This window comes from Henriciella barbarensis, from assembly GCF_003576345.1.
GTDB lineage: Bacteria > Pseudomonadota > Alphaproteobacteria > Caulobacterales > Hyphomonadaceae > Henriciella > Henriciella barbarensis.
In genome coordinates, this window is the sequence record NZ_QWGB01000005.1 from 452,749 (window position 1) to 509,296 (window position 56,548).

Sequence of the window (56,548 nt, forward strand, 5' to 3'; positions counted from 1 at the left end):
TTCGGCATCGCCGCCATCGCCAACAACGAGACGCGGCGGGTTGGCCTTGTCTTTCAGGTAGCGGTCGAAGCGGTACGCGCCATCAGCCCAGCCTGCCGCGATGTTCGCCATCGGCATGCCACCATCGCGCGCAACTTCGTAGTCGCCCTCCGGCAGCTTGCCGGAAAGGGCCGCAACTGCCAGCGCATCTGAGGTACCGCCAAGGCCGAACAGAACGTCGGCAATCTTACCTTCCGGGCTGGCAATAATAACCATGTCACCGTTGCCGCCCTCGAACCCCTGAGCCTTGGCCTGCGCCTTGATGGCGTCAGAGAGGCTGGCGGAAGCTTCACTCCATTCGCCGGACCGGATCAGGTGCAGGCGGGCGGGGCTTTCGGCGCTGGCAGTGAACGCGTTGTGCATGGGTAATCGATGCTCCGATGGTCTAACTGGTTAAGGCAATCAACATCTCAGTTAACTGATCCTTGAGGCTTGGGCGCGCAAGGTCGCCGCGTGAATCAGTTTGGCGGGAGATTGCCCGATGTCTGTCCAACGCGCAGCTCTTTATCCAGTTTCTCTTTGTGTCCTGATGCTTGCGTCAGCCTGCGCCTCGACCGGGGCAAGCGAAAGCGCAGCAAACGCGGAGGCGACGCTGCAGGCGGCCTATGAGCAGGAGCTCGCGCTGGCGACGCCAGAAGAAATTGCCGAGGTTCAGCGGGCCGATGCGCTGACGCGCGCGAACTTCTGGGCGGGAGAATTCCGCAAGGACCCGAGCAATCTCGAGACGACAATCCAGTTCACCCGCGTGCTTCGCGAGATTGGCAGTCATGAGCGCGCCATCGACGTTCTGTCGCGCACCATTCCAGCCCATCCGCAATCTGCCGAGCTTCAGCTGATCATGGGCCGGGCGCTGATGAGTGAAGGCCGCGTCGGCGAAGCGGCAGAAGCTTTTTTCCAGGCGAGCGTGATTGCGCCGCAGGATGCGACGGCACATGCCGCGCTTGGCCTTGCACTTGACCGGCTGGAGCGTCACGCCGATGCGCAGACCTCATATCTTCGGGCGCTGGAACTGGAGCCTGCACGGGCCTCAACGCTCGCCAATTACGGCCTGTCGCTTGCCCTGACCGGCGACCTTACCGGGGCTGAGGCGCAGCTGCGCAAGGCCTACGACCTGCCTGATGCCGATGGACGGGTGCGCCAGAACCTGGCGCTGATCCTCGGACTACAGGGTGAGTTTGACGCCATGCGTGCCGCAGACCCGCATGCACCAACGCGGACGATGGATGCTAATGTAACAACGATCCGCAGCCTGCTTGCACCCGCTCGCAACTATGAGGCGCTGGTGATGGACGAGGCTGAGACCCCTGCCCCGCAGGTCCAGCAGGTGCCACAGCAAAACGAGTCGGCGCGCCGCGGCGTGCCGCAACTTCGCGGATCCCTCAGCAGCCGCTGAGCGCTGTAGCAGGTCAAAACCCTACAGCACCCTCGCTATAGTTCTCGACATCCAGAAGACGTTGTCTGAGGCGTGCGCCCGGCCCCGGGCCGCTATCTCACATCCGTATTGATCTGGTTCTGCGCCTGCATCTCAGAGTATTTGATGTAGGCTGGACCGAGCACGACGAGAAAGAGCACCGGCAGGAAGAACAGGATCATCGGCACGGTCAGCTTGGCTGGCAGGGCGGCGGCCTTCTTCTCGGCCTCGGCCATGCGCATGTCGCGATTTTCCTTGGCCATTGTGCGTAGCGCATCGCCGAGCGGTGTCCCGTAGCGTTCGGCTTGCATCAGCGCCATGCAGACGGATTTCACGCCTTCATGGCCGGTCCGCTTGGCCAGGTTTTCGTAAGCGGTGCGACGCTCCTGCAGGTAAGCAAGTTCTGCCGTGGTGAGCTGGAATTCCTCGGCAAGATCCGGAGACGCTGCCCCGACCTCGCCGCCGACCTTCGCGAAGGCGAGCTCGATCGACATGCCGGACTCGACACAAATGAGCAGCATGTCGAGCGCGTCCGGGAAGGCACGCATGATCGACTGCTGGCGCTTCTGGGCAATGTTCGAGACATAGAGATTGGGCGCATAGAAGCCGGCTGCCGCGCCGAAGACAATTGCGCCAATCTTCATCTGCGGATTGAGGCCCATATCGTTGACGAGGAAGATGTAGACGAAGGCGAGCAGAGCCATCACCATCGGCAGCACGAAACGGCAGAAATAGAAGATGGCGAGCGGACGCGGCCCGCGCAGACCCGCCTGGACAAGCTTTTGCTCGACATTCGGGTCTTCCAGCATCTTCTGCAGGTTCAGCTTCCCGGTAATCTCACTGATCTTGCCGGAGTTATCCTTCTTCAGACCGCGGCGCTCCAGCGCGTCGCGGTTGGCGCGCCGCAGGCGTTCGCGCTGCGTGGTGACCTGTTTGAGACGCGTCTCGAGCTTGTCGCCCTTCAACAGCGGCATTCCGACGGACAGGATGGTTGCAAACATCGCAACGGCCGCCAGCACGGAAGCAAGCGTGGCTGGCTCTGTCAGGGAGGAGATGAAGTTTATCATGTGCCCTCCCCCTAGATATCGAAGCTGATCATTTTGCGCATCACAGTCACACCGGTGATCATGAGGCCAACGCCCATGAACAGGATGGTGTGTCCGGTCGGCTTGATGAACAGCTCCATGATGTAGCTGGGCGTTGTCATGAAGACCATGAAGCCGACGGCGAAGGGAAGACAGGCAATGATACCGGCAGATGCCTTGGCTTCCGATGACATGGCCTTGATCTTCTCGCGCATCATCTTCCGCTCACGGATGACCTTGGAGAGGTTGCCGAGCGCTTCGGAAAGGTTACCGCCGGATTTCGCCTGAATGGTGAGCACGATGACGAAGAAGTTCACCTCTGGCAGGGGGACGCGCTTGTAGAGCTGCTGCAGCGCGCGCTCAGTCGTCATGCCCATCTGGATGTTGTCGGTGAGGGTCTTGAACTCCGTGCCGAGGGGCGCCGGGCTTTCCTTGGCGATGATGCGCAGACATTCAGTCAGAGGCAGGCCGGACTTTACACCGCGAACGATGATATCGATGGCGTCAGCGAACTGAGCCGTCATCTTCTTGTAGCGACGCTTGGTCAGAAAGCCGATGACCCAGCGCGGAATGCCAAGAAAACCCGCGACCGATGCCGCGATGATCATGGCGGGACGCGACTTGATCTCGATCCCTGCGATAGGCGGTGGGCCTTCCGCACCGGAGATGAAGGTCACAAGCGCCAGAGCGACGCCCAGCACAGCCGAGAACGCCCAGAAGGTTTCAGGTTTGATGTCGAGGCCAGCCTGGAGCAGCTTGCCCTGTATATCCTGCGGCACCAGTGATTTGCGGCGCGCTTCATCCTGCTCGCGCAGCTTGTCCAGCATCTGCTGTGTCTGGCGGCGGCGCTGAGAGGCGGGGTCCTGCTTCTGGTTTCCCTTGCCGCCCGCTTTGCCTTCCGCAAGCTGGCGTGCGCGCCGCGCCGGGTTGTCGGTGTCACCCCCGGTAAGCGCAAGTCCGATACCGGCCAGCGCTACGAAAGCGAGACCGGCAACGAGAAAGATGAGGAGATCGCCGCCGAGCATCAGGTATCCAGCGCATCGATCGCCTTGGCGAGGTCGCGCTCCATGTTGAAGTAGGACGCACGATCCCAGAACCGCGGACGGCCAATGCCGGTGCCACGGTGACGGCCCGACACGCGCCCGTCATCGTCTTCGCCTTCGACTTCGAACTTCATGATATCCTGAAGGATGATCGTATCGCCTTCGAGGCCCATGACCTCGGTGATCTGCATGATGCGGCGCGACCCGTCGCGAAGGCGCGAGGCCTGTACGACAACATCAATTGAACCGACGATCATCTCGCGGATCGTCTTGGCCGGCAGCGAGAAGCCGCCCATCGTGATCATGGACTCGACACGGCTGAGGGCTTCACGCGGCGTGTTGGCGTGCAGCGTGCCCATGGAGCCGTCGTGACCAGTGTTCATGGCCTGGAGAAGGTCAAACGCTTCAGGGCCACGAACCTCGCCGACGATGATGCGTTCAGGGCGCATACGCAGACAGTTCTTCACAAGGTCGCGCATGGAAATCTCGCCGGACCCTTCAATGTTCGGCGGGCGTGTTTCGAGACGTACCACATGTGGCTGCTGCAGCTGGAGTTCGGCAGAGTCTTCGCAGGTGATGACGCGCTCTGTCGGATCAATGAAACCCGTCAAACAGTTGAGCAGCGTTGTCTTACCTGAACCGGTACCCCCGGAGATGAGCACGTTACAGCGCGAGTGACCGATGATGCGGAGGATTTCTGCGCCGGCCTCGGAAATCGACCCGAATTTCACGAGATCGGCAAGACGCAGCTTGTCCTTCTTGAACTTACGAATGGTCAGCGTCGGGCCATCGATCGCCAGGGGCGGGGCGATGACGTTTACACGAGAGCCGTCAAGAAGGCGCGCGTCACAGATCGGCGAGCTTTCATCAACGCGGCGGCCGACCTGCGACACGATCCGCTGACAGATATTCATCAGCTGGGCATTGTCGCGAAAGCGAATATTGGTCCGCTCGATCTTGCCGTTCACTTCGATATACGTCGTGTCGGCGCCGTTCACCATGATATCAGCAATGTCGTCGCGGGCGAGCAGCGGCTCCAAGGGGCCATAGCCCAGCACGTCGTTACAGATGTCGTCTAGCAGGTGTTCCTGCTCGGAAATCGACATCACGACATTCTTGATGCTGATGATCTCGACGACGATATCGCGGATTTCCTCGCGCGCGCTTTCGGCATCGAGCTGGGCCAGCTGGCCGAGATCGATCGTGTCGATCAGCGCGTTGAAGATCGTCGTCTTGGTCGAGTAATATTCTTCAGAGCGGGTATCCACGCGGTGGACACGCTCTCTTTCCATATCCGGGGGCGGCTTCAGCGCGACAGGCTTCTGGGGCGTTTTCGGTGCCCCCGACGGCGGAGGCGCCGCAGCCGGCTTCTGAGCTGGCGGCGGCGTAGCCGCTGACGGCTTCGGTGCTGGCGCCGAACTAGGAGCTGGCTTTAATGCGTTTGCTGAGCGTTTGCCGAAAGACATGGAATTTTTCTAGCGCCATTTACTTTCCGAGAAGTTTCTTGAGCAGGGACTTCTCCGGCTGGACGGTCTCGCGACCCGAAAGCATGCTGGCGAGCTCATCAATGGCGACAGCAGGTCTGGACTGCGGGTCTGCCTCAGAGATCATCTGACCCTTATTGGACGCGGTGCCGAAAAGCTGCGGGTCGAAAGGCAGAATGATTTCCGGCTCTGCCTCGATCGCAGCAGCGAAATCCTTTACCGGGATTTCGGGACGCTTGGGCACGCCCATCATGTTGATAACGAGGCGCGGCGCGCGGTCATTCGGGCGCTGGCTTCTAAGCTTGTCGAGCATGTTCTTGCCATTGCGCAACGAAGCGAGATCCGGCTGGCAGACAAGGATGACTTCGTCAGAACTGATCAGCGTGTTGTAGATCCATTGCGACCAGCCATGCGGCAGGTCCAGGACCACATAGGGCATCAGGCGGCGCACGCCTTCGATGACGGTCGAATAGGCGGTCGCATCGATATCCATCAGCTGGCTGACGGTCGCCGGCGCGGTAAAGAGCGAAAGTCGGTCGGTCGCCTTGGCAAGCAGCCGAGAGATGACGGCATCATCGGCACGGTCCGGCGCAAGCAGGGCATCTGCCACAGTCTGCGGCGTCTCATGATTGAAGTCGAGCGAGGTTGTCCCGAAGGAGAGATCGAGATCGACGAGCGAGGTGTTCACCCGCACATTCTCTGCCAACGACCAGGCAAGGTTGTGCGCAATGGTCGAGGAACCCACGCCGCCCTTTGCGCCTACGACCGAAATGGACTTGCCGACGAAGGGGGCTTCTGGGTCTGTGAAGATGTTTCCGATGGAACGTACCATCTGGACCGGCTCAATCGGGGGAACGAGATATTCGCTGACGCCCCGCGCAACGAGCTGGCGATAGAGCGGAATGTCATTCGTCGCGCCAACGACCATGACCTCGACGCCCTCGTCACAATGGCCCGCCAGTTGATCGATCTGCGCCAGCATCTCGCTGGAGGCTGCAGACGACTCGACGATGATCAGGTTCGGGGTGGGATTGCTGGAAAGGTGCTCGATGGCGGCAGGTATGCCGCCGGGAATAATGCTCACGGACGCATTGGACATGCGCCGATCACTCTTCACGCGGTCGATAATGGAAGACACGCGCTTGGTTTCGCAGAAGGCTAGCACGGAGATGGCGGGGATTGCCCGGTCACCACCCTCAAAGGCCTGCATTTGGGGAATGTCGACCTGCGGGGGCAAGTCGTCCTCATCCCGCACACCTGTCAGCTGGCCGACAAGATCATTCTGACCCTCGGCATCGTCGCCAAAGTCGAAGTCGTCATCGAAAAGTGCGTTTTCTCTGCTCATTGTCGTTCAGGACCTTCGATCGTCACTCAAATTCAGTTCACTGCTGTCGAAACAGCACTTGTTTCATCGTCGCCACGTTCCGCGCCTGTTGGCTGGCCTTCCCGGAAAAGCTCCAGCTGGGCCTGACGGCGAAGGGCGTCGCCTTCATCCAGCGGACGATTGCCGAACAGGTCCGATGGGTCAGCGATCATCGCTGCCTGGTTGACGCGGATAGAGCAGCCGAGGGCTGGCATGTCGTTATTGCTGCGAATGTCAGAAAAGCGGACCTGCGACTTTTCAGGGCAGTAGGGCGCGATCGCGACATAGGATTGGTATGTCAGGATAAGCGGTGCATCACGGCGTCCGCCCGCATCATAGGCGCGGGCGCGCACATCATCAAAAGCGACACCTTCAGCCCATGCGATATCGCGCGCTTCCGAGACGGCTGCGACCGAATACGGGTCTGCGCCATAAGACGAAGGCACAGCGACGATGAGAACGCCATGGCCGCTTCGGCGATAGTTGGAAACAAAGGCGCGAACGCGGTCTTCCTGGCCTGCACGCAACCAGGCGCTGCGGCTATCGATGGCGAGTTCCAGACGCTGGCTCGTCTCGCCAACGCCAATCTCATTGCGGTCCAGCGTTGTGCCGGTCTGATAGTCGGCGGGCACGAAATTGTTCGGGCTGGTGGCGCAGGCGCCAAGCATGCTTGCGACAGCCAGCGCGCCGATCAGGCCAGAGGTCTTTAGATGATGCATCTGTAGCTCTCCTATTCCTCTATGAAGCCGACTGGCGCGTTATAATTGTCCCGGTTGAGACCCTCGCCTTCGCGGGCATAGACCGCGTTCAGCGCGCCGAAGAAGACCGACTGGGCATCGGTCGCATTTACGTAACCATCCGCCGGTGTGCGCAGATTACCCTTATTGGTCGGGTCGATCAGGTAGGGCGTGATGATCACGACCAGCTCGGTTTCTTCATTCAGAAAGTCGCGCGACTGGAAGAGCGCACCGAGAACTGGCAGGCGTTTCAGCCCGGGAAGTTGGTCAATTGACTGGCGCGACCGGCTCTGGATCAGGCCGGCAAGCATCATGGAGCCACCGCTAGGCAGTTCGACCGTGCTTTCCGCGCGGCGGACAGTCAGCGCCGGAATGGTCAGCGCCTCGGTGGTCACAACGTTGCCGTCACCGTCAACGCCGGCAACAGACTGCCCCTGGAAGGCGCCCTGATTGGTCAGTTCGGACACTTCGGTCGAAACCTTGAGCGAGATGCGCCCCTCAGACAGGACGACCGGGGTAAAGGCGAGGCCCACACCGTAAGGCTTGAACTCAATCGTCACGCGTCCATTGTCGTCCTGGCCGACCGGGACGGGGAACTCCCCGCCTGCGAGGAACTTCGCGCTCTCTCCCGAAATGGCTGAAATGTTCGGCTCAGCGAGCGTGCGGACAATGCCGATCCGCTCCAGCGCATCGATACCTGCACCAATTGTCGTTTCACGGCCATTGGCGTCAAAAGTCGAGTAGCGCGGATTGAAGGTAAGACCGCCGAGGGATGCGCCCTGCACGGCGAGGCCGGTTGCGGACGCAATGTCGAAGTTGAGGACGTCTTCCAGGCTGCCGATAGAGCTGCCAGCAATGTCGATGCCGAGTTGTTTGACGACCGAGCGCTGCATCTCGACGATGCGCACTTCGAGCATCACCTGGTCCTTGGCGGCGACACTCAACATGTTGACCGGCTCAAACTCCTCGTCGCCCGAATAGGCCTTGATGAGGCGCATGATCTGGTCGGACTGGAGGACGCTGTCGACATTACCGCTGACGACCATGTTGCCGCCGATGCTTTCAATGGCGACGCGGGCGCCCGGCACATAACGCTCCACCAGGCGCTCAAGCGCGGCGGTGTCGGCGTTCACGACGATTTCGAGGTTCAGGATCGGACGACCATGACGGTCAAACAGGAAAGCGTTGGTTTCACCGACTTCGATGCCGCGGAAGATCAGACGCTGGGCCGTCTGCACGACAGCGTCTGCGATGGACGGGTTGGTGATGACGACATCGGCGACCGGACGGTCGAGCTCGATCACGGTGGATTTGTTGAGCCCAAGGCGGATCGTCTGCGAGACGCTGGTTTCGCCCGGCTCCATGATGGAGACGCCGGAAATATCCTGTGCCCCGGCCGGGACCGGAGCAGAAAGGAGCGCAAGCGAACACACTGCTCCGAGACTGCGCAAAATCGCGCTCATCAGCTTCCCCCGCTCACATTACCATTCTTGAAGACCCGCACGCCGCTGCCCCCTGCCCCGCTGTTACCGTCGAGAAGGCTGGTATTGGCGAGCGGCACACCCTGATTTTCGTCGGCATCCGCAACACTGCGCAGCGATAGCGCGATGGAGCCAAGGCGGCTCGAATGTGCGAGTAGCTCTGCCTGACGTGGCTCAAGCTCAAGCGTTGCGGTTGAGCCGGTCAGCGTCGGGACGCCGTCCATTTCGCCGAACATCTGGTCGATGGCGAGGACGCGCGCATTGCGGATGACCGTCTTGGTAAGCGTTGTGTCACTCATACCGCGGTCGCTCATCACTTCGACATCATAGGTCAGGATGACGTCAACGCGGTCATCCGGGAGGATGAAGCCCGCCGAGGCGGATTCAGGCGAAATTTCGACGGCGATGGCGCGCATACCAGGCGCAAGGAGCGCGGCCATGAAGCCGGTCTCGCCCTTCATGACGATTTTCTGGTCAACGATTGGTTCGCCTTCCAGAAGCGGCGTTTTCACGACGCTGCCGGAGAGCTCTTCGATAGCATCAGGCGACGTGTCCTGGATGAAGTAAGCCGGGTTCAGAGCGCGCTCTGGCCAGTCAGCCCAGCGGAAATCATCAGGAGTGAGCAGCGCACCTGTGCGCATGCTGGCGCGCGCCACGAGCACTTTGGTGGAAGACATCTCCACTTCGCGCTCAATGATCTCCGGTTCCATCTGGACTTGCTGGACCGGCGCGCTGGACATGCCGCGCACGAGAAAAGCTGCGCCGATCGCAGCAATCGCGGCAACGACCAGGATGATCAGGCGAATGGGAGACATCGGATACCTTTCCGGCTCAAACCAGCCCCGCAAGATGGAGCCCCTCAACCGTCAATTTTGCATCCACAGACTAAGGCATAGTTAACTTGCCCAAATCGCTATGCGCCCAATAGCGAAAGCAGCGGCGAGTAGGGAACGGCGTAGAAGGCACCGCCTGCAATCGCGACCCCATAGGGCACGCCTGCACCCTGCTGCATCGTCCCGCGTGCAAAGCCGGGCGCGGCGTCGGCAGGCACAAGCTTTCGCGCGACGATTACGGTGGCGGCAAGAAGTCCACCGATCACGGCCATCGCCGTCATGAATGGCATGGCCGCTTCGGGACCGAGCCAGAGCATCACCCCCGGGATCATCTTTGCGTCGCCGCCGCCAAAGACGCCGAAGGTGAACAGAAGTACCGAGATAATGAAGGCAGCAACACCGGCGAGAAGGTGAGCGCCAGTAACGTCCCAGCCCGGCGCACTGATGATCATTGCCGGAACAAAGAGAAAGGCGATGATCGCATTGAGGCCGTTGGAGATGGTCAGCGTCTCGATATCGCGGATCGCCGCGTAGACGCAGAGGAGAAGAAAGAGAACGGCAAAAAGCTCAGCAACCATAAGAGTATGCTCCCAATGGGGTAATCTGTTGCCATGCTGACTAGCGGATAAAGTTTGACACCCCGCTAATGAAAAGAGCCGTCCGGGCGCCCGGACGGCTCTTGATCATTCATCCAGTCACGCTGGATGTCCCTTCGCGGGCCTGCCTTAGAGGGCGTTGGCGACCGTGTTGAAGGTGTCAGAGGTGCTGGTGCCGAGGGCCGAAACAGCGCTGATGATCGCGACGGCGATCAGGGCAGCAATGAGACCATACTCGATAGCGGTTGCACCCGACTCATTCTTGAAAAAACGTACAAGCTTTTGCATTTGGAGGCTCCATCATCATGCATTTATGACGTTCCGAATTGCATTTGTTTTTGCCGGAACATGGATGGTTCTACAGGGTGCAAATAAATATCACGTAAATCGGTCCACGAAATTTCTGAACACTTCGAACGGCTCCTTTAACCATAGCCGGGAAGCATCTTCACGAGGCAGCACTCAGCCTCGTTAGGCTTCGTGAAACCTTCTAGACGGTAGATATTATCAAAGACCGTATACCTTACAGGAGCGTCTGCAATGAAACTGATTTCAAGGCTGGCCGCCGCTTGCCTCATGGCTGGCACGTTTACCCTGACTGCGACCGCCCAGCAGATGACCGTAGAGACCGGCACGACCAAGCCATTGCGCCTGTCGCGCGCCGCCGCGAATGTGGTGATCGGCAATCAGAACATCGCGGATGTCGCCGTCGCTGACCCGCACATGATCTTCCTGACGGGAAAGAGCTTTGGCACCACGAACCTCGTCGTTCTTGACGCCAACAACAATATTATCGTTGAGACCGACGTGGTTGTGACGACGAATGCGGCCAATCTGGTAACCATCAATCGCGGTGGCAGCTCGTTCACCTATGACTGCGCTGGCGAGTGCCGCGATGCTCCGGTCCTTGGCGACAATGAAGATCACTTCTCACGCTCTCTGGACCAGGCCGAGCAGCTGAAGCGCCTGACGGACAACTAGGCCACGCGCCTTCCCTTGCAGAAAAAGCGAAAGCCAGCCTCGGTTCGGGGCTGGCTTTTTTTATCTTAATGGAAAGGCCCTAGCGACTAGGACGGCTATTGCTCGTCGCGGCCAGGGTCGGCTGGCTCTGGGCGGCTGCGACAGCCGCCGCTTCGTCGATGCTCGCAGAATAAACTGGCGCAGCAATTTCAGACAGGTTGCCGATCGGGCGGCCATCAACGCGCCACTCAAAGGCAGTGCCGTCGCGTACGGTTACCGTCCAGTCAGCACCGACCCGTGGATAATAGATCTCGCCGCGTGCCATCGTCCGGCTACGGAAAATCGTGCCGTCCGGGCCCCGCACCTCGATCCAGTCAGGGCGAGTGGCGATAATTGAAAGCTCGGGCGCATCGATCTGACCGGCCGTAAGCGGCGAGCGTGCGAACAGGCTTTCCTGGGCAGTATTCACCGCAACCACGCGCTCAGCGACGGATGGTGCCGAGCGGCCCGTTATCGTATCGCCGGGGGTCATGAGAAAGGCGACGCCGACGCCAGCGGCCACCACGCAGGCCATAACGGCTGCCGGGATCGCGATACGGCTTCCACGGCGCGGCTGAACCTCGGCAACCGACGAACGCGGGACCGCTGTCGCCAGCTTTGGATTGTCGTCCATCGGGAAGTCAGCGAGGACATTCTCCGGCGGGATGCCGAGATATTTTGCGTAGCTTTTCGCCGCAATCCGTGTGCGGCTCATATCGTAGCCGGGCGGCTGGGTCGTGCGCTCCAGGCAATCGATCGCGCGCTGGTTCATGTGCAACGCGCTCGAAACGGCAGCGATGCTCAGCTCCTGGCGTTCACGTGCGGCGCGCAGGATGCCACCAGCGGTAAAATTGTCGATCAGGCTATCGCCGCCGGACGGCGCCACAGCCGCGTCTTCAATGACGAGCGTTTCATCACGATTATCAGCAGCATGGGAATCAGGATTTTCAACGCCAGTGTGAACTGGGTGATCCGAAATCTGTTCGGCTTCGGAAGACGCAACTTCTGCTTTACGCTCGTCGTCGTTCATGACGCGATGATCCAATCGGTGACTGGCGGATAAATTGTGGGAACTGCATACCCCATGCCATGCAGCACTTATGGTATACGCCGCCTATCCATGATCTTTCAAGGCAATTTTCTGTATCCGGGCAATGGATAATACTTCGTTACGAAGATCAGCATTGGATTCATAAATCGCCGCGCGAAATTCCGGACCAAAGGTTGAGAGATCTACACTTCGCAGCATGCGTTTTACTGGACCGACACCCGAAGCCGGCATCGAAAGCGTGTGATAACCAAGCCCTATAAGGCAAAGCGCCTCGAGTGGATGGGAGGAAATTTCTCCGCATACAGAGACTGGAAGTTGATGACGCTCGCACTCTTGACGGATCATATCGAGGAACCGTAGCGCCGGCCGACTGATGAAATCGTATCGTTCCGAGACAGCCGGAACCATGCGGTCTGCCGCGAAGAAGAACTGCATCAGGTCATTCGTGCCGACGGAAATGAAGTCTGCCTCAGACGCAAGCTCTCCGATTGTGAAAGCGAGCGCCGGCGCCTCAAGCATGGCGCCTGTGCGCACGTCGCACGGTTTCTGGAAGCCGCGCGCGGCACTCCACTCGATCTCCTCCATGAGGAGAGCCTTGGCCTCGAAGAACTCATCAGCCTTGGTCACCATCGGAAACATGACGCTAAGCGGGCCGCCATCTGCAGCCCTGACAAGCGCGCGTAGCTGACGGCGAAAGAGACCCGGACGGTCAAGCGCGAAGCGGATAGACCGCCAGCCGAGCGCCGGGTTTTCTTCTTCGCCCTTGTTCGCATTCGGCAGCATCTTGTCGCCGCCGAGGTCCAGCGTGCGGAAATGAACGGGCCGGTTGCCCGCAAAATCCAGCACCTGTCGGTAGAGACCGATCTGCGACTCCATTTTCGGCAGGGTGTCGGAGACGAGAAACTGGAATTCCGTGCGGAACAGACCGATGCCTTCAGCGCCAGTCTTGTCCATTGCGTCCATGTCGAGGGCGAGGCCGGCATTCAGCATAAGATTGATATCGACGCCGTCGCGTGTGCGGGACGGCTGATCTTTCAGCGCCTGGAACGCGGCCTGACGCTCCGTGCGCATGAGGCGTCTTGTCTCATAGGCGGTCAGCAGATCCTGATCGGGACGCACATGAAGCATACCCTGTTCAGCATCGACGATAACCTGATCGCCTTGTGCAACTGCACTGCTTAACCCGGCGACCCCGCCAAGGGTGGGAATGCCGAGGGCCCGGGCGACGATCGCTGCGTGGCTGGAGGGGGCGACCTCCTCAAGGATGATCGCCGCCAGGCCGGAATTGCGATATTCAAGCAGCTCAGCAGGGCCGAGCCGCCGTGCGATCAGAACTTCGCTTGCCGCGCCAGCGTCGTTCTCTTCACTTCCCGTTGCCGACCCGTCACTGCCCGCCAGGACGCGTAGCAGCCTGTTGTCGAGGTCTTCAAGGTCATGCAGGCGTTCGCGCAGATACGGGTCTGCGGCATTCTCCAGCTTCACCCTGTGCTCACGGCGTGAGCGGTCAACGGCAGCCTCCGCCGAAAGACCTGAGCGTACCGTCTCTTCCAGACGTGCGGCCCACATGGGGTCACTGGCGAGCATCTTGTAGGCTTCGAGAACCTCCCGCGGTTCGCCAAAGATGGCGCTCACATCATTGGTCAGCATCTTGTCCAGCGACGTCCGCAACTGGCGAAGCGCAGCACTCAACCGGCGCGCTTCGGCATCGGGATCATCGGCGAAGTAACGCGCTGGTGAGACGATCGGATCGTGAAGCTTCGCGGTACCAAGACCGAGCCCTTCACCGAGGATCCGGCCCTTGAGTGTGATCGGACGGCTTTCACGCGGATCGGTCGTGGAAGGCTGTGTCGGCACATCGGAGGCAACGACCTCTGCCAGAACCATGGCAATGGTCTGCAGGCTGTCGACTTCGTCTTCATCGTAGAGCCGTTCCGTCCGGTTCTGCACGGTGAGGACACCGATGACGCGACCGCCGCGAAGGATCGGCACCCCAAGAAAGGCGTGGTAGGGATCTTCGCCCGTTTCGGGGCGGTAGGAAAAGGCCGGATGCCGCGGCGCGTCCTGAATCGAGAGCGGCTCTCCTGACAGCGCAATCTGGCCGACAAGGCCCTCGTCGAATGCCATGCGGGTCTGATGGACAGCGGTCGATGCCAGACCCTCGGTTGCGACCAGCTCGAGCTCGTCCGTATCGGTGCGTTTATAGATGGAGCAAACGTCAGCCACCATCGTGCCCGCAATGAGGGTCACCACCTTCTGCAGGCGGGTGTCAGCTTCCATGTCGCCCGCCATGACATCACGCAGGCGATTGATCAGAAGTCGAGGGACCGAAAAACTTTGGGGCATGACAAGCCGCTCTTGGCTTGCTGAGCTACGTAGCGTCAAGCCCAAAGGCAGTGTGAAGTGCACGTACTGCAAGTTCGGTGTAGGCCGCCTGAATGAGGACCGAAATCTTGATTTCGGAGGTGGAGATCACGTCGATATTGATCCCCTTCCTGTAAAGAGCATCGAACATTGTGCCAGCAACACCGGTATGGCTTTTCATGCCCACACCGATCACGGAAACCTTTGCGACATCGCGTGAAACGCTGAGCGATTCGAAACCAATGTCTGCCTTGGATTCGAGCAGGATTCTTTCAGCATTTTCGCTGTCGGCGCTCGTACAGGTGAAAACCATGTTGGCGCGTTCCGGGCCGCGGGCATTCGCCTGCACAATCATGTCCACATTGACGCCTGCGTCTGCCAGCATGGAGAAGATACGGGCCGAAACGCCCGGTTTGTCCTCAACACCATAGAGGGTGACCTTGGCTTCATCGCGCGAATAGGTGACGCCATTGACGATCTGTTTTTCCACGATTTCATCCTCACTGCAGACATAGGTGCCTGGATTGTCTTCCCCGGGCTGCGCGAAGCTGGACAGCACACGCACGCGGACCTGGTGGTTCATGGCAAGCTCAACCGAGCGGGTCTGGAGAACCTTTGCGCCCAGCGATGCCATTTCGAGCATCTCTTCATAGGAAATCTTGTCGAGCCGGCGCGCCTGCGGAACGATGCGCGGGTCCGTCGTGTAGACGCCGTCCACATCGGTATAGATGTCGCAGCTTTCCGCCCCCAGCGCAGCGGCCACGGCTACGGCGCTGGTGTCGGAGCCGCCCCGGCCAAGTGTCGAGACACGGCCCTCATCGGTCACGCCCTGAAAGCCCGCGATGACGGCGATTTCGCCCCCATCGACGGCGTCGAGCAAGCCCGAATTCTCAAAGCCCATGATCCGGGCCTTGCCATGTGCAGAGCTCGTTTTCATGGCAAGCTGCCAGCCGAGCCAGCTGCGCGCCTTCAGACCGCGCTTGCGGAGGGCAAGAGCCAGAAGGCCACTGGTGACCTGCTCACCGGAGGAGACCACGACGTCATACTCGTCATCGAAGGAAGGTCCGCTGATATTGTCGCCAGCGGCGCCGCGCGCAAAACCAACGAGCTTGTTTGTCTCACCTGCCATGGCCGAGACGATCACTGCGAGCTTCTCGCCCTGGCTCGCGCGCCAGGACACAAGATCGGCGACATGTGCGATCCGATCGAGATCGCCCACCGACGTACCGCCAAATTTCAGAACCGTGCGCTGCATTGCCTCGCCGCCTCGCCCTCCCAAATAGAGATAAGACCGATCATATGATCGGGGTCATCAGGATATCCCCGGATGTCCCGCGCGCAGCTTTAGTCGTGTCAGGATGCGAGCGCAAACAGGATTGCTAAAGAGATGGATGAATTCTCAGAAAATACCGTAGCGGAACCCCGCCAGCCCAGCATCGACGCCAACGAGGTTGCGAAGTTTTCAGCCATGGCGGCTGAATGGTGGGACCCGAAAGGCAAGTTCAAGCCACTGCACAAGTTCAACCCGGTGCGCCTTGGCTTTATCCGCGACACGGCCTGCAGCCATTTCGGACTGGATGGAACGGCGCGAAAACCACTCAAAGGACTTCGCGTGCTCGACATCGGTTGCGGCGGGGGTCTCGTCAGCGAGCCGATGGCCCGGCTCGGGGCAAGTGTCACCGGCGTCGATGCGAGCGAAGCCAACATCAAGACCGCGCTGACCCATGCACGCGAGGGCGGTCTCGACATCGACTATCGCGCAGGTACGGCGGAAGGCTTGCTGGAGGCCGGCGTCGAACCTTTCGACATCGTGCTGAACCTTGAAGTCGTCGAACATGTCGCCGATCCTGCCCAGTTCATGAAGGACACTGCCGCCCTGCTGCGTCCGGGTGGGCTGATGATTGCCGCGACGCTCAACCGGACGCCTAAAGCATTTGCGCTGGCCATAGTTGGCGCGGAATATGTGCTGCGCTGGCTGCCGCCCGGCACGCATGAGTTTTCCAAGTTCCTGACGCCTGCAGAGGTCGCCGCGCCCCTGCAGATGGCAGGGCTTGAAACGGACCGCCCACAGGGCGTGTCCTACAACCCGGTTTCAGACAGCTGGCGGCTTTCGAATGACACGAAGGTCAACTACATGCTCGTCGCGCGGCGGCCTGTATCGCCTGGAGGCGGTTGATGATCACACCTGAAGATGTCTTGTCCTACTGGATCGGCGATACAGCCACGTCGACCGGGCAGCTGAAGGAAAAGAACAAGCTCTGGTTCACCAAGAGCTTCGAGACGGACGAGGAAATCGCCCGCCGCTTTACCGATGTGATCGGCGCACTGGCCGCTGGTCTCGCGGCAGACTGGGCGAACCGTGGCGCACGGGGTCGTCTGGCCGCGATCATTGCCTTGGACCAGTTCAGCCGGAACATCTTTCGTGGTCACCGCTACAGCTTCATGCACGATCCACTCAGCCGTCACCTGATGCAGGTCGGGCTGGACCTCGGTCAGGACCGGACCCTCTCGGAACCCGAGCGGGTCTTTTTCTACCTGCCCGCCGAGCATTCAGAGAAGATGGCCGACCAGAACCTGTCGGTCTCGCTGTTCGAAAAGCTCAGCGAAGAGGCCCGCGAGGACTATCGCGAGTTCTGCAAGGCGACGCTCGACTATGCTTACAAGCACCGTGAGGTCATCGAGCGGTTCGGGCGTTTTCCGCACCGGAATGAGTTGCTGCAACGCACCTCTACTCCTGCTGAAGAAAAGTATCTCGCCCAGCCGGGCGCAGGGTTCTAGGCGCCGGGGCGCCCCCCCTCTCGTTAAGTCAGACTTGCAGCTATGCGCGAGCAGTGGTTGCAATTGAAACTTGGCGGGCCAGATAGCCGTGCTGGACGATGGACGAGTGGCCCGATGCAGAGTGAAACCGTAGAAACAGTCGTGCCGGCCGTCCCCCCTGCCCTTCCAATGCCACTCTGGGAATTCGTCGGCATGATTGCCGCGATGATGGCCCTGAATGCGCTGGCCATTGATACGATGTTGCCAGCGCTGCACGACATCGCGCAGTCCTATGACCTGCAAGAGGCCAATGACCAGCAGCTGGTGATCTTTGCCTATGTGCTCGGCTTCGGGGCACCACAGCTGGTGTTCGGGCCGATCTCTGACAGTGTCGGGCGCAAGAAGATCGTGCTTGGCTGTATCGCCTTTTACACAATTACAGGCTTTGCCTGCATGGCCGCGACGAGCTTCTCCATGCTGCTTGCGATACGTTTTCTGCAAGGGATTGCCGCGTCCGGCATTCGGGTCATCGCCGTCTCGGTCGTGCGCGACCTGATGGGCGGCCGCGCCATGGCGCGCCTTATGTCGCTGGTCATGACGGTGTTCATGGTCGTGCCGATCCTCGCGCCTTCCCTTGGTCAGGGCGTGATGCTGTTCGCCCCTTGGCAGTGGACGTTTGGGGTGCTCGGCATTGCGGGCCTGTTGATGATGGTCTGGATCACGCTGCGTCTTCCCGAAACACTGCCATCGGAAGATCGCCCACCCCTAAATTTCGGCGGCTCATTCCGGGCCTACAAGCAGGTGCTCACGACGCGCGTAACGCTCGGTTATATGTGCGCGAGCGGCGTTATCTTTGGTGCGCTGTTTTCGTATGTCGCCTCCTCCGAACAGGTTTTCCGCGACGTGTTTGAAAAGGAAGAAACCTTCGTGCTCTGGTTCGCCGGGATCGCGGGTGCGCTCTCGATTGCGAACTTCATGAACTCCCGCATCGTCGAGCGGATCGGCATGCGCCGGGTCAGCCATACGGTCCTGCTCGGCTTTATCGTGTTGGCGATCATCAACACCCTTGCCCTGATCCAGTTTGGCGAGCGCCTCATCATATTTTACCCGTTGTTCGCGCTGACCTTTGCATGCTTCGGTCTTATCGGTGCAAACTTTTCTGCGCTTGCCATGGAGCCTCTTGGAAAGATCGCCGGAACCGGCAGCGCCGCCTATGGCTTCATGACAACCACCGTAGCGACTTTTTTCGGCTGGCTCGTATCGAGCCGCTTTAACGGATCCGTCGTGCCGATCCTTGAGGGTTATGTCGGGCTGGGGCTCGGCTGTCTTCTGATCGTCCTGATTACCGAAAGAGGGCGGTTGTTCGGCAGCCGTGACGATCCTGACTAGAATAAACGCGAGCCCGAGGTCTGCAGATACGGGACGTAATTGCAAATATTCGTCCCGCCAGAGTCCCTCAGACACGCCGTGGTTGCATAAATTTCGCTAATCGAAAGAATCTCGGCGAAAATTTGAACTCACGCTCTATCCACCTATTGTATGAGTATGCATGAGAAAGTTCGCATTAGCTTATTAGCTGGCGCGACGATCCTGGCAGGGCTGAGCACGACAAGATGCAATTCAGCGCCAGAGACGACCAATGTCGTACAGGGCGGGTCCGTCGAAACCATCAAGGAAGATGGTGATCTGATCGTTTTGACGCTTGAGGGCCCCACAACGTTCAGCGTGTCGAGCGCTGGCGCGATCGGCTATGAAGCCGACCTCGTAAAAGCCTTCGCCGAAGATCTCGGCGTCACGCCCCGATTTATCCAGATGGATAGTATCGACGAGATCGCCGACGCCATGGAAAACGGCCGCGCGCACCTGGCAGCTGCCAATCTGACCATTACCGATACGCGCAAGGAACGCTTGTCCTTTGGTCCGGCCTATCGGAACGTCGAGGAAAGCGTCGTGTGTCATCAGGGCGGCCCCGCTCCGAAGGAGCTGGAAGCGCTGTCCACGGTGAGCCTGTCGGTTGTAAAAGGCTCCACTTATGCCGAGACGCTGGAGGGACTAAGCGCCGACTATCCGTCGCTGTCATTCGATACCCAGATTGCCGGTTCGGCCCTTCCACTCCTACGCGATGTTGCAGAGCAACGGCTTGATTGCACGATCGCCGACTCTCATCTCGCCGAATATGCACGCCGTCTCTATCCAGACCTCGTGGTCCCCATGACCCTGACCGAGGCACGTCCACTGGGCTGGGTCTACAATTCGGAAATTGCCGGCATGGACCAGGCGCTTGCAGGTTGGTTCATGGAAGCCCACGCTAGCGGGTATCTTGAAGAACTCGATGAGCACTGGTTCGGCCATCTGGACGAATTCGACTATGTCGAAGTCCTGCGCTTCGTCGAGCGGGTCGAAGAAAGACTGCCGCTTTACAGAACCTATTTCGAAGCTGCGGCCGAAGAGAAGCCTTTCGACTGGCTGCTTCTCGCTGCACAGGCATACCAGGAATCACACTGGGATCCTGACGCGGTCAGCCCGACCGGCGTCCGTGGGATCATGATGCTCACCCGCCCGACGGCGAAGGAAGTCGGTATTCAGGACAGAACCGATCCTGCGCAAAGTGTCGACGGCGGGGCGCGTTACCTCGCACGCCTTTATGACAGGCTGCCTGACGCCATTCAGGGCGAAGAGCGTCTCTGGTTCGCACTCGCCGCCTATAATGTCGGCATGGGTCACGTATACGATGCGCGCACCCTGGCACGGCGGCAGGGGCTGGACCCGAATAGCTGGCAGAACATTGAACGCATGCTGCCCCTGCTGACACGTCCGAAATACTATAATTCAGTGAAGTACGGTTATGCACGCGGTTATGAGCCCGTCCGCTATGTCGAGCGTATCCGCGACTATTATAATATGCTGAGAACCAACGTGCCGGTCTGATATGGCCTTGCGCCCAGCGCCTGCGGGTTAGTTCGTTTTCTTCGATGTATCGTCGATCAGGTCCGCATTGATGCCCATGGAGCCCATGCGCTCTTTCCAGCGTTGACGGGCAAGCTTCTGCATATCTTCGACGACATCCTGCTCATCGATGATTTCGAGGCCGAGCAAGGTTTCCACGACGTCTTCAAGCGTCACAAGGCCGAGCACGGTTCCGAACTCGTCTACGACGACAGCGATATGGCTCTTATCTTCCATCAGAAGACCGAAAGTGGCGGATGCCGTCTTGCTGTCCGGAATGGTCAGGATATCGCGCTTGAAAGACCCGAGCGCTGAATCGAACTCGTCACGGGCCTGTGCAACGAGCAAGTCGTTCTTCAGGACGTAGCCAGTCATGTCATCGTTCTCGCCGGTGGAAACCAGGATACGCGAGAATGGTTTTTCTGAATGCTTCTGGAAGAACTCGTCGACATTCATTGTGGCCGGAACAGAAAAGATGACCGGTCGCGGCGTCATGATATCGCGAACCGACAGGCGGTTCAGCTTCATCACATTGCTGAGGATCCGGTGCTCACGCGCATTGATGGCGCCTTCTTCTGCGCCGATGCGGGCCATGGCTTGCAATTCGTCCCGGCTGAATGTCGGCTGGCCATGTGCGCCTGCCGAAACGAGACGGGTAAGCTGCTCAAAGATGATGACAAAGGGCGTCAGGATAATAGTCAGCCACCAGATGAGCCTACCCATGAATGGCGCCAGATTTTGCCAGTAGGCGGCGCCGATCGATTTCGGAATGATCTCTGAAAACACCAGAATAAGCAGGGTGAGCACGCCAGACGTCACACCGAGATAGGCATTGCCAAAGACGACCGCGGACTGTGCCCCTACGCCCGCTGCACCGACCGTATGCGCAATCGTGTTAGCGGTGAGGATCGCTGCCAGTGGCCGGTCAATCCGGTTGCGGAGCTTGGCCAGCACCTTGGCCCCCGGCTTCTTCTGTTGCTCCAGCGTTGCGATGAAAGAAGGCCTGACTGAAAGAAGGACCGCTTCGGCTACTGAACAGAAAAACGATACGCCAATCGCAATGGCAAGATATACAAGAAGTAGGGTCATGATGCTTTCAGGCGGTCAGGCCCGCAAAGTCTCCTCTGGCAGACTGGATTTTGGCTAAGCTTTTGCGCCTAACGCGTAACATGCAGCACGTGTTGCACCTAAACCTTTTCCAGCCAGGCATCCTCTACCGTATCGACGACATCACTCATTATCGATGTGATCTTGAAGTCCTTCGGCGTGTAGACGCGGCGGACCCCCATCTGCTTCAGCGCCCGCTCATCTTCCGGCGGGATGATGCCGCCAACGATCAGCGGTACATTCTCCAGCCCCGCCTTGCGAAGCTCTGCAATCGTGTCACGGACGAGGTCGAGGTGGCTGCCTGACAGGATGGAAAGGCCGACGACATGGGCGTTTGCTTCCCTGGCCTGCGCGGCGATATCGGCTGGCGTGAAGCGGATGCCTTCATAGACGACCTCCATGCCGCAGGCCCGTGCCCGGCTAGCGATCTGTTCGGCACCGTTTGAATGGCCGTCGAGGCCGGGCTTGCCGAGCACATAGGTGAGCTTGCGGCCGAGCGCTTCGGACACTTTCTCGACCCGCGCACGGGTTTTCTCGATGTCTTCGTCGCCGCGCGTTTCGATGGTCAACGCAACACCCGTAGGGCCACGATACTCACCAAAAACCTCACGGAGAGCGCCGCCCCATTCCCCCGTCGTCACGCCGGCTTTGGCGGCAGTGATCGAGGGTTCCATGATATTTTCGCCGGAACGCGCAGCCTCCTGCAGGGCGGTGAGCGCGGTCTGCGCCGCAGCCTCATCACGCGAACTGCGCCAGTCTTTCAGGGCCTGTACCTGACCCGCCTCGAGCATTGGATCGACGGTTTCGATCATCTTCTCGCCAGCGCTCAGCGGGCTTTCGGCCGTTTCCTGATAGCGGTTGACGCCAACGACAGTCTGCGCGCCGCTTTCGATGGCGAGGATACGCTCGACATGGGCGCCGACGAGGCTCTCCTTCATGTAGGGCACCGAGTCGACTGCGCCGCCCATCTCATCAAGCCGGGCGAGCTCTGCACGGGCACCGTCTTTCAGCTCACTGGTCTTGGCATCGACGACGTGGCTACCGTCGAATAGGTCCTCAAACTCCAGAAGATCTGTTTCGTAGGCGAGGATCTGCTGCAGGCGGAGCGACCATTGCTGGTCCCACTCACGCGGCAGGCCCATGGCTTCATTCCAGGCGGGCAGCTGGAGCGCGCGGCAGCGAGCGCGCTTCGACAGGGTCACTGCGAGTGCCTCGAGCAGGATGCGGTAGACGTTGTTCTCTGGTTGCTGCTCTGTCAGGCCCAGCGAATTGACTTGCACGCCATAGCGAAAGCGGAGCGCCTTCTCATCTGTCACGCCATAGCGTTCACGGCCAATCTCTTCCCAGAGATCAGTGAAAGCGCGCATCTTGCAGAGCTCTGTCACAAAGCGCACGCCAGCATTCACGAAGAAAGAGATGCGCCCGAAAACGGTCGGGAAGTCTTCGTCCGGCACCTGGCCGCCAGCTTTCACCTTATCGAGAACGGCGCACGCCGTCGCGAGGGCATAGGCCAGCTCCTGCTGCGGCGTCGCTCCAGCTTCCTGCAGATGGTAGGAGCAGACGTTCAGCGGATTCCACTTTGGCACCTCGGTGTAACACCAGCTAACCATATCCGCGATGAGGCGCATGGACGGCTCCGGCGGGAACACATACGTGCCGCGCGAAAGGTATTCCTTGATGATGTCGTTCTGGGTGGTGCCGCGAAGTTTCTTGCGATCATCGCCGCGCTCATCGGCAAGCGCCACATAAAGTGCGAGCAGCCAGGCTGCCGGCGCATTGATTGTCATGGAGGTGTTCATTTCCTCCAGTGGCAGACCTTCAAACAGGGTGCGCATGTCGCCGAGATGGCTGACCGGCACACCGACCTTACCGACCTCGCCGCGCGAGAGGACATGATCGCTGTCATAGGCGGTCTGGGTCGGCAGGTCGAAAGCAATGGAGAGACCGGTCTGGCCCCGCGCGAGGTTAGAGCGATAGAGCGCGTTCGATTTTGCTGCCGTCGAATGGCCGGCATAGGTCCGGAAAATCCACGGCCGGTCAGCATCGTGCTGGTAATCGCGTTCGCTCATTTGTACGCTCCTCCTTATATTGCGGCGCAACATGTACCGAACCTAGCGTCAGGGCAAGTTCTACCAGTTGGGGGATTGCATCACATCGCTCGCAAAACAATCTTGCGCCAATGGAGTGCGCAGCGGGCGGGTCTGCTCACGGGCAGACGTACCCGTAAATGACGGATAGAGGCGAACTGCCGCCTGGAAGGCAGCCTGGAGCAGAACACATGACCGGCCTTATCCGATTAAGCCTTGCTTTGCGTCTGGCAGCCTTGCTTGCCCTGCCACTGGCCATCCTGACCGCAGTGATCCTGGAGCGCAGCGCGATCATGGTGGTACTGATCGCGGCCGTGATGACCGCTGTGCGGCCCGTGGTCCTCCGCGCGGTAAAACAGAGCCCGCCGCCCTTGCCAAGCCTTCAAAAGCTGGCGCCGAAATTCGTCGGTATGGTTGTTCTGGGCGGCATCCTCTTTGTCGCCTTTGCTGGCATTGGCGCAGTCTTCACCGAAATCGATCTTGAGAGTCGGCTGACGATGACTGATGCGGCGATTCTGGGGTTCTGGGCCGCGTTTGCGGCGATCTGTCTTGCCATCCCAGTGAAGCTTCTGGACGGGGTAATTGATACGTCGGGCGCTGGCCTTCGGGTCGGGCCATTCTCGATCAGTCCGGATGGGACAGCGCCGGGCGATGAGGGCGGTGAGATCATCGAGGGCGAAGTTATCGGGCGCGGCCCCCGCAAGCCAGACAGCCGCGATTAAGCCCGAAAGAAACGGCACGCAGCCGTGCTATTTGGCCGCTCCGAGGCAAAGGCTGAGCTGTAAACTCAGCCCCACGGCCGGTTATCAGGCCCCTTCAAGCCATGGTGCGCGGGCATCAACGTCTGCGCCAATGCCGCGATAATACTGCCCCTGAACACGTCTTGTGACGGGACCGGGTTTGCCGGTGCCCACAGGCTTTCCATCGAGCTCGACCACCGGGAGGACGAGTCCTGTCGCAGACGTGGTGAAAACCTCGCGAGCGGTTTTCAGCTCGTCGAGGGCAATCACACGCTCTTCAACCGTCATGCCTATGCGCCCCATATGGTCGAGCACCGATTGACGCGTGATGCCGGGCAGGATCTGCCGACCGAGATTCCGCGTCACCAGCGTCTCGGCGTCCAGCACGACCCAGAGATTCGCAGACGCGGCCTCTGTGACCATGCCGTCCTCATGCAGGATCGCGCCGAACGCGCCGCCGCGCTCTGATTCCCGATAAGCGAGGGCCTGTGAAAGTAGCTGCGTCGTCTTGTAGTCGCGCCGCTTCCAGCGCTGGTCTTCGACGGTGATCGCCGAGACCCCATACTGTGCTTTTTCGCCGATCAGATTGCGTGTCTCGCAGAACATGAAGAGGCCCGGCATCAACGTTTCTGGTCCGCCAAAGTCGCGCCGTCCATATGCCCCGGCCGTTACCTGCAGATAGACAAAGCCTTCGATGACGCCGTTACGTGAGATCAGCTCTTCATGCAGGTCCTGCAGGCACACGGTGAGGTCATCGCGCGGTATATCGATACCCTCCAGCGTGCGCACGAGGCGCGCCATATGCGCGTCGAAGTCGATCAGCTCTCCACCGAATACGGCCGTTACTTCGTAGGCCGCGTGAGCGAAAAGAAACCCCCTGTCGAACGGCGACAGGCACGCTTCGTCCTTCTTCACATATACGCCGTTCAGATAGACGATGTCGGCAGGCTGCATGTCAGGAAAACTCACATTCTATCAGTAAGGGATGTTGCGCTGCAGCAAATTTTTTCTTGCCTTAGCGTCAATGATTTGGTCAGTGTCCCGCCATCGAGGAGATTTGTGAAGCAAAACAAAAATATTGCTCACATGAGGACTATCGGAGGATTTGTAGAATGAGTGTTGCGACAATCGCCCGTGAGAAGAAAGATATTTACGAAGTCGGTGAGATTCCGCCTGAGTTCCACGTACCGAAATTCATGCATGCCTGGGCGATTCGCCGCGAACGCCACGGGCGCCCGAATACCGCGATGCAAGTTGAGCAGGTACCGGTTCCGGAAATCGATTCCGACGAGGTGCTGGTGCTCGTTATGGCCGCGGGCGTCAATTACAACGGTATCTGGGCTGGCCTTGGTGAGCCGATTTCGCCGTTCGATGTTCACAAGGCAGACTTCCATGTCGCAGGCTCTGACGCGTCCGGTATTGTCTGGGCCGTGGGCCGCAAGGTCACCCGCGTAAAGCCGGGCGACGAAGTCGTCATCCACTGTAACCAGGACGATGGCGACGACGAGGAGTGTAATGGCGGCGACCCGATGTTCTCCCCGTCCCAGCGCATCTGGGGCTATGAGACGCCGGACGGTTCGTTCGCGCAGTTCTGTCGGGTACAGGCCCGCCAGTGCATGCCGCGTCCCAAGCACCTCACCTGGGAAGAAAGCGCCTGCTACACGCTGACGCTCGCAACCGCCTACCGCATGTTGTTCGGCCACCGTCCGCACATCGTGAAGCCGGGCAATAATGTCCTCGTATGGGGCGCATCCGGCGGGCTTGGCAGTTTCGGCGTCCAGCTTTGCGCCGTGACCGGTGCGCACGCAATCGGTGTGGTGTCCGACAATGACAAGTTCGACTTTGTCTATTCGATGGGCGCCAAGGGCGTGCTGAACCGGAAGGACTACAATTGCTGGGGCCAGTTGCCCACGGTCAATGGTCCCGAATTCTCCGACTATATGCGCGAGAACCGCAAGTTCGGTAAGGCGATCTGGGAGATTACGGGCAAAAAGGATGTCGACATCGTGTTCGAACATCCAGGCGAAAGCACTTTTCCTGTGTCTGTCTTCGTCGTGAAGCGTGGCGGCATGGTCGTTATCTGCGCCGGCACGACGGGTTTCAACCTGACCATGGATGCACGCTTCCTCTGGATGCGTCAGAAGCGGGTGCAGGGCTCTCACTTTGCGAACCTCGCCCAGGCTTCTGCGGCAAACCAGCTCGTCATCGACCGGCGGATCGACCCGTGCATGTCTGAGGTCTTCCCCTGGGCGGACATTCCGGCAGCGCATGAGAAGATGCTCGATAACAAGCACCTTCCGGGCAACATGGCGGTGCTCGTCACCTCACCAAAGCCGGGCCTGCGCACGGTTGAGGACGTCCTCGCCGTTTCCGGCCAGACATAAGCGCACGCGGCAATTTATTAGGCGCGCACGCGTAAATCGGGTATCATCGTCTCTGCTGGTTTCCTGCCGGCGGAGACAATCCTATGCAGCTCCTCGCAATCGCCTTTACTCTGGCCCTCGCCCTGCCGTCGTCGCCTCGCGAGCGCACACATGTATCATGGTTATGTGACATGAACGGAGCCACGGGCGTTCTGGAAGCTGAATACGACACGATCACACCGAACGGCGAGCCAACTTCACCGCCGCGCGAAGCGTTAAATGAGTTCATCGAGACCGGGGCTGGAAACGTCTTCTACAATGGCCGCCTGACGCTCGATGACCGCAACTATGTGTTCAGCGGCGAGAACCATATTGCCGAATTCACCAACACCTCCACGCTCGAACGCTTTCATGTGCATCTCAGGCGTGAGGGCAATATTCTGCGTCTCACCGAAGACCTCGGCGAAGGCAAAGAGAAAGTGTATCACTGCGCCCCTCTAAACTAGGCTGGCAAGCCCCCTTGCCCGGAGGCACGCCACGCACCAGAGTGGCGCGCAAAGCCTAGACGTGAGGGAGGGCCGGAATGACCAAGAAGATCCTGCTTGGGGTGGGCGTTACCTTTTTGGCGCTTATTGCTGTTCTTGTCGTGCGCACGCTGAACTATGGCGGTGTGCCGGACACGGTGCAGCAGGTCGAACTGTCAGAACCACCGGCGATTTCAGCTGACACAGCTGCGCAGCACCTCTCAGAGGCCATCCAGTTTCGTACAATCACACTATCATCAGGCGACCCACGCCCAGGCCAGGAAGGCCCCTGGCTGGAGCTGCAATCGTGGCTGGAAGCGACCTATCCTGCATTCCATGCCGCCGCATCGAAAGAGACTGTCCCCGGCGGCTATACCGTTCTCTATACATGGGAAGGGTCCGACCCTGCCCTCGATCCGCTTCTGCTGATGGCGCACCAGGATGTTGTTCCGGTCAATATCGGTACCGAGGGCGACTGGACCGGTGCCCCCTTCGCCGGCGAGATCGTAGACGGTTACATCTATGGCCGCGGCGCAATGGACGACAAAGGCTCGCTCGTCGCCATCATGGAAGGGCTGGATGCGCTGGCTCGCGACGGTTTCGAGCCGCAACGCACGATCATCGTCCAGCTGGGCCATGATGAGGAAGTTTCCGGCTCTGGCGCAGAGGCTGGCATCGCCCTCCTGAAAGGGCGCGGTGTCTCCCCTGTCATGGCGCTGGATGAAGGTTTCATGGTGGTTCAGGACAATCCAGTGACTGGCGGCACGCTGGGCCTGATCGGTGTCGCGGAGAAAGGCTATGTCACGGTCCAGATCACGGTCACGGCGGAAGGCGGGCACTCATCCGCGCCGCCACGCGACAGCGCCACAGTTCGGCTGTCGCGGGCGCTGATCGCGCTTGATGAGAACCAGATGGAAGCCGACCTGTCTGCCTCGCCGACCTCCGACATGATGCAGGTGGTTGCCGGTGAAATGGGCTTCGTCCAGCGGATGGCGCTCGCTAACCAGTGGCTGCTTGGCGGTATGGTCGAGAGCGGGTTCGCAGCCTCCCCGCAAGGCAATGCGATGATCCGCACGACGACCGCGCCGACGATGCTGTCAGGCTCTGCCAAGGAAAACGTTCTGGCCCAGCGGGCAACTGCGATCGTCAACTTTCGCGTCCACCCGAACAATACGGTTGAAGATATTCTGGACCATATCGGGGAGGTGACCTCGGACATTGAGGGTATTGAATACGCACCGGTCGCTGGTGGTATTGGCAGTGAAGCCTCTGGCGTCAGCGCGACAGACAACAGGGCTTATGGCGTGCTGCACGCTGTAGCGACCGAAGTCGGTGGCGGCGCACCTGTCACCCCCGCCCTCGTCATCGGCGCGACCGATGCGCGCTATGCCAGCGCCATCACGGACAGTGTCTACCGGTTTGCACCGAGCATTGTCGGTCCAGCAGACCTTGCAGGTTTCCACGGCACGAATGAGCGCCTCAGCGTGGAGAATATGGGGCATCTCTCGCGCAGCTATGCGCAGATCGTGCTGGCTATGGATAAACCGGACGCAGGCGAGTAGTCAGCGCGAATCCTCATCTGAGGCATCTGCGCTCTCTTCTTCCAGTTCGGCCGCTTCGATACGCGCGACGCGCCTTTCCAGTGCCTGTTCGCGCCGTTCCTGTTTGGCCGCTTCACGCTCTCTGATCTCATCGGAGAAGGCGCTCGCGAACACGCCTGCTGGCAGGGCCACCATGCCGATTCCGGCGATCGCAATGACGGATGCAAAGACCCGGCCCAGCGGCGTGATCGGATAGACATCGCCATAGCCGACAGTCGTCAGGGTCGCGATGGCCCACCAGATGGCGCGAGGAATAGACGCAAAGTTTTCCTGCTGCTCCCCACCGACGCCTTCGACGAAATAGAGCAACACAGCCGAAATATAGACAAGCGCCATCGCCATGGCGAGCGTCGTGAATAGTTGCTGCCCGGCCCGAGAGAGCGTTGCGCCCAACACATCGAACGCCGGGATGAAGCGGGAGATCTTGGCAAGGCGCGCCAGTCGCAGCACACGTAGCACCATTACGATCTGCGCGCTGGCATCGTCCGGGGCAAGAAGTATCCAGAGAAGCTCTGGCAGGAAAGCTACAAGGTCGGCCAGTGCATAACCTGAGAAGACATAGCGCACGCGCCCGCGAACACCGCGATATTCGGGGTTCTCTCCGGCTACCCAGAGCCGGAGAAGGTATTCCAGCGCAAAGATGACGATGATTGCGACGTTGAACACGTCAATGGCACGCATCCAAGCGTCGCCCATTGCGGGCTCTGTTTCCAGCGCAAGCGCAAGGAAGCTAAGCAGGACAAGAATGATGATGAACAGGTTGAAAGGCGACAGGCCTGTCTTCTCACGAGCCGTCGGTTCCATCTGCGTATAGAGCCGTTTGCGCAGACCCATCTGCGTCATAATGTGATGCATCGCCATGCTCGCCCGCCCCCGGTATCCACCCGACGAGCTTAAGCGTGAACTGGCTATCCTCGCAACACGCCGCCGGTGGCCTTAGCGACGTTGGCGATGACGGCTTCGGCGATCTTGTCGATCTCCTTGTCCTTCAGCGTTTCGCCTTCGGGCTGGATCGTGACTTCGATGGCAACCGATTTCTTGCCCGGATCGATACCCTTACCCTGATAGACATCGAATACATCGACACCCGTGATGAGTTTCTTGTCACCTGCGCGGGCCTGGCGGACAATGTCGCCAGCTGGAACGCTCTCATCTACAACGAAAGCGAAATCGCGGCGGATTGGAGTGAGATCAGCGCGTTTCAGGACAGGACGTGTCTTGGTGGCTTTTGCCTTCATCATCGGCAGGGCGTTTAGATTCAGCTCAAAGCCATAGACGGGGCCGTCGACATCCAACGCCTTCAGGACACGAGGATGCAATGCGCCGAAGTGCGCGATGGTGACTTTCGGCCCAAGCTTCAGGCAGGCGGATTGGCCGGGATGCCAGTGATCCTGCCGCGGTGCTTCGATCTGAAAGCGCTCCGGCGGCTGGGCAAGCTCTGCCAGAAGGGCGAAGAGGTCAGCCTTGGCAGCAACGGCGTCATAAGGCGCTTGTGCGCCGCTCCAGTGACGGGCTGTCACGGGACGCACGAGGGCCGCAACGACGTTACGTTGATCCTTGGGGCCATCCCCAAGATAGACCGGACCAGCTTCGAACAGGCGCAACTCGCGCTCGCCGCGATCGGCGCCGCGTTGGGCGGCCACGGCGAGGTTTGCCAGAATGCTGGGGCGCATCTGATTGAGCTCGCTTGCGACGGGGTTCGAAAGGGTCAGCGCATCGCTTCCGCCGCCGAACAGCTTGGCATGCGCCTTCGGCATGAACGACCAGGTCACCGTTTCCAGGAAGCCGCGAGCCGCCATGACACGCCGAGCCGCACGGATGCGGGCCTGCGTCGGCGTGATGAGCGCCTTGCGGCCGCCTTCAGGCAGAGGCAGCGACTGGGTCGGAAGCTTGTCGTATCCGTTCAGGCGCGCGACTTCTTCAACGATGTCTGCGGACTGCTCGATATCAAAACGCCAGCTTGGCACGGAGAGGTACCAGGCTTCGCCCGTATCCTCGAGACCGAAGCCGAGATCCTTCAGCATCTTCTTGAGGTCGGCTGATTTGATCTCCAGTCCCGTCAGGCGAGCGACATCGCGCTTGTCAAACAGGACCTTGGCATGCGGGGCCGGTGGCTGGCCGGCAACGCGGCTTACCGAAACCTCACCGCCGCCATACTCCTTGATGAGCATGAGCGCGAAGTTGAGGCCATCGACGCAGCTTTGCGGATCCACGCCGCGCTCGAAGCGGTAGCGGGCATCGGAAATGATGCCAGTGTCGCGTCCGGTGCGGGCTGTGCGAAGCGGGTCGAACCAGGCGCTTTCAATGAACACATCGGTTGTCTCGGCGCTGACCGCAGTAGACTGGCCGCCCATGACACCGCCGAGACCAATCGGGCCGCTATCGTCAGCGATAACGCACATCTCGGTGCCGATCTCATAGGTCTTGCCATCAATGGCTTCCAGCTTCTCACCTTCGCGGCCGAGACGAGCGACAACAGCGCCCTTCAGCTTCGCGGCGTCATAAGCGTGCAAGGGACGCGCCCGATCGAACGAGATGTAGTTGGTGATATCGACGAGTAGCGAGCGCGGCGTAATACCGAGCGCTTTCAGACGCTGCTGCATCCATTCCGGAGACGGCCCATTGGTGACACCACGCACGAGTGCACCGGCGAAGACCGGGCAGGCCTGCGGGGCTTCAAGCTGGATATCAACGGGGCAATCAAAGCTGCCTTCGACCTTCTTGATCGGGTTTTCGAGAAACCGCCCGGCCCCGGCTGCGGCAAGGTCGCGTGCGATGCCCTGCACACCGAGCCAGTCTGGCCGGTTCGGAGTGACTTCGAAGTCGATGATCTTGTCGGTCAGGCCAAGCGCCTCGGCAGCGGGGGTGCCGACCTTCCAGTCACCTTTCAGGTCCGCGATGCCGTCATGGTCCTCGCCGGCCTCAATCTCCTTGGTGGAGCAGAGCATGCCGTGGCTTTCGATGCCGCGGATCTTGCGTGGCTTCTTGTCGAGCGCGAAGTCGAGACCGGGAATATAGGTACCAAGTGGGGCATAGATCGCCGTCATACCGGCGCGGGCATTCGGCGCCCCGCAGACGATCTGCTTGGTGCCGTCTTTTGTTTCTACTGTGCAGACACGCAAGCGATCCGCATCCGGGTGCGGCTCTGCGGCTGTCACATGGGCGACAGTGAACTCAGCGAGTTTTTCAGCCGGGTCCTCAACATGCTCCACCTCGAGGCCAGCTTTCAGCATGGTGGCGAGAATATCTTCAAGCGGCGCCTTGGTCGCGAGATAATCCTGCAACCATGAGAGTGTGAACTTCATCGTTTATTCCACTTCCGGGGTCGGTTCGGTTTGAGGGGCGCGCACGTCGTCCGCGAGATCCTCGAAAATATCTTCTTCGCTGCGTTGGCAGCGTTTGACTGGCTCAGCGCGGCTCATGCTGACGCCCATACCAAGACCGCGCGCCGTCCAGCAGCGGTCGAAGACAGAGCAGTAGCAGATTTCCACATCTAGCTCGCTCCACGCCGCAGCGGCAGCGTTACGTTGTTCAAGCGTCACTTTCCCCCGCGGCCAGTCGACACGCAGGGGTACAATGGTGTCACCGGGCGCGACGGCCCGTCCGATCAGGCTTGACCAGGACTGCTGATAGCCGGGCGGGAAGGTGTCGGCATACGGTGTCAGGTCCTCGACCGTTTCGCCGTCCTTCAGCATCTCGACCCGCTCAATCAAGGCCGGGCCGACGCCGCTATTGGTGAGTCGGATACCCATCGCAGACGTAGAGGGTGTCTCCGAGACGAAGCCCTCAATCTGAACGACGGGGAAAACGGCGCCATGCTGTTGGGCGCGCATAACGCGGCCCTGGTCCCAGGCAATGAAGACGGCAATCGCGCTGGTGATTACCGCGCAGACCGCAATCAGCATCTCTGCCTTGTTGCCGTTACCCATGGTTTGTCCCGCCTTCTAGCTCAGACCGCCGGAGACGCTGGGCGTTGCCCAAGGGCGGAAGCCGTAATGGCGACTCCAGCCTGCATCGGCTTCAAAATAGGGACGAAGGTCCGGCATGCCGTATTTGAGCATGGCGAGCCTGTCGACACCCATACCGAAGGCGAAGCCCTGATATTCGTTCGGGTCAATACCGCAATTGCGCAGCACGTTCGGGTGGACCATGCCGGAGCCGAGGATCTCCATCCAGCTATCCCCCGCGCCGATCTCGATCGAGTCGCCAACCTTGGTGTATTTGACGTCCATCTCAGCCGATGGCTCCGTGAACGGGAAGAAGTGCGGACGGAACCTCGCCTCGACATTATCGACTTCGAAGAACTCACGGACGAAATCGATCAGGCATCCCTTTAGGTGGCCCATATGGATGTTCTTCTCGATCACGAGGCCTTCGACCTGGTGGAACATCGGCGTGTGGGTGGCGTCCCAATCATTTCGGTAGACACGGCCCGGCACGAGGATACGGATCGGCGGCTTCTGAGCCTCCATCACCCGCACCTGAACAGGGCTGGTGTGGGTACGAAGAACTTTTGGCGCGGCGCCTTCCTGCGGATCGAAGAAGAAAGTGTCGTGCGTCTCACGCGCCGGGTGGCCTTCAGGGAAGTTCAGCGCGGTGAAATTGTGCCAGTCATCTTCAATGTCCGGGCCTTCTGCGACAGAGAATCCCATATCGCCGAAGATGGCGGCGATCTCTTCGAAGACCTGCATGACGGGGTGCAGCTTGCCTTCTGGCGTTGTCAGTGGCGGCAGGGTCATGTCGATGCGCTCTGTCTGGAGTTTCTTCTCCAGCTCGGCATCTTCAAGTGTCGCCTTGCGCGCCTCGACGGCGTCGGCGACGCGGTTGCGCAGGCCGTTAAGCTTGGGCCCCATGTCCTGACGCTCTTCAGGGCTCATGCCACCGAGCGTCTTCATCAGGCCGGAAATGCGGCCCTTCTTGCCAAGCTCGGCCACGCGCACGGCGTCGAGCGCGGCAAGATCATTGGCTGCTTCAATCGCGCCCAGCGCTTCTGTTTCGATCTTGTCAGTGTCGGACATGTCTCAGCTCCGGTCCTCTGGGGAATTCGCTGCGACTTCCTTATCAAGCCATTTCGCCATGACCAGACGCGGTGTGTCTGCATATCCCGCTTTGTTGTAGAATTCACGCACCGAGTCGTTCGATGGTCGGATCATAAGCTGGATTTTGCGCACGCCGCGATCCTGTGCCCACGTTTCCGCCTGCGAGATCAGGAACTGCGCAATCCCTTGTCTCTGGAACGGTGGTGACACAGCGAGATAGTAGATCCAGCCGCGATGGCCATCATCGGCGACCATAACGCTGCCAGCCAACTGGCCGCCGCATTCAGCAATTAAAATCGTCGAAGAAGGTGCCTCAATTGCCCGCATAAAATCGGACAGAGGAGGATTGTAAGCTGCAACGAGACCGCAGGCTTCCCATAGTGCAACGACAGCCGACCCATCGGCCGACAATGCGGGCCGAAGGGCGGGCTGTTCAGTCATTGTAGCTTACGCCAGCGCGCCCTTGGCCTTCTCCACCAGTGCGCCAAAAGCTTCTGGTTCGTGTACGGCAAGGTCAGCCATGACCTTGCGGTCGACTTCGATGCCAGCCTTGGTGAGGCCATCGATGAAGCGCGAATAGGTCAGCTCTTCGTCGTGAACGCGAACAGCCGCGTTGATGCGCTGGATCCAGAGCGAACGGAAGGTGCGTTTCTTCTGCTTACGGCCGATATAGGCATACTGGCCAGCTTTCCAGACAGCGGCGTTGGCCGTGCGGAAAGTATTCTTGCGGCGACCATAGTAACCTTTGGCGGCCTTGATAATCTTCTTGTGGCGGGCGTGTGCCGGCACTTTGTTACGTGAACGGGGCATCTGGGCCTCCTGCTAGTTCAAAAACGGTTCGAGTTCGAGCTGCTTCCGGCTCAATTGCCCCAAGGGGCCGTGGCCGGAATGACGGGGTTTAAAGTCCGTAGGGCAGGTACTTCTTGACGCGATGCTCATCAGCCTTGGCAACCGGCTTGGTGCCGCGGTTCTGGCGGATGTACTTTGCGTTGTGGCTGATCAGGCGGTGACGCTTGCCGGCGACGCCGTGCTTGAGCTTGCCTGTGGCCGTGAACTTGAACCGCTTCGCAGCGGCCTTCTTGGTCTTCATCTTCGGCATTTCGATCTCCTGTCGGGACGCGCTGGGCGACCACTAGCTAGTCGTTCATGAGCCCGCAGGCATGCCGTTTTGGCCCGCAGTGCTCGAAAGAGGGCGCTTATGACGGAAAGGCGCGCCTAAATCAAGGCGCGCCCTGTCCAATCAAACGCGATTTTATCAGTTGATAGCCAGCGTCTTAGCGGGGCGCCATCACCATGGTCATCTGACGACCTTCAAGCTTGGGCTCAAGCTCAACCTTGGCGATCTCATCGAACTCTTCCTTGACCTTCTGAAGGAGCTCCATGCCGAGATACTGGTGGGCCATTTCGCGGCCACGAAAGCGCAAGGTAACTTTTACCTTGTCGCCTTCTTCAAAGAAGCGCGTCATCGAGCGGGTTTTCACTTCATAGTCGTGAACGTCGATGTTCGGACGCATCTTGATTTCTTTGAGCTCAGCCGACTTCTGCTTCTTCTTGGCAGCAGCCTTCTTCTTCTGCTCTTCGTAGCGGAGCTTACCATAGTCGATGATCTTGCAGACCGGGACTTCCTGGTTAGGCGACACTTCCACAAGATCGAGGCCAGCCTCAGAGGCCGCATCCAGTGCAGCCATGAGAGGCATTACACCCTGCTTTTCGCCTTCTTCGTCGATCAGCAGAACTTTCTCTGCCTTGATGTCCCGATTTATGCGCGGCCCTGTGTTTCTTTTGGATGGCGGTGCCGCATGCGGTCTACGTGCTATGGCTCTTCTCCTTTGAGCAAATTAAAGCGAACTGGAATATGCCGATTTTCGGCAGGATTTTCAAGTTTGCGCGACTTTATCGCGGCCTGGAATTGCACCCAGCATCTGAACGGCCTGCCAGACGTCACGCACACTAAGCTCATCAAGCGTCGGTGCCTGGCAGATAATCATCTGCGCGCCGCGCGGTGCCGCCTTTGCAGGATCACTCTCACTGGTTGCAAAAAGGGCAACGCCCGGACAGCGGGAAAGTGCCGCCATATGCATCGGACCGGTGTCATTGCCGACAGCAAATAGCGCCTGATCTGCGAGCGTCACAATCTGGAAAAGGCTGGTCCGGTTGACGAGGTTCTTGGTGCGCGGCTCTGCCTGGCAGATCGTCTGCGCAATCTCGGCTTCGGCTTTCGAACCGATCAGTACAGGCGTGACACCTGCTTCGGCGATACGTGAGGCGAGCGCCGCGTAGCGTTCCGGCGGCCAGCGCTTGGCGCTGCGGTGACTGGAAGCGCCAGGGATGATCAGCGCATAGGGCCCATAGATCGAGAAGTATTCTGGCAGGAGCGACGGTGAGTCGCCGAGCGCCCTGCGTACGAAGGACATGTCAGGCATGGGCGGCCATTCGCCCCCTGTCGTCTCAGGCCCCAGACCTGCAATTTCCAGCTGTGCGCCAAACCTGTCGATGCTGTGCATGCGCTCGCGGTCCGCGCCTTTGTGCTCAAACGATGCGCCAGACGCGTGCCCGGACCAGAGGGGCGGCGTGCGCATCGGCATATTGAGCGCCTTGAAATAGTTTGCCGTACGCCCGGAGGTCTGGAGGTCGTAGACGATGTCGTATTTCTGGTCTCGAATACGTTTGAGAAGTGCGCGTGTTGCTTTCAACCCGTCGGGGCGGCCATCGGTTTCGATTTTCTGGAAGAAGCCGGTCGCCTTCGCCAGTCCTTCATAAGGCGGCGTCGTCAGGAGCGTGAGGCTCGCCTTGGGGTGAGCCGCGCGGATAGCGCGCATGGCACCAAGCGCCAGAACGAAATCGCCCAGCGCACTAAGTTTGATGACGAGGACGCGCCTGGCTTTCTCTCCAGGATTGGCGCTTCTGCTCAATTCAACTGCTCCTCACGCGTTTCGAAGACGCGTTTGTAAACCGACAGGGTCGCGGCTTGCAGACCCCGTTTCGAAAACCGCTCACGCACGTGGGCACGGCCGGCCGCCCCAATCGCGTTTCGTTCTGTCATGTCCAATGCAAGGAGTGCGCCGATTGCGGTCGCCAGTGACGCAGGGTTACCCGGCTCAACCCGAAGTCCAGTACGCCGGTCTTCGACGATCTCTCGCTGCCCGCCATGATCTGCTGCAATTACAGGCTTACCCATAGCAGAGGCCTCAGCTGCAACCCGCCCAAACGCTTCGGGGCGCGTGGAGGGCGCAAGGACAATATCGGACGCAGCGTACGCGGCCGCCATGTCATCAGTATGACCGACAATGCGCACGGCATGCCCAAGGCCATAGGTCTCGATCGCGTGTTCAAGCTCTCCCTGATACTTGTCACGCCCCTGCGCGTCCCCGGCGAGGATCAGTATCGTGCCCGCCCGCAAGCTTTCGTCAAGTTTCGAAAATGCTTCGATGGCCACAAGCTGGCCTTTCCAGCTCGTCAGCCGGCCGGGCAAGAGGAGGATAGTCGGATTTGCCGCCTCGATCCGCCAGTTCTGGCGGATTGCATTGATCCGGTCGGAAGCGACTGCCGCCTCATCGAAGAAATCGAAATCCACGCCGCGCGGGATGGTAACGAGACGCTCACTTGGTGTGCCGTGGACAGACTGAACGTGATCAGCGGTCCAACCGGAATTCGCGATCACGACATCACCGCGCGCCATTACAGAATTGTAGACTTTCTTCAGAGCCGATTTGCCGGAATAGGCCCCATGATAGGTTGTTACGAAGGCTCTGCCCGTGCGGCGCGCCGCCCAGAGCGCGCTCCAAGCCGGGGCCCGCGAACGCGCATGCACAAGGTCTATGCCGCAAGCCTCGACAAGACCTGCCAGTTTGCCTGCATTGGCAAATATAGTGAGCGGGTTCTTTGTGGTGAGACCAAGGGACACATGTTCACCGCCTGCCGCCTCCAGCGCGCTGACCAACCGGCCACCTTCACTCGCGACGATAGCGCGGCCGCCGGCTTCGATAATTGCTTCCGCGACTTCCAGCGTCGTGCGTTCAGCGCCGCCAGCCGACATCTCCGGGATCACCTGAAGTATGGTCTTGCCGCCAAGGTCTGGCAGCGCCGTCTCTTTCATGCGTACATTATCTTTCGCTCGCACCAATTGCGGCCGGAATACAGCAGCCTTCACGCCGCTCTAGCGCGTAAGCGAGGCATTCGCCAAGGGACTTGGTTGACAATACCTGCAGCGCGCGCAAGGCCTTCGGGCCATGACCACACAGTATTTCGAAACGCCGCAACATCGTCGCATCGCCTTCCGTCGCAGCCGCGGAGCCTCAGGTCTCACCTATGTCTGGCTGTCAGGGTTCAAGTCGGACATGCTGGGCGGAAAAGTCACTGAGCTGGAAAAGTGGTCCAAGGCACAAGGTCACGGCTTTCTGGCGTTTGACTATTCCGGCCATGGCCAGTCAGGCGGTGCCTTCGAAGACGGAACGATCAGCGCTTGGCGCGAAGACGCGCTGGCCGCAATCACGGCGCAGACAGAAGGCAACCTCATCCTTGTTGGCTCCAGCATGGGAGGGTGGATGGCACTGCTATCCATGATGGCGCTGCCGGAACGGGTTAAGGGGCTTGTGCTCATCGCGCCGGCACCGGACTTTACTGAAAAGCTGATGTGGCCAGAGTTTTCTCGCGAAGCGCAGGCTGAGATCACCGAAACGGGCATGCACCTTCGCCCGTCAGACTATGGTGATCCCTACCCGATTACCCGCGCCCTTATTGAGGACGGTAAGACGTGGTCTATCCTCGACAAGCCAATCAGTTTTGATGGACCTGTGCGCATCCTGCAGGGAATGCAGGATCCGGACGTACCCTGGAAACACGCCGAACGACTGGTGACCGCGATGACGAGCGAAGACCTTGTCTTTCACCTCATCAAGGATGGCGATCACCGCCTGTCGCGCCCGCAGGATATTGCGCGACTGAAGGCGACCTGTGGTGAAATCGCTGAGGTCGTCCGCACCAGCGCCTAGTTCGGGCGCTGGCCGTCCTCACCGGTCATACCATCCCAGAACTTCTTGACGCGGCCGAGAAAGCCTTCGCTTTCGGGGTTGCAGTCAGCGCCTGAGCATTCGCAGAACTCACGCAGCAGCTCTTTCTGGCGCGCAGAAAGGTTACGCGGGGTTTCGACAATCATCTCGACGAAGAGGTCACCGCCATGACCTGAGCCACGAAGCGATGGCATGCCTTTGCCGCGAAGGCGAAGCTTGCGGCCAGTCTGTGCGCCTTCCGGCACCGTGACACGGGCACGTCCGCCATCAATGGTCGGGATCTCGATCTCGCCGCCTAGCGCAGCTGTCACCATCGGCACAGGGGCCGGGCAGTAGAGGTTCGGCCCATCGCGCTCAAAGATGTCATGCTCTGAAACGTCGATGAAGATGTAGAGGTCACCCTTTGGCCCGCCATTCATGCCAGGCTCACCCTCGCCGGCCAGTCGAATGCGCATGCCACTTTCAACACCGGCGGGAATCTTGACCTGAAGGGTACGGTCCTCGCGCACCTGACCGGCCCCGCCGCAGGTTTTACACGGGTTCGGAATAACCTTGCCACGGCCTGAACAGCGCGCGCAGGTGCGCTCCATCGTGAAGAAGCCCTGCTGGGCGCGCACGCGGCCCGCACCTTGGCAGGTCGGACAGGTTTCCGGGCTGGTGCCAGGCTCTGCGCCGCTGCCATCGCAGGCGTCACAATCGACCGCTGTCGGCAGGGTTATCTCGGTGTCCTTGCCGGTGAACGCATCCTCAAGCGCAATTTCCAGATCATAACGAAGATCATTGCCGCGCGCCGGTCCATTGCGACGACGACCACCGCCGCCAAAACCGCCACCGAAGACCTGGCTGAAGATATTCTCGAAAATATCGCCCGGATCGCCCTGACCGAACGGGTTGCCGCCGCCCGGGCCTGCACCGCCGCCCTCGAAGGCTGCATGACCAAACCGGTCATAGGCCGCGCGTTTTTCCGGGTCGGAAAGAATGGCATAGGCTTCGCCGACTTCCTTGAACTTTGCCTCTGCGGCGTCATCGCCGGGGTTCTGGTCAGGGTGGTATTTCAGCGCAAGCTTGCGATAGGCGCTTTTGAGCGCCTTGGCGTCGACGTCTTTGGAGACGCCCAATACTTCGTAATAATCCTGTTTACTCATGTCAGGCGATCAACTGGTTTCTCTGTCTGGCATTGCGGGACAGGTGGGCGCGGTGCGCACGCTGCGCAAGACCTGCCCTGCGCGCGCACCTGATTCACTGCAATCGGGCTCACTAGACCGCCTGAAGCTTTGGCTGCTTACTGCCGAGAATGCGGTCAGCAACCTCCTTCGGAACGATGAAGTGGGTCTGCTCAAGTGTCTTGTCCCAGTTCTCAAGCAGCTCCTTCGCACGCTTTGAACCAGTCCGTTCGGCATGCATCTCCAGCAGCGTCTGATAGCGCCCGATATGCTCTTCCGACATGTCTGCAAGCGGATACCAGTCGATGGAGTCCGGATTGGCGACACGGGCGAAGATGTTTTTCGGATCCCATATCCAGGCCATGCCGCCTGTCATGCCGGCGCCAAAATTGTCACCAACAGGTCCGAGGATCGCAACGCGGCCGCCCGTCATATACTCACAGCCATTGGCGCCGCAGCCTTCGACAACCGCCTCTGCACCGGAGTTACGGACAGCGAAGCGAACGCCTGCCTGGCCAGCCGCAAAGAGGCGCCCATTGGTAGCCCCATAGAGGCAAGTATTACCAATAATGGTGTTTTCGGAGGCTTCGAGCTGGGCATCGCGGCGTGGGCGAAGCTGTATGGTCGCGCCTGAAAGCCCCTTGCCGACATAGTCATTGGCGTCGCCATAGACATCGAGCAGGAGGCCTTGAACCGAGAAGGCACCGAGCGACTGGCCCGCACTCCCCGTCAGACGGATACGCAGGCGCCCTTCGGGCAGGGCACGCTCACCAAACTTGCGGACAATGGCCGACGAACTGCGCGCGCCGATAGAACGCTGCACGTTCTGCACGTCATATTCGAGCTGCATCTTCTCGCCGCGGGTGAAGAAGGGCTCTCCGTCGCGAAGGATTTGCGCATCGAGCGTTTCGACGACTTCAGTGCGATAGTTCGGGCGGTAGACAACCGGCTTGTTTGTCTCGACTTTCACCAGGAGTGGGTTGAGGTCGAGGTCATCAAGGTGTGAGGCACCTCGGCTGACCTGCGCCAGAAGATCGGTGCGCCCCACAGCCTCATCAAGCGAGGAGAGCCCAAGGCTTGCAAGGATGTGGCGAACATCTTCGGCGAGGAAAGACATCAGGTTCACGACCTTTTCGGCCGTGCCCGTGAACTTCTTGCGAAGCGCTTCATCCTGGACGCAGACGCCGACCGGGCAGGTATTGGAATGGCACTGGCGCACCATGATACAGCCCATGGCCACGAGCGATGCTGTGCCGATACCGTATTCTTCGGCACCCAGCATCGCCGCAATAACAATGTCGCGGCCTGTCCGGAGGCCGCCATCAGTCCGCAAAGTTACCTTGTCGCGCAGATTGTTGAGCGAGAGCACCTGATGGGCTTCTGCCAGGCCCATTTCCCAAGGCAGGCCGGCATATTTGATCGAGGTCTGCGGGCTTGCCCCCGTCCCGCCAACACCGCCCGCGATCAGGATCACATCAGCCTTGGCTTTCGCAACACCTGCGGCAACCGTGCCGACACCGGATTGCGCCACGAGTTTCACGCAAACGCGGCATTCAGGATTGATCTGCTTCAGGTCATAGATGAGCTGGGCAAGGTCTTCGATCGAATAGATATCGTGATGCGGCGGCGGCGAGATGAGCGTCACACCCGGTGTGGCATGGCGGTTCTTTGCGATCAGCTCTGTGACCTTGAAGCCAGGCAGCTGACCGCCCTCGCCGGGCTTTGCACCCTGCGCGATCTTGATCTCGATTTCGCGGCACTCATTGAGGTATTCTGCGGTCACACCAAAGCGGCCAGAAGCGACCTGTTTGACGGCCGAGTTCATATTGTCGCCATTTGGCAGCGGACGGTAGCGCTCGCGGATTTCACCGCCTTCACCGGACACGGACTTTGCACCGATCCGGTTCATGGCGACATTGAGTGTGCCGTGTGCCTCTGGTGAAAGAGCGCCGAGCGACATCCCAGGGGTCACGAACCGCTTGCGGATCTCGTTGACGGACTGGACCTGCTCCAGCGGGATCGAGGTCTGACTGAGTGTCTTGAAGTCGATCAGGTCACGCAGCTGGATCGGTGCGCGGCCGCTCAGGGCATCCACATAGCGCTCATAGAGCGCATAGTCGCCTCGGTCGCAGGCGGCCTGCAGCATGTGAATGAGATTGCCATCAAGGGCATGGGGCTCTCCCGATGCGCGGAGGCGATAGAAACCACCGACCGGAAGCGAGATGACGTCTTCGTCAAAAGCCAGCTCGTGGCGCTCGACAGCGTTATCCTCAAGCCCAGCCAGACCGATACCCGAGATACGGCTGGTCATGCCCGGGAAGTAATCCGCCACGAGGGCGCGTGATAGGCCAAGCGCCTCAAAGTTGTAACCACCACGGTAAGACGAGATCACCGAGATGCCCATCTTGGACATGATCTTCAAAAGACCTGCCTCGATCGCCTTCTTGTAGTTCTGAACGTAATATCTGAGCGGCTCATCGCCGAGCAGACCACGCGCGTGGCGGTCAGCAATGGCTTCCTGAGCGAGATAGGCGTTGACGCAGGTTGCGCCGACGCCGACCAGAACCGCAAAATAATGCGTGTCGAGACATTCAGCAGACCGCACGGTGATCGAGCAGAATGTACGAAGGCCCTGGCTGACAAGGTGGCTGTGAACCGCACCCGTGGCGAGGATCATCGGGATTGCGACATTCTCCGGGTTCTGGTTCTCGTCGGAGAGGACAATGTGCTCACGCCCCGCACGCACGGCCTCTTCGGCTTCGCGCTGAATGCGCGACAGGGCGTCTTTCAGGGCACGGCCGTCGTGTTTCACGTCGGAGAACGCGAAAGTGCAGTCGATATGCTCCACGCCGTCGTCGAGGATGCTCATGAGCCTGTCATACATGCCCGTCGACAGGAACGGACTTTCCAGAACGAAGACGTTCTGTTGGGTCTCGTCGGTTGTGAGGATGTTGCCGAGGTTCTTGAACCTTGTCTTCAGCGACATGACGCGGTCTTCGCGCAGCGGATCGACCGGTGGGTTGGTCACCTGGCTGAAACTCTGGCGAAAGAAATGTGACAGTGGGCGGCATTCCTGTGAGAGGACCGCCACAGGCGTGTCGTCGCCCATCGAACCAATGGCTTCCTTGCCATCCTCTGCCATGGGGGCGAGGATGAGTTCAGAAGACTCCAGCGTGAAACCTGCCACCATCTGCCGGCGAAGCAATGCTTCCTTGTCGAAGAGGCGCGGTTCCTCGCCGTTCATGATATCGACTTCGAGTTCCTTCACGCTTTTCAGCCAGTCCGAATACGGGTGCTCGGCAGCGAGCTGGCCGACGATCTCATCATGCTCGTAGAAACGGCCTTCTTCGAGATTGGCAGCGATCATGCCGCCAGCGCGCACATGGCCGCGGCGAACGACATCATGGCCGGAGAGCGGACACATGCCCGTCTCGGAGCCAACCGCGAGTATGCCATCAGATGTCAGCGCATAGCGGAGCGGGCGAAGGCCGTTACGGTCGAGACCAGCGACAGCCCAGCGGCCATCATAGGCACAGACAGCGGCAGGCCCGTCCCATGGCTCCATCACCGAGTTACAATAGGCGTAGAGCGCAGCGTGCTCATCAGGAATGATCGATGCACGCTTTGACCAGGCCTCCGGAATGAGAAGCGCCTTGGTCATGGGCGCCGTCCGGCCTGCCTTGCAGAGAATTTCAAACACTGAATCGAGCGCGCCGGAATCAGACGAGCCCTTCGGCACGACGGGCTTAACATCCTCGACATCGTCACCGAAAGCGCCAGAAACCATCTTGATCTCGTGACTCTTCATCCAGTTAAGGTTGCCGCGCAGCGTGTTGATCTCACCATTATGGGCAAGCATCCGGAATGGCTGCGCCAGTTCCCAGCGTGGGAAAGTGTTGGTCGAATAGCGCTGGTGATAGATGGCGATTGGCGAAACGAAACGCTCATCCTTCAAGTCGAGGAAGAAATTGTCGATGTCCTGAGCGAGAAACATGCCTTTATAGATCAGAGACTTGTGGCTGAGCGAGCAGATGTAGAAGCTTGGAATACCGGCTTCGCGTGCCTTACGCTCAATCCGGCGGCGGCAGAGATAAAGTGCGCGCTCCAACTCATCGGAGGTGCGGCCGCGGCTGTCACGGAACATGACCTGCTCGATTTCAGGGCGGGTGTCGGCTGCCTTCTGGCCTATGACCGAGATGTCCACCGGAGGCTGGCGCCAGCCATAGATATAAAAGCCGAAATGCAGGATTTCGGTTTCCACGATGGCGCGTGCTGCTTCCTGATTACCAAGATCGGTTCGCGGCAGGAATATCTGACCAACGCAGATCGGGTCATCGGTCGGATGATGACCGGTGCGCTCTGCCTGCTCGCGGAAGAAGTCCTGTGGGACCTCGATACGGATGCCAGCGCCGTCACCGGTCTTACCATCTGCATCGACGGCGCCGCGGTGCCAGACATTCTTGAGCGCCTTGATGCCCATCTCGACGATCTCGCGCTTTGGCTTGCCGTCGAGAGAGGCGACGAGACCGACGCCGCAGGCATCTTTCTCGAACTCTTCATCATAGGCATGCGCCTCGATAAGCTTCTGGCGTTCTTTGAGGTATTTTTCGATCGTGTCGGTCATGTCGGTATCCCTGGAAGGGTTTGTCTTGGAGCGCTGTCGGTCAGGCCGGTCTATTCAGCGGCGACGGGGGCAGCGGATGCGGTGCGGGCCATCTGTTTCATGCGCTTGTGCATGCTCTCGGCTGCGTCGCGCCCATCCTTGATAGCCCAGACGACGAGCGAGGCCCCGCGAACGATATCGCCGGCAGCGAACACACCCGGCAGGCTCGTTTCAAGCGTGGCGAAATCAACCTTGATGGCGCCCCAGCGGTTCACGGTCAGCGCAGGCTCATTGAACAGGTGCGGCAGGTCTTCAGGGTCAAAGCCAAGCGCCTTGATGACCATGTCGGCTTCGATGTCGAAAGTCCCACCGGTCTTTTCCGGGGACTGGCGGCCGGACGGGTCCGGTGCGCCGAGCTTCATACGCGCGGCGCGCACGGCTTGCAGCTTTCCGCCTTCGTCGTCGATCAGCGCTTCAGGAGACGCGAGCCATTCAAAGACGACGCCCTCTTCCTCGGCATTGGCGACCTCGCGCTGCGAGCCCGGCATATTGGCGCGGTCACGGCGATAGAGACAGGAAACAGATGTCGCGCCCTGACGAATGGCTGTGCGCACACAGTCCATAGCCGTGTCGCCGCCGCCAATGACGACAACCTTGCGGCCTTTCGCGTCGAGCGTGCCATTCTCGAATTCAGGCACGTCATCGCCGAGGCCCTTACGGTTTGACGTGGTCAGGAAGTCGAGCGCCTTGTGGACGCCTTCGCAACCTGCTCCGGGCACCATCAGGTCGCGCGCCTTGTAGACACCCGTCGCGATCAGAAGCGTGTCATGTTCGTCGCGAAGGTCTGACAGCTTGTGGGTCTCGCCGATGGAAGCGTTGAACTCAAAGCGTACGCCGCTTTCCTCAAGCCGTTTGATGCGCCGCTCTACAATGTGCTTCTCAAGCTTGAAGCCCGGAATGCCATAGACGAGCAGGCCGCCGCCGCGGTCATAACGGTCATAGACGGTGACCTGGTAGCCCTTGCGGCGAAGCTGTTCAGCAGCCGCGAGGCCACCAGGCCCTGCCCCGATGATACCGGCAGATTGTTCACGCTCGCGCGGAGGCTTGATCGGGGTCACATAGCCCTGCTCCCACGCATTGTCGGTGATGTAACGTTCCATCGCGCCAATGGTGACCGTGCCGTGGCCGGACTGCTCAACGGTGCAGATACCTTCGCAGAGGCGGTCCTGAGGGCAGATGCGTCCGCAGATTTCGGGCATGTTGTTGGTAGCAGAGGAGACCTGATAAGCTTCCTCCATACGATCCTCGGCAGCAAGCTTCAGCCAGTCAGGAATGTCGTTGGAAAGTGGGCAGCCCTGCTGGCAGAATGGCACGCCGCACTGCGAGCAGCGCGCCGCCTGATCTTCAGCAACGGTCTGGGCGTAATCACCATAGATCTCCTGGAAATCGCTGCGGCGTGCTTCAGCCGCGCGTTTTTCCGGCATGGTCGGGTTGATCGACGTGAATTTCAGCATCCGACTGGCCATGGTGCCCATCCTCTTTTCGTGCAAGTTTGTGCCCTATCGGTGCTTTTCAGCAGCTTTACAAGGCAGATTCACCTATCGCATATCAACGCGATATATTTTATTTGATTTGATCATCAATATAGCGCCGAAATTTGGAAATGGCAAATTCAATGCATATCGAGTTGATATGTTTCATGCGGAGGTGCGTTTGCGAAAAAAGCATGACATAGGTCTGAGCGTTATTGGACTGCCGGGACTAGAACTATGTCGCTTCTCCAGCTTGTTATCATTTCTATCGTGCAGGGCATATCGGAATGGCTTCCGATCTCATCGTCTGCACACGTTCTGCTGACCGCAAACATCTTCGGCGTCTCGGGCGAAGACGAGCTGATGGTGAACGCCATGGCCCACCTCGGCACGTTATTCGCGCTGTTCGCTTTTTTCTGGAGAGACACTGGCCGCGTCGTCAAAGGCAGCTTCGAACTTGTCGGTATTGGCCGGGAACACGGACGCCTGACGGATGGCGGCAAGCTTGCCCTGCTCATCCTCGTGGCAACACCACCGGCACTCCTGGCCGGGCTTGCGCATGAATTCGTCCCCGGTCTCGACATGCTTCGTAGCGCCTATGTTATTGCGGGCACGACGATTGTCTTTGGCCTGCTCCTCTGGTGGGCCGACGTGAAAGGTCCTCGCCACCGCACCGAAGCCGACATGTCACTTCGCGACGGCGTGCTGATCGGCCTTGCGCAGGCGCTGGCCATGATCCCGGGCGTCAGCCGTTCAGGCGTCACGATGACAGCGGCGCGCGCCCTCGGCCTATCGCGGACGGAGGCGGCTCGCTTTGGTATGCTATGTGGTGCGCCAGTCCTGTTGATAGCGGGAAGCTATGCCTGCCTGAAGCTCGCCACCGCCGATGCGGGCGAAGTCACGGTGCCGCTCTCTGATGGCATGATCGTGGCGGGTCTCAGCTTCGCGACGGCGTTTGCGTCCATCTGGACGCTCATGGCGCTCCTCAATCGGATGAGCTTCCTGCCCTTCGTGATCTACCGCATGCTGCTCGGCATCGCCGTTCTCGCGGCGATCCCGCTCATCGGGCTCTGATCGGCAAAATCTCGCTCTTGATCACTGCCAAATGCGTGTCCGGACACGAAAACTCTGGTGCCGGGACGGCTTTGTGGTTTCTATCAGGCCTGTAGCCTTGAAGCATGGAGCGGCCGCTAGACACAGTCAGGCCGAGTTCGATGAAGCAGCAACGCGAAAAGAAATCAGAGACACTGGAAGTCCGTCTACCTCATTCCAAGAAGGAAGCCTTCAAGGCCGCCTGCGAGGCAGAGGGAATAACGGCAAGCCATGCGGTGCGCACTTTCATTGACGCCTATCTGCGACGCTCGCGGCAGATGAAAGCCAAACGTATCGCAAAGGATATCTCCATGACCCTCATCCGCAATCCACTGAAAACCACAGGCGGTCTCGCAGCAGCCGCGACGGCAATTGTCGGCTTTTTCAGCCTCGCCCTTCCGAGCGTCGCTGACACTGACGTTCAGCCAATTGCTCCACCAACACCGTCATATCCGATCGAGCTTAGTCAGCAGGGTGTAAGCGCCAAATGCAAGTCGACTTTCAATGTTTCAAAAGAAGGGTTTGTCGAAACCGGTATTGAGGTGGATTGCACACATCCCGGCTTCGTAGAAGTCACACGCAAGGCGATTCAGTCGCTTCGCTTCGAACCGAGAGTTGTCGACGGTGAGCCTGTACGAATGACAGGCATCGTCTATCCGATCGAGTATCGCATAGAGCCAGGAATCGAAGAAATATCAGGCCCGGAAGCACCGAATTAGGCTTGGGCTCAAATATGGGCGAAGCGGCTTACGCTTCGCCCTTCTGGTGGAATTCGCCATAGGCACGGTAACGCCACAGATAGGTCGGCACGATCGCTTCGATGCTTTCAATCTCGTTCACGCCAAGGTCTTTTAATGTCAGCGCATTTTCAGCGACGACATTGTCGGTCTTCAGCATATCGACCTGGTCGCCCGTGATCGGCGGCGGGCCGAGAACTGTGTGGAGAGGCAGGAACGGGATCTTCCAGATTGCGCCGAAGGTCAGCCCCATCGGCTTGGCGACGAAGTATGGCAGCGGCAGCGCATAGCGCTTGCGGTCGATCGTCTCGCCGATGAAGTCGTAAAGCTCATTGAAGGTGTAGATGCTCGGGCCGCCGAGTTCATAGGTCTTGCCCTGAACATCATCGCGGCTCACGGCAGCCGCGATGGCTTCGGCGACATCGCCCGCATAGACCGGCTGGAGCTTCGTCTTGCCACCGCCGATGGCCGGCAGGAACGGCGCAACGTTTGAAACAGGATGGGCTGCCATACCGGCGAACTTGTTGAAGAAATCATCTTCCGGCCCGAACACGATGGACGGGCGCAGGATCACCGCCTTAGGGATCGCGTTACGCACGGCCTGTTCGGCCAGCGCCTTGGTGCGGGCATAGTCAGACTCTGAATTCTCATTGGCACCAATCGCGGACATCTGGACGAAGCGCTTGATGCCTGCGGCGGCTGCGCATTCAGCCACGGTCTGCGCACCGCCAAGCTGGGCGGACTCAAAGCTCTGCTGACCTTTTTCATAAAGGATGCCAACGAGGTTTACGACAGCGTCAGCCCCTTCTATGGCGCGCTCGACGGAAAGACGGTTGCGGACGTTAGCCTGAGCGATATCGATCCAGCCCGGAGGGCCCGCAAGACGAACATCGCCAGCAAGGTGCGGACGGCGCACGGCGATGCGGACACGGTAGCCTGCCTCGACAAGGGCGCGGGCCGCGTAGTGGCCGATAAAACCGGAACCGCCAAAAAGAGTAACAAGACCTGTCGACATGAGCGCTGAACCTCTATTCCGCAGCCTGCTTGAATCAATCTGCGCCTTTCACCATGCAACGACATGATTGTCCATGCGACGAAAGGCAAACCACATGCACCGAGACTAGCTACCCTGGCGCAGCGATTTTTCCAGTACCTGCTGGGAGCCGAAGGCCAGGCGCAGACGATCCGTAGCTTCGGCGAGTGAGGTACGGCGTTCTGCGACGAGCGCCTCCTGTTTCCGCAACTGTTCGACGAGCCGGCGAGAGCTGCCATTACGTTCAGCCAGGCTGATCGATGCAAAATCCATCACTTCGGTCGGCGCCTGCAAGGCTGCCCGCATGGCAGTGAGATCGGTTTGCGCCCGCTCCAGCGCCATCTGCGCGGCGGCCATGTCCTGCTCGGCTCGTTGGCGCTTGAGCCCGACCAGCTTCTTCAGGGCTGCCGCCGTTTTCTTCTTCATCGGCTTCAAAGCGCCCCTTCCCTAGAGATGCTGACGCAGGCGATCGACGAAGCTGATGGCCGCGGCCACAGCAGCGAAGTGCTCGGTGTGGATTTCTTCGTCTATCTCAACGAGGCGATAGATGGAGCGCGTCGCTGGCGGGTCGCGATAGATCGGCACATCGTGGGCGTGCGCGACTTCGCGGATGCGGGCGGCCATATGGTCAACGCCCTTTGCAACAACGATTGGCGCCTTGTCACTGTCAGGCTCCCACTTCAGCGCGACGGCATAGTGCTCCGGGTTGACCATGACGACGGTGGCATCCTTCACGTTCTGCAGCATCTGACCCTTGGAGATTTTCTGCCCCTTCTCCCGACGCTGCTGCTTGAGGTGGGGATCGCCTTCGCTACGCTTCATCTCATCCTTCATCTCCTGCCGCGTCATCTTGAGCTTGTTGGCGTGAAGCTGGCGCTGGATGAAGAAGTCGACGCCGCCCAGCGCAAACTGGAAAACGCAGAAAATGATGATGATCATCGTCACCTGGCTGAAGGTGAACTCGAAGAACTGAGACAGCTGGACCGCGCTACTGGCGTAATAGTTTTCCACGAAGTGATAGAGAAAGAGCGAGGCCAGAAGCCCCGCGAACAGCATCTTGGCGGTATCCTTGCCAAAATCGATCAGCCCCTTAGGGCCGTACTTCTTCTTTAGGTTTTCGACCGGGTTGAGCTTTTTCATGTCCGGCTTGATGGACTTGGTTGAGAACGCCACGGCGCCCTGAATGACAACGGTCGCGAGAACCAGAACAACCAGAATGCCGAACAGGGGCAGGCACTGCATCAGGACGCTGGTCAGCCAGCGACGCGACTGTGCGCCGGAGCCGGCGAAAATATCATGCGCATAGCTGTCAGCATGATAGAACATTGCCGAGAAATCGTTGAAGATTCCGCGTCCAAGAACGGTGCCGAACAGGGCCGCAGCGAGGACCATGCCCAGCATCAGCGCGAAGCTGGTCGCTTCTTTCGACTGAGCGACATTACCGTCCTTGCGGGCCTGGCGTTTCTTCTGCTCTGTGGCCTCGAATTCCTTCTCGCCGCCACCGCTATTCTGGTCTTCAGCCATCCGGCAGTCCCCCTATAGCCAGCCAATGATGGACGGCGCGCGATCGCCCCATACCAACAGCATTGTGGTGATCGAAAAAGCGAGCAGCATAATGCCCGCGCCAATCATGAATGGCGCGCCGACAAAGGCCACCATGAGCGATGGAAGCGCCTTGTTTATGAAGCCAAGACAGATGTTGTAGAGCAGGTTCACCGCGACGAAGGGCCAAGCCAGCATGATGGCAATGCCGAACGCCTCGAAGCCACGCATGACGAAGAACATCGGATCGACCAGACCGAGAGCGCCCGCCGGAATATCGCCGTAGAGCGTCACGACCCTGGCAAAAACACTGACATGATAATCCATGCTGAGCAGCAGCGCCGCCCCCGCCATGGCGAGCGCATTCGCCGTGATTGTCTGGGCTTCAGTCTCCAGCGCGATACCCAACATCTGAGCAAGGCCAATGACCTGCGCGATGATGGTACCCGTTATGGACAGCATCCAGATCGCCAGTCGAAGCAGCAGGCCGAAGAAGAGCCCGATTGTCGCCTCGAGGGCGAGGTAGCGAAAAAACTCTCCAAGCCCTGAAAGAACCGGCAGATCGATCACGCCGCTGGCGGCCAGAGAGATGGCGAAGACCAGGATAATCATCGCCCGCACGCGCACCGGGACGGCCTGCTCACCGATGCCGGGCATGAAATAGATGATGAACCCTACCCGCGCCATGATCAGCATGACAGCGCCAATCCAGTAGACGGCCTGTCCAGATGCGAGCAACGTATCGGGCATCAGACGACGCCGACGATGTAGGGTTTGCTCCTCGACCCGATCTCCTCATAGGCGAGGACAGAGTTGCGGATGCCTTTGCTCGACAGGACCGTGTGAATGAAGCGGCGGCGGCGCGAGGTGGTCGCGATGGACGGCGTCACGCCTTTCTGGGCGTACTCGTTGAGCTTCTTCTGGATCGAGGTGGTCAGGTCGCCAAAGATATCCGGCGGCAGGGCGATGTCGGATGCGCCGTCTTCCTTGGTAATCTCGTGTGCCGAGAACTGTTCTTCCCAATTGGGGCCGAGCTGGAGCAATGGCAGACGGCCATCGCCGTCCTGGAGCCGGTCGACAATCTGGAAGCCGAGGCGCTGACGTACGAGTTCCGCAAGTTGCGGCGGGCTGGACGTGCGGGCTTTCGCTTCGCCGACCGTCTCGATGATGAGGAACATGTTGCGGATCGAGACACGCTCTTCCAGCAACAGACGAAGCACGGAGAGAAGCAGCTCCGGTGTGACCTTGCCGGGAATGTACTCGTCGAGGAAACGCTTGTTGGCAGCCGCGCGCTCTGCGTCGCTGAGCCGGGTCAGCGCATCCAGCGTGTCCATCATCACGAGACGCGAGAAGATGAGCGAGAAATTATTCTGGATGATTTCCAGCATGTGCGTCGCGAGCACTTCGGTCGCTTCGATGGCAGGGACGCCTGCGGCGGCGAGCTCCGCATTCTTGCCAGATGGCAGCCAGCGCGCGGAAGCTTGGTAGACCGGCTCTTTCACGCGCTCGCCCTGCAAGTGAGGGAGCTGCTTGTCTTCCATTAGCGCGAGTATGTTGCCAGGACGAAGCGTGCCGCCATCGACCTTCACGCCCTGAATGCGGACGCGGTAGGAATTCTTTGCCAGTGTCGGATTGTCCGTCATCCGGATGGACGGCAGCACGAAGCCATACTCTTCGGCGATATAGCGGCGGATCTTGTCGACACGGTTCTCGAACCCGTCTGCGCCCTGAAGAACGAGCGCGACGAGGTCTGGAGCGACTTCAAGGTGGATTTCGTCAGAGTGGATGCTGTCGCCAATTACGGCGGGCTCTGGCGCATCATAGGCGCTCTCTTTCGCTTCTTCGGCTTCCTTTCGCTTCTCATGTTCGCGGATGAAGTAGGCAGCCGTGCCGAACAGGGCCGCCGCCGTCATGAAAGGCAGAAAGGGAAGACCGGGCATGAGGGCGAAGACGCCGAGAAGACCGGCGACGATGTAAAGTACTGAGGCGTTCGCGCCGAGCTGTGCGAGCAGCGCAACGTCGATGGCGCCTTCATCCTTGCCCTTGGAAAGGAGCAGCGCTGCCGACACCGAAATGATGACAGCGGGGATCTGCGAGACCAGGCCGTCACCCACCGTCAGGATCGAATAATTGTTAAGCGCCTCGGTAATGCTGAGGCCATGCACAGCAATGCCAAAGCCAATGCCCGCAAGCAGGTTCAGCGCCGTGATCAGGAGGCCCGCGACCGCATCGCCCTTCACGAACTTGGACACACCATCGAGGGAGCCGAGGAAAGAAGCTTCTTCCTGTTCTTTCTGGCGGCGGGTCTTCGCTTCTTCATGGCTGATGGCACCGACGGCGAGGTCGCTATCGATGGCGAGCTGCTTGCCCGGCATGGCATCAAGCGCGAAACGCGCGCCGACCTCTGCCATACGGCCCGCGCCCTTTGTGATCACCATGAAGTTCACGATGATGAGGACACCGAAGACGACGAGACCAACGAAGAGATTTCCGCCCATGATGAACATGGCGAAGCCTTCGATGACATTGCCAGCCGCGCCCGTGCCGGTATGGCCTTCGGAAATGATCAGCTTGGTCGAGGAGACGTTGAGCGCAAGGCGCAGGACGAGCGACGCCAGAAGCACGCTCGGGAAGGATGAAAAATCCAGCGGCTTTTCGATGAAGATTGATGTCGTGAAGATCAAGATGGCGAACGCGAACGAAAGCGTCAGGCCAATATCCATGACCCATGCAGGCACCGGCAGGACCATCACCAGGATGATCAGCATGAGCCCGACTGCCAGCAGCGTCGTCGGTTTTGCCAGGTTCAGAAGGCTCGCGGCGGGCATGGCTCGCCTACCCTGCTATTATGGGCAGGACGGAATTGTTGAAGAAGTCGAGACAAAGCTGCGTCATATAGCCAAGCGTCAGGAAGAAGACGACGACCACGGCCATGATCTTCGGCACGAAAGTCAGCGTCATTTCCTGGATCGACGTCAGGGCCTGCAGGAGGCCGATCGCGAAACCGAGGACCAGCGTCACCGCAAGGATCGGTAACGCCATCAGGGCTGCCGTCCAGAAAGCTCCACGCAGGATTTCAAAGATCGCAAGCTCAGTCATCTATGGCCGCCCTAGACCGGCATCCGCAGGAGTTCCTGGTACGCCTCGACGACCTTGTCACGGATCGTTACGGCCGCATCGAGTGCGAGTTCAGCATTGGCGAGGGCCTCGACCATGGCATGCGGGTCAGCGCCCGATACGGCGGTTTGCATCGCGGTCTGTTCAGCCGCTTCCATCGTCTGCTTGAAGTTAGCAAATCCCTCAGAGACGGCGCCAGAGCCCTGTGGCTTGGCTGCCTGACCGGCTGCGTCGGCAGCTTTGACATTGTTGAGGGCGGCATAAGCCGAAAAACCAATACCTGACATCGTTCATGACCCCCTAGCGTTTGAGAACTTCGAGCAGGGTCTTGTACATTGTACGTGCCTGCTGGAAAGAGTTGAGATTGGCCTCGTAGGACCGGTTTGCTTCGCGCATATCCGCCATTTCAGTGACGACCTGCACGTTAGACAGCGTGACGTAGCCTTCCGGGTCAGCCATCGGGTGAGCTGGCTCATAGCTTCGCTCCCCCTCCGTTTCGTCGAGCTGGATCCGCAGGTTGCGGAACGCGTCGCCGTTCTTGTCAACGATCAGCGTCTTGCGCTGATAGCCCGGCGTGTCGGCGTTGGAGATGTTCTGCGAGGTCAGGTCGATACGCTCAGACTGGACGCGCATCCCCTGCATGGCCTGCAGCATTGTTGCCTTGATCGAATTCATTCAACCTGCCCCCTATCGTCTGCCAAGCGCCGCTCTCAGAAGGTCGAGCGACTTGGTGTAAACCGTGAGCGCCATCTGATGCTGGTCCATTGCTTCGGCCGATTTGTAAAGTTCATGCTCGATGCTCACCGAGTTGCCGTTCGGCGACGTCGGCGTGCCGGCATCCTGTACCTTGAACGCGGTAGACTGGCTGGAGCTGAGCGCGGTGCGCGAAAGAAAGTCCTCGAAAGACTCCAGCTGGGTCGCGCGATAGCCAGGATCGTCGGCATGCGCGATATTCTTGGAAGCATGAGTCTGCGCGTCGGCGGCGTGGCGCGCCATTTCGCTGTACATCTTGAAGACATCCATATTCGAGAACATGGCACAGGCCCATCGTGGTTAACTCTTTGCAAAGGGTGCCCGGCTACGTTGAATAAAAGGTTAACGAAAAGCGAGATTCTGTTTACGTAATGCAGCAGGCACGCGCACAGACACACGAACTCGTCCGCATCTGGGGCCGCGTCAGCGATGTCAGCCCCGGTAATGTCGGCATTACAGGCGTCAGCGCCCATGCAGGGCTTGGTAATGAGGTCGAGATCCAGACCCAAGGCGGCGTTGCCGTACGCGGTGAGATCCTGAACATCACCGAAGAGCGTGTGACTGCTCTTCTCTTCGACGAATCGGATGAGGTCCGAATCGGCGACAGGGCCTATATCGACCGGGAAGCTTCCGTCTCTCCCGGCGACCACTGGATCGGACGGATCGTGAATTACCGCGGTGAGATCGTCGACACCGAAAACGGCTCACCCGAAACCCTGCCGAGCAGCCTGATGCGTAAGAAGCTGGTCTCCAAGGCGCCGCCGAGCCATGTGCGAAAGGCGCTGGGACCACGGCTGAATACCGGGCTGATGATTACGGATACAGCCATCCCGCTCTGCCAGGGTCAGCGGCTCGGCCTGTTCGCAGGCTCCGGCGTCGGGAAATCAACCTTGCTGGGCGCGCTCGCGAATGGCGTTCAGGCTGACCGCATCGTCATCGCCCTGATCGGGGAACGCTCACGTGAGCTGAACGAGTTTGCGAAGGTCACGCTTCCCGCAGAAGCGCGCGCCAAGTCTGTCATCGTGACCGCGACCGCGAGTGAGCCGCCGGGCGCCAAGAAGCGGGCTGCCTATTGTGCCATGGCCGCGGCTGAGCACTTCCGCGATCAGGGACATCACACGCTGCTGCTCTTCGATTCGATTACCCGCTTTGCCGAAGCGCACCGCGAAGTTGCGTTGGTCGGGGGCGAAGCGCCCGCACTTCATGCTTTTCCGCCCTCTACAGTTCGGACGATCGCTGAACTCGCTGAACGCGCCGGTCCAGGCCCTGAGGGCAAAGGCGACATCACGGCGATCTTCTCCGTCCTCGTCGCCGGGTCCGACATGGAAGAACCTGTCGCTGACATGATCCGCGGTATTCTCGATGGCCACATCGTGCTGTCGAGGGATATTGCCGAGCGTGGGCGCTATCCAGCGATCGATGTCCTGAAATCAGTGTCCCGGGCCCTGCCGCGCGCGGCCTCACCGGAAGAGAACATGCTGCTTGCCGAGTACCGCCGGAACCTGGCCCTCTATGAAGAGCTGGCGCCAATGGTCCGTGCGAACCTGTATGAACGCGGCAAGGACATGGCGGGAGACCGCGCCATCGACCTGTTCGCGTCACTCGATGGCTTCGTGTCAGAGCGCCATGAGGGCGATACCCAGGCCGCCTATGTGCGGCTGGCCGAATTGCTAAGTGCTGGCCTCATGAAAGAGGCGGCGCAGGATGTAGCGCCCCCGCAGCCTAAAAAGCCACGCTAGAGCAGGCTCAAGAACAGGTTCTGGCTGGCGATTGCGCCAAAGCCCTGCCCGCCCCCGAGGAGTGTCAGGGCGGTGTAGCCAGGGGTCATCGCAGATGGTCCGTTGTTCACCGTTTCCATGACATGGAACCGGCGGATAACTGTGTTCACATTGTCCGGGTCGGTGAGCTGCGACAGGTCTGAAATACCGAATGATGAGCTCAGCTTGTCGCGCAGGATTTCGGCCTGCTTTTCAATCGGCTGCTTTGAGATATCCGAAGGCAGGTTGAGCGCTGTTTCCAGTACCGCCTTGACGGGCGGATTGCCGAGAATGCGATAGGCAATCGCGTCATTTGACGAACCGGTACCGGCTATATCGACGATCTTCTGCTGATAGTTCAGGCTGAGACGCATGTTTTCATCAACATCGCCGACGGCAATTCGGAAAGCCGCTGTCTCGAAATTCTCGCCCAGCTGCTCGATCTTGTCGGCATCAAGCGACAGCGTGCCGTCTTCGAAGGCAAAGGTTTCGGCAAACTTGGTATAGGCGGGATTGTTGAGGCGCTCGAGAAAGGTGCTGTCCGGGGTGGCAGCTTCTTCCAG

Annotated in this window: 53 protein-coding genes (2 of these 53 running past the window's edge); 14 read left to right on the forward strand and 39 right to left on the reverse strand. The window is 59.7% G+C overall.

The window, feature by feature from the left end; all coding sequences use genetic code 11:
- Nucleotides 1-402, reverse strand: the 5' portion of a protein-coding gene (locus D1224_RS05130; protein WP_119378835.1) for a leucyl aminopeptidase family protein. 960 nt of this gene lie to the left of the window's left edge; only the first 402 of its 1,362 coding nucleotides appear in the window; its start codon is at nt 400-402; its stop codon lies off the left edge, out of view.
- Between the two features lie 118 nt (nt 403-520).
- Between D1224_RS05130 and D1224_RS05135 the strand changes: the two genes are divergently transcribed.
- Entirely contained in the window at nt 521-1,432 is a 912-nt protein-coding gene (locus D1224_RS05135) for a tetratricopeptide repeat protein (RefSeq protein WP_119378836.1), read from the forward strand.
- 92 nt (nt 1,433-1,524) lie between these two features.
- Here the strand turns inward: D1224_RS05135 and D1224_RS05140 are convergent, their stop codons facing one another.
- The 9 genes from D1224_RS05140 to D1224_RS05180 all read right to left on the reverse strand — a co-directional run bounded on the left by D1224_RS05140 (nt 1,525) and on the right by D1224_RS05180 (nt 10,360).
- Entirely contained in the window at nt 1,525-2,517 is a 993-nt protein-coding gene (locus tag D1224_RS05140; protein ID WP_119378837.1) for a type II secretion system F family protein, read from the reverse strand.
- An 11-nt stretch (nt 2,518-2,528) separates the two neighbouring features.
- Nucleotides 2,529-3,560 carry a type II secretion system F family protein gene (locus D1224_RS05145; RefSeq protein ID WP_119378838.1) on the reverse strand — a complete coding sequence of 344 codons (1,032 nt, stop codon included), beginning with the start codon at nt 3,558-3,560 and terminating at the stop codon, nt 2,529-2,531.
- On the reverse strand, nt 3,560-5,044 hold the full coding sequence (locus D1224_RS05150; protein ID WP_119378839.1) for a CpaF family protein: 1,485 nt from the start codon (nt 5,042-5,044) through the stop codon (nt 3,560-3,562). The genes D1224_RS05145 and D1224_RS05150 overlap by 1 nt, the downstream gene beginning before the upstream one ends.
- Before the next feature lie 19 nt (nt 5,045-5,063).
- Nucleotides 5,064-6,407, reverse strand: a complete 1,344-nt coding sequence (locus tag D1224_RS05155; RefSeq protein WP_119378840.1) for an AAA family ATPase — start codon at nt 6,405-6,407, stop codon at nt 5,064-5,066.
- 32 nt (nt 6,408-6,439) lie between these two features.
- A complete protein-coding gene (locus tag D1224_RS05160) occupies nt 6,440-7,144 on the reverse strand; it encodes a CpaD family pilus assembly protein (protein ID WP_119378841.1) in 705 nt (234 codons plus the stop codon).
- An 11-nt stretch (nt 7,145-7,155) separates the two neighbouring features.
- Entirely contained in the window at nt 7,156-8,625 is a 1,470-nt protein-coding gene (locus D1224_RS05165; protein WP_119378842.1) for a type II and III secretion system protein family protein, read from the reverse strand.
- Nucleotides 8,625-9,458 carry a Flp pilus assembly protein CpaB gene (gene cpaB, locus D1224_RS05170; protein WP_119378843.1) on the reverse strand — a complete coding sequence of 278 codons (834 nt, stop codon included), beginning with the start codon at nt 9,456-9,458 and terminating at the stop codon, nt 8,625-8,627. Before cpaB ends, D1224_RS05165 begins: the two co-directional genes overlap by 1 nt.
- A 98-nt stretch (nt 9,459-9,556) precedes the next feature.
- Complete coding sequence (locus D1224_RS05175; RefSeq protein ID WP_119378844.1) at nt 9,557-10,054, reverse strand: A24 family peptidase; 498 nt, start codon at nt 10,052-10,054, stop codon at nt 9,557-9,559.
- A 147-nt stretch (nt 10,055-10,201) separates the two neighbouring features.
- Nucleotides 10,202-10,360 carry a Flp family type IVb pilin gene (locus D1224_RS05180; RefSeq protein WP_119378845.1) on the reverse strand — a complete coding sequence of 53 codons (159 nt, stop codon included), beginning with the start codon at nt 10,358-10,360 and terminating at the stop codon, nt 10,202-10,204.
- 252 nt (nt 10,361-10,612) lie between these two features.
- Between D1224_RS05180 and D1224_RS05185 the strand changes: the two genes are divergently transcribed.
- Nucleotides 10,613-11,053, forward strand: a complete 441-nt coding sequence (locus D1224_RS05185) for a pilus assembly protein N-terminal domain-containing protein (RefSeq protein ID WP_119378846.1) — start codon at nt 10,613-10,615, stop codon at nt 11,051-11,053.
- A 79-nt stretch (nt 11,054-11,132) separates the two neighbouring features.
- Here the strand turns inward: D1224_RS05185 and D1224_RS05190 are convergent, their stop codons facing one another.
- The 3 genes from D1224_RS05190 to D1224_RS05200 all read right to left on the reverse strand — a co-directional run bounded on the left by D1224_RS05190 (nt 11,133) and on the right by D1224_RS05200 (nt 15,738).
- A complete protein-coding gene (locus D1224_RS05190) occupies nt 11,133-12,101 on the reverse strand; it encodes a helix-turn-helix domain-containing protein (RefSeq protein ID WP_147372331.1) in 969 nt (322 codons plus the stop codon).
- An 84-nt stretch (nt 12,102-12,185) separates the two neighbouring features.
- Entirely contained in the window at nt 12,186-14,465 is a 2,280-nt protein-coding gene (gene ptsP, locus D1224_RS05195; RefSeq protein ID WP_119378848.1) for a phosphoenolpyruvate--protein phosphotransferase, read from the reverse strand.
- A 25-nt stretch (nt 14,466-14,490) separates the two neighbouring features.
- Complete coding sequence (locus tag D1224_RS05200) at nt 14,491-15,738, reverse strand: aspartate kinase (protein WP_119378849.1); 1,248 nt, start codon at nt 15,736-15,738, stop codon at nt 14,491-14,493.
- Between the two features lie 132 nt (nt 15,739-15,870).
- On the opposite strand from D1224_RS05200, the gene ubiG reads away from it, so the two are divergent.
- The 4 genes from ubiG to mltF all read left to right on the forward strand — a co-directional run bounded on the left by ubiG (nt 15,871) and on the right by mltF (nt 20,168).
- On the forward strand, nt 15,871-16,659 hold the full coding sequence (gene ubiG, locus D1224_RS05205; RefSeq protein ID WP_119378850.1) for a bifunctional 2-polyprenyl-6-hydroxyphenol methylase/3-demethylubiquinol 3-O-methyltransferase UbiG: 789 nt from the start codon (nt 15,871-15,873) through the stop codon (nt 16,657-16,659).
- On the forward strand, nt 16,659-17,261 hold the full coding sequence (locus tag D1224_RS05210) for a DUF924 family protein (protein WP_119378851.1): 603 nt from the start codon (nt 16,659-16,661) through the stop codon (nt 17,259-17,261). Before ubiG ends, D1224_RS05210 begins: the two co-directional genes overlap by 1 nt.
- 168 nt (nt 17,262-17,429) lie before the next feature.
- On the forward strand, nt 17,430-18,629 hold the full coding sequence (locus D1224_RS05215) for a multidrug effflux MFS transporter (protein ID WP_233350403.1): 1,200 nt from the start codon (nt 17,430-17,432) through the stop codon (nt 18,627-18,629).
- 156 nt (nt 18,630-18,785) lie between these two features.
- Nucleotides 18,786-20,168, forward strand: coding sequence for a membrane-bound lytic murein transglycosylase MltF (mltF, locus tag D1224_RS05220; protein WP_119378853.1), 1,383 nt, complete (start codon nt 18,786-18,788; stop codon nt 20,166-20,168).
- A gap of 27 nt (nt 20,169-20,195) precedes the next feature.
- Here the strand turns inward: mltF and D1224_RS05225 are convergent, their stop codons facing one another.
- Both D1224_RS05225 and D1224_RS05230 read right to left on the reverse strand, forming a co-directional pair.
- A complete protein-coding gene (locus D1224_RS05225; RefSeq protein WP_119378854.1) occupies nt 20,196-21,275 on the reverse strand; it encodes a hemolysin family protein in 1,080 nt (359 codons plus the stop codon).
- 98 nt (nt 21,276-21,373) lie between these two features.
- Nucleotides 21,374-23,362 (reverse strand): protein meaA, encoded by a 1,989-nt coding sequence (locus D1224_RS05230; protein ID WP_119378855.1) that lies wholly within the window; start codon nt 23,360-23,362, stop codon nt 21,374-21,376.
- Nucleotides 23,363-23,571: 209 nt separating this feature from the next.
- Here D1224_RS05230 and D1224_RS05235 point away from each other — a divergent pair, with 209 nt between their 5' ends.
- Nucleotides 23,572-24,102 carry a hypothetical protein gene (locus D1224_RS05235; RefSeq protein ID WP_119378856.1) on the forward strand — a complete coding sequence of 177 codons (531 nt, stop codon included), beginning with the start codon at nt 23,572-23,574 and terminating at the stop codon, nt 24,100-24,102.
- Between the two features lie 84 nt (nt 24,103-24,186).
- Here the strand turns inward: D1224_RS05235 and D1224_RS05240 are convergent, their stop codons facing one another.
- Nucleotides 24,187-25,089 carry an aminotransferase class IV gene (locus D1224_RS05240; RefSeq protein ID WP_233350404.1) on the reverse strand — a complete coding sequence of 301 codons (903 nt, stop codon included), beginning with the start codon at nt 25,087-25,089 and terminating at the stop codon, nt 24,187-24,189.
- 143 nt (nt 25,090-25,232) lie between these two features.
- Between D1224_RS05240 and ccrA the strand changes: the two genes are divergently transcribed.
- The 3 genes from ccrA (at nt 25,233) to D1224_RS05255 (ending at nt 28,569) form a co-directional block, all read left to right on the forward strand.
- On the forward strand, nt 25,233-26,504 hold the full coding sequence (ccrA, locus tag D1224_RS05245; RefSeq protein ID WP_119378858.1) for a crotonyl-CoA carboxylase/reductase: 1,272 nt from the start codon (nt 25,233-25,235) through the stop codon (nt 26,502-26,504).
- Between the two features lie 170 nt (nt 26,505-26,674).
- Nucleotides 26,675-26,989: a hypothetical protein gene (locus D1224_RS05250; RefSeq protein WP_147372332.1), complete on the forward strand. Its 315-nt coding sequence runs from the start codon at nt 26,675-26,677 to the stop codon at nt 26,987-26,989.
- Nucleotides 26,990-27,066: 77 nt separating this feature from the next.
- A complete protein-coding gene (locus D1224_RS05255) occupies nt 27,067-28,569 on the forward strand; it encodes a M20 family peptidase (protein ID WP_119378860.1) in 1,503 nt (500 codons plus the stop codon).
- Here the strand turns inward: D1224_RS05255 and D1224_RS05260 are convergent, their stop codons facing one another.
- The 10 genes from D1224_RS05260 to D1224_RS05305 all read right to left on the reverse strand — a co-directional run bounded on the left by D1224_RS05260 (nt 28,570) and on the right by D1224_RS05305 (nt 37,743).
- Nucleotides 28,570-29,469 carry an ion transporter gene (locus D1224_RS05260; RefSeq protein WP_233350405.1) on the reverse strand — a complete coding sequence of 300 codons (900 nt, stop codon included), beginning with the start codon at nt 29,467-29,469 and terminating at the stop codon, nt 28,570-28,572.
- Between the two features lie 47 nt (nt 29,470-29,516).
- A complete protein-coding gene (gene pheT / locus D1224_RS05265; RefSeq protein WP_119378862.1) occupies nt 29,517-31,913 on the reverse strand; it encodes a phenylalanine--tRNA ligase subunit beta in 2,397 nt (798 codons plus the stop codon).
- 3 nt (nt 31,914-31,916) lie between these two features.
- Nucleotides 31,917-32,537, reverse strand: a complete 621-nt coding sequence (locus D1224_RS05270; RefSeq protein ID WP_119378863.1) for a hypothetical protein — start codon at nt 32,535-32,537, stop codon at nt 31,917-31,919.
- Nucleotides 32,538-32,552: 15 nt separating this feature from the next.
- A complete protein-coding gene (gene pheS, locus D1224_RS05275; protein WP_119378864.1) occupies nt 32,553-33,626 on the reverse strand; it encodes a phenylalanine--tRNA ligase subunit alpha in 1,074 nt (357 codons plus the stop codon).
- A gap of 3 nt (nt 33,627-33,629) precedes the next feature.
- Nucleotides 33,630-34,088 (reverse strand): GNAT family acetyltransferase, encoded by a 459-nt coding sequence (locus tag D1224_RS05280; RefSeq protein ID WP_119378865.1) that lies wholly within the window; start codon nt 34,086-34,088, stop codon nt 33,630-33,632.
- Nucleotides 34,089-34,094: 6 nt separating this feature from the next.
- On the reverse strand, nt 34,095-34,457 hold the full coding sequence (rplT, locus tag D1224_RS05285) for a 50S ribosomal protein L20 (RefSeq protein ID WP_119378866.1): 363 nt from the start codon (nt 34,455-34,457) through the stop codon (nt 34,095-34,097).
- A gap of 88 nt (nt 34,458-34,545) precedes the next feature.
- Entirely contained in the window at nt 34,546-34,746 is a 201-nt protein-coding gene (gene rpmI, locus D1224_RS05290; protein WP_119378867.1) for a 50S ribosomal protein L35, read from the reverse strand.
- 175 nt (nt 34,747-34,921) lie between these two features.
- On the reverse strand, nt 34,922-35,464 hold the full coding sequence (gene infC, locus D1224_RS05295) for a translation initiation factor IF-3 (protein WP_119378868.1): 543 nt from the start codon (nt 35,462-35,464) through the stop codon (nt 34,922-34,924).
- A 60-nt stretch (nt 35,465-35,524) separates the two neighbouring features.
- Nucleotides 35,525-36,559, reverse strand: coding sequence for a glycosyltransferase family 9 protein (locus D1224_RS05300; protein WP_119378869.1), 1,035 nt, complete (start codon nt 36,557-36,559; stop codon nt 35,525-35,527).
- Nucleotides 36,556-37,743 (reverse strand): glycosyltransferase family 4 protein, encoded by a 1,188-nt coding sequence (locus D1224_RS05305; protein WP_119378870.1) that lies wholly within the window; start codon nt 37,741-37,743, stop codon nt 36,556-36,558. The genes D1224_RS05300 and D1224_RS05305 overlap by 4 nt, the downstream gene beginning before the upstream one ends.
- Nucleotides 37,744-37,876: 133 nt before the next feature.
- Here D1224_RS05305 and D1224_RS05310 point away from each other — a divergent pair, with 133 nt between their 5' ends.
- Nucleotides 37,877-38,638: an alpha/beta fold hydrolase gene (locus D1224_RS05310; protein WP_119378871.1), complete on the forward strand. Its 762-nt coding sequence runs from the start codon at nt 37,877-37,879 to the stop codon at nt 38,636-38,638.
- On the opposite strand, the gene dnaJ is transcribed toward D1224_RS05310, so the two are convergent.
- The 3 genes from dnaJ to D1224_RS05325 all read right to left on the reverse strand — a co-directional run bounded on the left by dnaJ (nt 38,635) and on the right by D1224_RS05325 (nt 45,948).
- Nucleotides 38,635-39,801, reverse strand: a complete 1,167-nt coding sequence (dnaJ, locus tag D1224_RS05315; protein WP_119378872.1) for a molecular chaperone DnaJ — start codon at nt 39,799-39,801, stop codon at nt 38,635-38,637. The genes D1224_RS05310 and dnaJ overlap by 4 nt on opposite strands.
- 112 nt (nt 39,802-39,913) lie before the next feature.
- The gene (gene gltB / locus D1224_RS05320) at nt 39,914-44,443 is read right to left on the reverse strand and encodes a glutamate synthase large subunit (RefSeq protein WP_119378873.1); all 4,530 of its coding nucleotides are present in this window, start codon (nt 44,441-44,443) and stop codon (nt 39,914-39,916) included.
- Between the two features lie 50 nt (nt 44,444-44,493).
- Nucleotides 44,494-45,948 (reverse strand): NAD(P)-dependent oxidoreductase, encoded by a 1,455-nt coding sequence (locus tag D1224_RS05325; RefSeq protein ID WP_119379902.1) that lies wholly within the window; start codon nt 45,946-45,948, stop codon nt 44,494-44,496.
- Between the two features lie 243 nt (nt 45,949-46,191).
- Here D1224_RS05325 and D1224_RS05330 point away from each other — a divergent pair, with 243 nt between their 5' ends.
- Both D1224_RS05330 and D1224_RS05335 read left to right on the forward strand, forming a co-directional pair.
- Nucleotides 46,192-47,028, forward strand: coding sequence for an undecaprenyl-diphosphate phosphatase (locus D1224_RS05330; protein ID WP_119378874.1), 837 nt, complete (start codon nt 46,192-46,194; stop codon nt 47,026-47,028).
- A gap of 140 nt (nt 47,029-47,168) precedes the next feature.
- Nucleotides 47,169-47,765, forward strand: a complete 597-nt coding sequence (locus D1224_RS05335) for an energy transducer TonB (protein WP_147372333.1) — start codon at nt 47,169-47,171, stop codon at nt 47,763-47,765.
- Between the two features lie 28 nt (nt 47,766-47,793).
- Here the strand turns inward: D1224_RS05335 and D1224_RS05340 are convergent, their stop codons facing one another.
- From D1224_RS05340 to D1224_RS05380, 9 genes are all read right to left on the reverse strand, one after another.
- Nucleotides 47,794-48,798, reverse strand: coding sequence for a complex I NDUFA9 subunit family protein (locus D1224_RS05340; protein ID WP_119378876.1), 1,005 nt, complete (start codon nt 48,796-48,798; stop codon nt 47,794-47,796).
- A 105-nt stretch (nt 48,799-48,903) separates the two neighbouring features.
- Entirely contained in the window at nt 48,904-49,242 is a 339-nt protein-coding gene (locus D1224_RS05345) for a hypothetical protein (protein WP_119378877.1), read from the reverse strand.
- 21 nt (nt 49,243-49,263) lie between these two features.
- Nucleotides 49,264-50,340 carry an EscU/YscU/HrcU family type III secretion system export apparatus switch protein gene (locus tag D1224_RS05350; RefSeq protein WP_119378878.1) on the reverse strand — a complete coding sequence of 359 codons (1,077 nt, stop codon included), beginning with the start codon at nt 50,338-50,340 and terminating at the stop codon, nt 49,264-49,266.
- A gap of 12 nt (nt 50,341-50,352) precedes the next feature.
- Nucleotides 50,353-51,108, reverse strand: coding sequence for a flagellar biosynthetic protein FliR (locus D1224_RS05355; protein ID WP_119378879.1), 756 nt, complete (start codon nt 51,106-51,108; stop codon nt 50,353-50,355).
- Complete coding sequence (locus D1224_RS05360) at nt 51,108-53,186, reverse strand: flagellar biosynthesis protein FlhA (RefSeq protein WP_119378880.1); 2,079 nt, start codon at nt 53,184-53,186, stop codon at nt 51,108-51,110. Before D1224_RS05360 ends, D1224_RS05355 begins: the two co-directional genes overlap by 1 nt.
- A gap of 7 nt (nt 53,187-53,193) precedes the next feature.
- Complete coding sequence (locus D1224_RS05365; RefSeq protein WP_119378881.1) at nt 53,194-53,457, reverse strand: flagellar biosynthetic protein FliQ; 264 nt, start codon at nt 53,455-53,457, stop codon at nt 53,194-53,196.
- A gap of 11 nt (nt 53,458-53,468) precedes the next feature.
- Nucleotides 53,469-53,762: a flagellar hook-basal body complex protein FliE gene (locus tag D1224_RS05370; protein WP_119378882.1), complete on the reverse strand. Its 294-nt coding sequence runs from the start codon at nt 53,760-53,762 to the stop codon at nt 53,469-53,471.
- Between the two features lie 13 nt (nt 53,763-53,775).
- On the reverse strand, nt 53,776-54,150 hold the full coding sequence (locus D1224_RS05375; RefSeq protein ID WP_119378883.1) for a flagellar basal body rod C-terminal domain-containing protein: 375 nt from the start codon (nt 54,148-54,150) through the stop codon (nt 53,776-53,778).
- A gap of 12 nt (nt 54,151-54,162) precedes the next feature.
- A complete protein-coding gene (locus D1224_RS05380; protein WP_233350406.1) occupies nt 54,163-54,510 on the reverse strand; it encodes a flagellar biosynthesis protein FlgB in 348 nt (115 codons plus the stop codon).
- 89 nt (nt 54,511-54,599) lie between these two features.
- Here D1224_RS05380 and D1224_RS05385 point away from each other — a divergent pair, with 89 nt between their 5' ends.
- A complete protein-coding gene (locus tag D1224_RS05385; RefSeq protein ID WP_119378884.1) occupies nt 54,600-55,967 on the forward strand; it encodes a FliI/YscN family ATPase in 1,368 nt (455 codons plus the stop codon).
- Here the strand turns inward: D1224_RS05385 and D1224_RS05390 are convergent.
- Nucleotides 55,964-56,548 carry the 3' portion of a DUF1217 domain-containing protein gene (locus D1224_RS05390; RefSeq protein ID WP_233350407.1) on the reverse strand. It continues 228 nt past the right edge of the window, so 585 of the gene's 813 nt are visible here — the last part of the coding sequence; its start codon lies beyond the right edge, outside the window; it ends in the stop codon at nt 55,964-55,966. The two genes, D1224_RS05385 and D1224_RS05390, sit on opposite strands and share 4 nt — an antisense overlap.

Excerpts from the sequence above, each read along its gene's own strand:
- D1224_RS05135 (WP_119378836.1), top strand. The coding sequence starts at position 521 with ATGTCTGTCCAACGCGCAGCTCTTTATCCAGTTTCTCTTTGTGTCCTG.
- D1224_RS05140 (WP_119378837.1), bottom strand. The coding sequence starts at position 2,517 with ATGATAAACTTCATCTCCTCCCTGACAGAGCCAGCCACGCTTGCTTCC.
- D1224_RS05145 (WP_119378838.1), bottom strand. The coding sequence starts at position 3,560 with ATGCTCGGCGGCGATCTCCTCATCTTTCTCGTTGCCGGTCTCGCTTTC.
- D1224_RS05150 (WP_119378839.1), bottom strand. The coding sequence starts at position 5,044 with ATGTCTTTCGGCAAACGCTCAGCAAACGCATTAAAGCCAGCTCCTAGT.
- D1224_RS05155 (WP_119378840.1), bottom strand. The coding sequence starts at position 6,407 with ATGAGCAGAGAAAACGCACTTTTCGATGACGACTTCGACTTTGGCGAC.
- D1224_RS05160 (WP_119378841.1), bottom strand. The coding sequence starts at position 7,144 with ATGCATCATCTAAAGACCTCTGGCCTGATCGGCGCGCTGGCTGTCGCA.
- D1224_RS05165 (WP_119378842.1), bottom strand. The coding sequence starts at position 8,625 with ATGAGCGCGATTTTGCGCAGTCTCGGAGCAGTGTGTTCGCTTGCGCTC.
- cpaB (WP_119378843.1), bottom strand. The coding sequence starts at position 9,458 with ATGTCTCCCATTCGCCTGATCATCCTGGTCGTTGCCGCGATTGCTGCG.
- D1224_RS05175 (WP_119378844.1), bottom strand. The coding sequence starts at position 10,054 with ATGGTTGCTGAGCTTTTTGCCGTTCTCTTTCTTCTCCTCTGCGTCTAC.
- D1224_RS05180 (WP_119378845.1), bottom strand. The coding sequence starts at position 10,360 with ATGCAAAAGCTTGTACGTTTTTTCAAGAATGAGTCGGGTGCAACCGCT.
- D1224_RS05185 (WP_119378846.1), top strand. The coding sequence starts at position 10,613 with ATGAAACTGATTTCAAGGCTGGCCGCCGCTTGCCTCATGGCTGGCACG.
- D1224_RS05190 (WP_147372331.1), bottom strand. The coding sequence starts at position 12,101 with ATGAACGACGACGAGCGTAAAGCAGAAGTTGCGTCTTCCGAAGCCGAA.
- ptsP (WP_119378848.1), bottom strand. The coding sequence starts at position 14,465 with ATGCCCCAAAGTTTTTCGGTCCCTCGACTTCTGATCAATCGCCTGCGT.
- D1224_RS05200 (WP_119378849.1), bottom strand. The coding sequence starts at position 15,738 with ATGCAGCGCACGGTTCTGAAATTTGGCGGTACGTCGGTGGGCGATCTC.
- ubiG (WP_119378850.1), top strand. The coding sequence starts at position 15,871 with ATGGATGAATTCTCAGAAAATACCGTAGCGGAACCCCGCCAGCCCAGC.
- D1224_RS05210 (WP_119378851.1), top strand. The coding sequence starts at position 16,659 with ATGATCACACCTGAAGATGTCTTGTCCTACTGGATCGGCGATACAGCC.
- D1224_RS05215 (WP_233350403.1), top strand. The coding sequence starts at position 17,430 with ATGCCACTCTGGGAATTCGTCGGCATGATTGCCGCGATGATGGCCCTG.
- mltF (WP_119378853.1), top strand. The coding sequence starts at position 18,786 with ATGCATGAGAAAGTTCGCATTAGCTTATTAGCTGGCGCGACGATCCTG.
- D1224_RS05225 (WP_119378854.1), bottom strand. The coding sequence starts at position 21,275 with ATGACCCTACTTCTTGTATATCTTGCCATTGCGATTGGCGTATCGTTT.
- D1224_RS05230 (WP_119378855.1), bottom strand. The coding sequence starts at position 23,362 with ATGAGCGAACGCGATTACCAGCACGATGCTGACCGGCCGTGGATTTTC.
- D1224_RS05235 (WP_119378856.1), top strand. The coding sequence starts at position 23,572 with ATGACCGGCCTTATCCGATTAAGCCTTGCTTTGCGTCTGGCAGCCTTG.
- ccrA (WP_119378858.1), top strand. The coding sequence starts at position 25,233 with ATGAGTGTTGCGACAATCGCCCGTGAGAAGAAAGATATTTACGAAGTC.
- D1224_RS05250 (WP_147372332.1), top strand. The coding sequence starts at position 26,675 with ATGAACGGAGCCACGGGCGTTCTGGAAGCTGAATACGACACGATCACA.
- D1224_RS05255 (WP_119378860.1), top strand. The coding sequence starts at position 27,067 with ATGACCAAGAAGATCCTGCTTGGGGTGGGCGTTACCTTTTTGGCGCTT.
- D1224_RS05260 (WP_233350405.1), bottom strand. The coding sequence starts at position 29,469 with ATGGCGATGCATCACATTATGACGCAGATGGGTCTGCGCAAACGGCTC.
- pheT (WP_119378862.1), bottom strand. The coding sequence starts at position 31,913 with ATGAAGTTCACACTCTCATGGTTGCAGGATTATCTCGCGACCAAGGCG.
- D1224_RS05270 (WP_119378863.1), bottom strand. The coding sequence starts at position 32,537 with ATGGGTAACGGCAACAAGGCAGAGATGCTGATTGCGGTCTGCGCGGTA.
- pheS (WP_119378864.1), bottom strand. The coding sequence starts at position 33,626 with ATGTCCGACACTGACAAGATCGAAACAGAAGCGCTGGGCGCGATTGAA.
- D1224_RS05280 (WP_119378865.1), bottom strand. The coding sequence starts at position 34,088 with ATGACTGAACAGCCCGCCCTTCGGCCCGCATTGTCGGCCGATGGGTCG.
- rplT (WP_119378866.1), bottom strand. The coding sequence starts at position 34,457 with ATGCCCCGTTCACGTAACAAAGTGCCGGCACACGCCCGCCACAAGAAG.
- rpmI (WP_119378867.1), bottom strand. The coding sequence starts at position 34,746 with ATGCCGAAGATGAAGACCAAGAAGGCCGCTGCGAAGCGGTTCAAGTTC.
- D1224_RS05305 (WP_119378870.1), bottom strand. The coding sequence starts at position 37,743 with ATGAAAGAGACGGCGCTGCCAGACCTTGGCGGCAAGACCATACTTCAG.
- D1224_RS05310 (WP_119378871.1), top strand. The coding sequence starts at position 37,877 with ATGACCACACAGTATTTCGAAACGCCGCAACATCGTCGCATCGCCTTC.
- dnaJ (WP_119378872.1), bottom strand. The coding sequence starts at position 39,801 with ATGAGTAAACAGGATTATTACGAAGTATTGGGCGTCTCCAAAGACGTC.
- gltB (WP_119378873.1), bottom strand. The coding sequence starts at position 44,443 with ATGACCGACACGATCGAAAAATACCTCAAAGAACGCCAGAAGCTTATC.
- D1224_RS05325 (WP_119379902.1), bottom strand. The coding sequence starts at position 45,948 with ATGGCCAGTCGGATGCTGAAATTCACGTCGATCAACCCGACCATGCCG.
- D1224_RS05330 (WP_119378874.1), top strand. The coding sequence starts at position 46,192 with ATGTCGCTTCTCCAGCTTGTTATCATTTCTATCGTGCAGGGCATATCG.
- D1224_RS05335 (WP_147372333.1), top strand. The coding sequence starts at position 47,169 with ATGAAGCAGCAACGCGAAAAGAAATCAGAGACACTGGAAGTCCGTCTA.
- D1224_RS05340 (WP_119378876.1), bottom strand. The coding sequence starts at position 48,798 with ATGTCGACAGGTCTTGTTACTCTTTTTGGCGGTTCCGGTTTTATCGGC.
- D1224_RS05345 (WP_119378877.1), bottom strand. The coding sequence starts at position 49,242 with ATGAAGAAGAAAACGGCGGCAGCCCTGAAGAAGCTGGTCGGGCTCAAG.
- D1224_RS05350 (WP_119378878.1), bottom strand. The coding sequence starts at position 50,340 with ATGGCTGAAGACCAGAATAGCGGTGGCGGCGAGAAGGAATTCGAGGCC.
- D1224_RS05355 (WP_119378879.1), bottom strand. The coding sequence starts at position 51,108 with ATGCCCGATACGTTGCTCGCATCTGGACAGGCCGTCTACTGGATTGGC.
- D1224_RS05360 (WP_119378880.1), bottom strand. The coding sequence starts at position 53,186 with ATGCCCGCCGCGAGCCTTCTGAACCTGGCAAAACCGACGACGCTGCTG.
- D1224_RS05365 (WP_119378881.1), bottom strand. The coding sequence starts at position 53,457 with ATGACTGAGCTTGCGATCTTTGAAATCCTGCGTGGAGCTTTCTGGACG.
- D1224_RS05370 (WP_119378882.1), bottom strand. The coding sequence starts at position 53,762 with ATGTCAGGTATTGGTTTTTCGGCTTATGCCGCCCTCAACAATGTCAAA.
- D1224_RS05375 (WP_119378883.1), bottom strand. The coding sequence starts at position 54,150 with ATGAATTCGATCAAGGCAACAATGCTGCAGGCCATGCAGGGGATGCGC.
- D1224_RS05380 (WP_233350406.1), bottom strand. The coding sequence starts at position 54,510 with ATGTTCTCGAATATGGATGTCTTCAAGATGTACAGCGAAATGGCGCGC.
- D1224_RS05385 (WP_119378884.1), top strand. The coding sequence starts at position 54,600 with ATGCAGCAGGCACGCGCACAGACACACGAACTCGTCCGCATCTGGGGC.